Source organism: Streptomyces qaidamensis (genome assembly GCF_001611795.1).
Lineage (GTDB): Bacteria > Actinomycetota > Actinomycetes > Streptomycetales > Streptomycetaceae > Streptomyces > Streptomyces qaidamensis.
Genome location: NZ_CP015098.1, coordinates 7,980,498 through 8,036,935, shown reverse-complemented (window position 1 = coordinate 8,036,935; position 56,438 = coordinate 7,980,498). Strand labels below are relative to the sequence as shown.

Sequence of the window (56,438 nt, the reverse complement as noted above, 5' to 3'; positions counted from 1 at the left end):
CGGAGAGCCGGTGGGCCCGGACGACGGACCAGACCAGCGGGCTCAGCCCTTCCACGAGCGCCTTCCAGGCTGCCGCGTCACCGTCGGCGGCTGCCTGGACGAGCGCGCCGGCATCAGTACGGTCCACGGCAGCCCCACCCCTCGAATACGGCACGTCATCGTACGCCGTGGAGGGGACGGCCCCGGCCCTCACAGCCCGGGGCCGAGGCGCACGACCGGGACCGGGCGCCAGGTGGGCGGACGCAGCGCCGGGACCTGCGCGCCCCGTACGTCCGCGAACTCCGCGTCGGCGGCCAGCAGTTGCCGCCGGGCCGCGCGCGGGTCGGTCTCCTTGTGCGCCGTCATGTGGGCGGCCACGAGGCCGGCGGTCACGGGGGTGGCGAAGGAGGTGCCGCTCCACTGCGCGTACCCCTCGAACATCACCTGGTCCGGCTTGACGGCGTCGCCCTCGTCGCTCAGCACGCCGCTGTGGCGGGGGTGCTGGCAGGTGCAGCCGTAGGAGAAGCCGTAGCGGCAGGCGTCGTACGTGGAGTGCTGGTACACGTACGGGACGGGTGCGTCGAAGCCGGTGAGGGCGCTGGTGAGGCGCTCTCCGGGAGCGTAGACCTTCACCCACGGGCCGTGGTTGGTGAAGCATGCGCCGGACTCGCCGTCGCTGCGCAGGGCGCCGACCGACAGCACGGAGTCCTCCCAGCCGGGCAGGTCGGCGTAGGCGGCGGGCCAGAACGGCGCGGCGCTCGCGTTGTTGCCCGCGGCGGCGACCAGCAGGGTGCGCTGCTCGCGCAGTTCCCGCATGAAGTTCTCGACGCCGAGCAGGCCGTCGGTGCGGCCGTTGGAGGTGCCGGCGGAAAGGCTGAGCACGTCGGGCCAGCCGCCGGCGTCGACGGCCTCGAAGAGCTTCTCGCCGAACTCGGACTCCAGGATGGCGCCCGCGTCGTTGAGGCTGCCGCGCACGGTGATGTCGGTGTTGGGCGCGACGGCCGCGACGAGCCCGGCGATGAACGTGCCGTGTCCGACATACTGCTGGAGGACGCCCCGGTCGTCGCACTCCTGGATCTGGGCGTCGCCGCCGGTGTGGGCGAGCAGGCCGCAGGAGCGGTAGTCGTGCATGAGGCCGGTGTCGACGACGAGGACGCCGACGGCCGTGTCCGGGTCGTGGGGCGTGCCGGCGGCGGCCGGGTTGGGCGGCTCGCTGAGCGGGGCGGGGACAGGTTCGTCGCCGGGGCAGGCGTTGACCGCGATGTGCACGACGTGGTTGCGGGCGACCATCCGGTGCCCGGCCCGGGACTCGTGCTCCCGGACGGAGCGCAGGGCGTGGGCGACGGCGCGGTCGGTGTCCCGGGCGCCCTCCCCGGGGTCGCCGACGCGGATGCGGGTGATGCCGCTGCGGTTGGTCTGCGGGCCCGCGCGGCGGATCTGCTCCTGGTCGAGGTCGGGTGCGGCCGTGAAGTGCGCCCGTACCGTGTCCTCGACGATCCGGGCCTCCTCGCCGTCGCGGACGAGGACCACACCCTTCTCGTACATGAACTCCGCCGATTCGTCCGGGCCCATCGCCAGCGGGACGTCCGGCATCGAGCGCTGGATCTGGTCGAACTGCTCGTGGAATCGCTGAGGTGCCATGGCGGGTCCTCCCGTTGGTGCGACGGCGTCGGCCGGTTCCGCTGAGCGGTCGTCAACATGAGCCGCCTCGACGTCTCTTGATACAGCTCGACACCTGTGTGGTGCGCTCCGGGACCACTACCATCCGAGGAGTGACAGCGGGAAGCGACTCGGTTACGGAACTGCTGCCGATGGTGTTCGCCGACCCGGGCGAGGCTCTCGCGAGGGCCCGGGCGCTGCTCGACGCCGACCCCTCCCCGCTGGACGCCTCCGTCGCCCACCAGGTGATCGGCATCTGGCAGCGGGACTTCGGCGATCTGCGGCTCGCGCTGCACCACCTGCGGCGGGCCCGGGAGTGCGCGGCGCGCGCGGACTCGGCCGACCGGGAGGCGGACGTGCTGGCCACACTGGGCGTGGCGCTGGTGCACGCGGGCCGCACCCGGGAGGGCCTGGCGGCGTTCGAGCGGGGTGTGGCGCGCGGCGGCGGGCACACCAGAGCGCGGGTGCTGTACCGGCGGGCGTACGTGTGGTGGGTCCTCGGTCACCATCGGGAGGCGCTGGAGGACGTGCGCCGGGCGGTGCCGGTGCTGCGGCAGGCGGACGACGTGATCTGGACGGCACGGGCGCTGACCCTGCGGGCCACCGTGCATCTGGCGCTGGGGTCGGTGGAGCGGGCGGAGGCGGACTTCACCGCGGCCGAGGCGCTGTGGGACACCACCGGCCAGGAGCACGACAAGGCCGACGCGGTGGAGAGCCGGGGCCTGGCCGCGTTCCGGTCGGGGGACGTGCCGGTGGCGCTGCGGCTGCTGGACGAGGCGGAGGAGCGGTACGCCCGGCTCGGCACGCCGACGTTCATGCTGAACATCCGGCGCTGCGAGGTGCTGATGGCGGCCGGTCTCGCGCCGGAGGCGCTGGCCGAGGCGGACGCTGCGATCGGGAAGCTGGACGGGATCGGCGGGCAGTCCACCCGCAAGGCGGAGCTGCTGCTGGCCGCCGCACGGGCCGCGAGACTGGCCGGGGATGCGCACACGGCGATCGCCCGCGCGGCCCTCGCGGTACGGCTGTTCGCCGGGCAGCGGCGCACCTGGTGGGAGACGCACGCCCGGCTGGTGCTGATCGAGGCGCGGCACGCGGCCGGGCGCGGCTCGGGGCGGCTGGTCGCCGACGCCGCCGCGGTGGCCGGGAAGCTGGCCTCCTTCGGCGCCCCGGCCGCACCGGAGGCGTCGCTGCTCGCGGGCCGGATCGCGCTGGACCTGGGCTGGACGGCGGACGCGGAGCGGCACTTGGCCGTGGCCGCGCGCAGCCGGCGCAGCGGCCCGCCGCTGGCACGGTTGACGGGCTGGGCGGCGCAGGCACTGCGGGCGCAGGCCGGCGGGTCGGCCCGGGGCGTGCTGGAGGCATGTCGGCGGGGCCTGGACGTACTGGACGACCACCGGATGACGCTGGGCGCCTCGGAGCTGCGGGCGCGCGCCACCGAACAGGGCGCGGAACTGGCGGCGTTGGCGCAGCGGGCCAGTCTGGTCTCCGGCGGGCCGCGGCGGCTGCTGGTGTGGAGCGAGCGCTGGCGCGCCACGGTGCTGTCCACCCCGCCGACGCGGCCGCCCGCCGACCCGGAGCTGCTCAGCGGCATGACGGCCTTCCGTGAGATCGCCTCGCGTGCGGAGGCCGCCCGGATGGAGGGCCGGCCGGTCCCGGCGCTGGAGCGCGAACAGCGGCGCCTGGAGCGGGAGATCCGTTCCCGCACGCTGCACATGAGGGGCGAGGCGCCCGGCATCGGCGACCGGTTCGACGTCGGCCGGCTGCTGGAGCGACTGGGTGACGAGGTCCTGCTGGTGGAACTCGCCGTGCTCGGCGGCCGGGTGCAGGTGCTGCTGTGCGGGCGGGGACGGGTGCGCCGGTTCGAGGCCGGGCTGCTCGCCGAGGCGGAGACCGAGGCCGAGCACGTACAGGCAGGGTTGCGGCGGCTGGCCCACCCCGGGGCGGAGGCCCGGCTTGCGGTGGTGGAGGCGGCGGGGCGGCGGCTGGAGGAACTGCTCCTCGGTCCGGCCGCGGCGCACCTGGGCGGCGGTCCGGTGGTGATCGTGCCGCCGGGGCGGCTGCACCGGGTGCCATGGGCGCTGCTGCCGTCGTTGCGGGAGCGGGTGCTCAGCGTGTCGCCGTCGGCGGGCAGCTGGCTGCGGGCCCGGGAGACCGCGCCGCCGCCGGACGGCTGCCATGTGCTGGTGCGCGGCCCGGGCCTGGCGACCGGCGGTGCCGAGGTGCCCGAGCTGGCCGGCCGGTACGGCTGTGCGACGGTCCTCGAGGGGGACGGGGCGCGGGTGCCGCGGGTGCTGGAGGAGCTGGACGGGGCCGCGCTGGCGCACATCGCCGCGCACGGCACGTTCCGCGCGGACAGTCCGCTGTTCTCGTCCCTGCGGATGGCCGACGGGCCGATCGTCGTGCACGACTTCGAGCGGCTGGACCGCAGCCCCTACCGGATCATCCTGTCCTGCTGCGACACCGCCCGCCTGGCCTCGGTCGGTGCCGACGAACTGCTGGGCCTGGTCACTGCGTTGCTGCCGCTCGGCACGGCCGGGGTGGTGGCGTGCAGCGCACCGGTCAACGACGCCGCGGTGGTGCCGCTGATGCTGGCGCTGCACAAGGGCGTCGACGCCGGCCTGTCCCTGGCGGAGGCGCTGCGCGATGCCCGGGCCGCCCAGCCGGACGACGCCCTGCACCAGGCCACGGGGTGGGCGTTCTCGGCGTTCGGGGCGGCCTGACCCGTCCCCTGTTCGGGTCAGGCCGCCGGTCCTGAGGACCCGGCTCAAGCCGGCTGGGCTTCCGGCGCGGGGGCCGTCCACGCCAGAGCCCCACGATCGCTCGTGCCGAGCCGGACATAGGCGCTGAACAGGTCGACGCCAACGGCGCCGGCCAACACAGTGAGGCATTCGGGGCGGCCTGACCCGTCCCCTGTTCGGGTCAGGCCGCCGGTCCTGAGGACCCGGCTCAAGCCGGCTGGGCTTCCGGCGCGGGGGCCGTCCACGCCAGAGCGCCACGATCGCTCGTGCCGAGCCGGGCGTAGGCGCCGTACAGGTGGTTGCCGACGGTGCGGACGGAAAGGGTGAGGCGTTCGGCGATCTGCCGGTTGGTCAGGCCGGCCGCGGCGAGGGTGACGATCTGCCGCTGCCGGGCGGTGAGTTCGCCGAGGACCAGCCCGGACAGCGCGGGGGTGCGGGCGCCCTGGCAGCTCCGGGCCAGGGCGACGGCCCGGGTGCGGGAGTGCCGGGCGGCGCGCGGGTCGCGGTGGGCGCGTACGGCCTGGGCATGCGCTTCGGCCGCGAAGAGCAGGAAGCCGCGCCGCTCCAGTTCCCGGGCCACCTCGTCCAGGTCCGGGCCGTCGGCGCGGGTGAGGGCGTCGGCGTGCCGGGCGAACACGCCGTCGAGCCGGTCGATGACTTTCTCCGGGGCGCCGAGACGGACGGCGTCGTAGGGGTCGGTGACGGCCTCAGGGTCGAGGTCGCCCAGGTGGTCCACCGTCGCCGAGGCGCGGTGGAGTTCCGCCCGGCAGGAGGCGTGCGCGGGGTCGCTCCGCAGGCCTTCCCGAGCCCAGGCGGCGGCCTCCCGCACCTCTCCGCGCAGCCGCGCGTAGCGGGCACGCACCGCGGCGTACCCGCCCGGCAGGGGCCCGCCCTCGGCGGCCTGCCACTCCCCCACCGGGGCAGCCGTCGCCCGTACGTCGGCCCGGTCGATCCGGCGGGCCAGGGCCGCGCACTCGGCGTCGAGGGCGGCGGCGTACTCCTCCGGTGCCCGGGCCAGCCGGCGTGCCCGCAGCCGGCCCGCCGCGGCCCGGAGCACCGGCCCGTACAGGGGGTGGGCGAGTCGGACGGCACCGTGGTCGTCGACCTCGATCAGGCCGTCCGACTCCAGGGCTTCGAGGGCCCCGAGGTCCAGGTCGTCCATGTCCGGGGGCAGGGGCTCGGCGAAGGCGAGGCGGTCCAGGGTCTCCCGTTCGAGCGGGCGGCTCCGGCCGAGGACGGGGGCGGTGCGTTCGCGTACGGCCGTGGTCAGCGGGACCGGGCCCCGCCACGCGCGTTCGCCGGTGTCCGGGACCGGGGTCAGCTGCCCGCGCACCGCGCCCAGCAGGTCGCGCAGCAGCCCCAGGTCGCCCTGGCTCAGGCGGTGCAGCCGGTTGAGGGTGAGCGCGTCGAGAGGGCCGGCGCCGGCCGTGAGCAGCCGGCCGGTCTCCTCCTTCGGCAGTGTCTCCAGTGCGAGGCGCGGCAGGAGTTCACCGGTCCACAGCCGGGAGATCGCGCCGGGCACGGGCATGCCGTCGGTGGCGACGACCAGCAGCCGGGTTCGTCCGTGGACGGCGAGTTGATGGACCAGGGCTGCGGAGGCGTCGTCGAGAAGGTGCGCGTCGTCCACCAGCAGTGTGCGGACACCGGACAGCAGCCGGACCGCGCGGTGCAGTGTGACCGACTCGGGAAGCAGATGTGCGAACGCGGCGAACGGGACGGTCCGGCTCCCGGGCGTGCCGGCCGCCCGGGCGCAGTCGGTGCCGCGGATCGCCTCGGTGACGAGGCGGGTCTTCCCGCAGCCCGCCGGGCCCGTCACCACGATGCCGCGCCGCACGCCGGTCAACGACCTGCGGACCAGCTCCAGTTCGTCCTCCCGCCCGGCGAACGGCCAGGGCAGCTCCAGCGTCGTCGCGTCCCTCTCGTAAGTCATCACACAGACATGAGCGCGACTACTCACCTTTGATACAGGGCGACTTGAGTAGCCCCCGACTCAGGCGCCGGGGGCGGGCCGCAGGGCAGGCTGTGGCCCATGACCGCACGCTACTGCTCGCTGGCACAGGCGCCGGCGCCCGCCTTCGCACCGGGGCTGGCGGCCGAGCGGCTGAGCGCGCTCGCGAGCGGGCGGCGGATGTGGGTCAACGGCACCGTCCTGCACTACTGGTTCTTCGACGGCGACTCCGACGCGTCCGTCATCCCCGTGCCGGGGAGGGGGATGACGCGACGGGTGCCGTGGGCCGGCGCCGAGGAGCAGCGGGACGTGGTGCGCGCGGGTTTCCGGGAGTGGCAGGACCTCGGCATCGGGATCACCTTCGCCGAGGTCGGCGACCGCTCGGAGGCAGAACTGCGCATCGGGTTCCAGGCCGGTGACGGCTCCTGGTCGAGGGTGGGCCGGGAGGCGCTGCCGGCCGGCGGGCGGGACCGCACCATGAACTTCGGCTGGGACCTGACCGCGCAGGGGGAGCACGGGACGGCCCTGCACCGGATCGGCCACGCGCTCGGCCTGCTGAGGCCACCTTCGGCGACTGCGACGCCGTCATGGTGCTCTTCGAGGAGCGGGACGGGGAGCCCCGCTACCTCGCCGGCCGGGACGACGGGGGAACTCCGCACAACGCCACGATCGGCGCCCGGCTCGTCAAGGGCCGCCGTCACGTCGTCCGCGTACGCCTGTACTCCGCCTGGGGTGCCGGCGGGACGGCGGTGATGTGCTGGTGACGGCACGGATCCGCCGCGCGGACACCTGAGCCACAGTCCGGCACCGGGGGAGCGGTCGAGGACGTCGCCCATGGGGGTGGGTGACGTCCTCGACCACGCCATGTACCGGGGATACCGGCTCTCGCGGGTCGCGTGCGGCCCGCAGGCGCATGCGCCGCCACCCGCTCGTTCACGCCCATGTCGCGCCGGGGCGGGGGCGCACGAGCGACGTCCGTGATACCGCCGGGGGCGGGCGGTGACCGGACTGTTCCTGCGTACGCCGGCGTTCGCCCGCGCTCTCGCGCGGGCGGTCACCAGTGCCTTCTGCTCGCCGCGGCCCTGCTGGGCCTGTTCGTCGGCCAGGGGGTGTCGCTGGGGGCGCTGCTCGGCGCCTCGGCGTTCCTGGCGCAGGCGGTGGGTGGCCGTGCTGCTCATGCCGCTCTTCGTCCGCGGCCAGTCCGGACGGGACCGCGTCCTGCTGTGAATCGGCCGGCAGGACGGGCTCACGGCCGTGCTGCTGCTCTCACCCTCGAACGCGACTTCCCGAAGACGGTCGGCATCGTCGCCCCGGCCGCCGTGAAGTCGCTGATCGTCTCGCGGCGGTGGACCATGGAGGCGGAGCGGCAGGGGGGCTCTCGGCAGGAGACGCCGGTGGTGGACACAGATGTGCTGGTCGTGGGCGCGGGACCGGTCGGGCTGACCGCGGCGGCGGAGCTGCGGCGGCAGGGCGCCGCCTGCCGGATCATCGACAGACTGCCGGCCCGGCTGCCGTACGCCAAGGCGGTGGGCGTCCAGCCGCGGACGCTGGAGGTCTGGGACCGGATGGGCATGGTGCGCGCCGCGCTGGAGGCGGCCGTGCCGATGCGCGGGCAGGTGATGTACGCCGACGGCGTCGAGCAGGCCCGCTTCGAGCTGCGGCTGCCGCCGGAGGTCCCCTACGCCTTCGCGGCCCTGCCGCAGTACGAGACGGAACGGATCCTCGAGGAGCACCTCGCCCGCTTCGGCACGGGGATCGAGCGGGGCACCGAACTGCTGGACTTCACGCAGGACGAGAACGGAGTGGTGAGCCGGATCGTCACGGCGTCCGGTGCGCAGGAGGAGCTGCGGTCGCGGTTCCTGGTCGGCTGCGACGGGGCGCACAGCACCGTGCGCAAGAAGCTCGGGCTCACCTTCGAGGGGGGTGCGTTCCCGGAGGAGTACATGCTCGCCGACGTGGAGGTGGACTGGAGCCTGCCGGAGGGCTACGGCGTGCGGTCCCTGCACCACGACGCCGAGGGCCGTGTCGACGACGCCCTGGTCTGCATCCCGCTGCCCGGGGACCGCCGGTACCGCATGTCGATGCTGGTGCCGCCCGAGCTCTCGACGCGGGGTGAGAACGCCGCGCGGGGTGAGACGCCTCACGGCCTGGAGGGCGGGCGCGCACCGCGTGTGGAGCACATCCAGGCGGTCATCGACCGGCTGTCACCGGAGCCCGCCACCGCCTCCGCCCTGCGCTGGTCGTCGGTGTTCCGCATCAGTCACCGACTCGTCGACCGGTACGCGGCGGGCCGGGTGTTCGTCGCCGGGGACGCCGCGCACATCCACCCGCCGACCGGGGCGCAGGGCATGAACACCGGCATCCAGGACGCCTGCAACCTGGCGTGGAAGCTGGCCCTCGCCCTGGACGGCGGCGCCCATCCCCGGCTCCTCGACAGCTACGACGCCGAACGCCGCCCCGTCGGTGAGGAGGTGGTCGGACGCACGGTCCGCCATGCCACGGCGGGCGGCGTCCAGACCGCGAAGGAGGACAGGACCACGGTGATGCTGCGCGAGGCGCAACTGCTCGTCGCCTACCCGGACAGCCCCCTGACCGCGACCAACGGCGCGGGCCCCGCGGACGCGGACTCCCCCGCCCCGGGCGACCGGGCTCCGGACTGCCGCGGCCTCACCACCAGCCTGGCCACGACGCCTTTGCGCCTCTACGACCTGCTGCGCGACCGCGGACACGTCCTGGTCCTCTACGCCGGCTCGGCCGACGCGCTCACCGCCTGCCGCGACACGGCCGCCACCGCCGACCGGCTGACGGGCGGCACGCTGCCCGCGGTCCTCGTCGCCGCCGGGGATGCGTACACGGCGCCGGCCGTGCACGTCCCGGCCGGCGCGGGCGGCAGGCACCTGCCCGTGTTCCGGGACGAGGCGGGAGAGTTCGCGCGACTGTACGGCGCGAAGGGTGCTGCGGCCTTCCTCATCCGCCCGGACGGCTATCTCGCCGCCCGCCTGGCACCGCTCGCGGCCGGGGAGACGGAGTCCGCGCTGGCCGACGTGCTCGGGCGGGTCTTCCGCCTGTGACGGCACCGGACGGCCAGAGGCCGTGACACGCCTGCGAACGCAAACGGGTGGGTGGCACCTGCCACCCACCCGTTTGCGTCGGCGCGCCCGCAGAACCTCTCAGGACTGCGGACGGCTGCCGTGGTTCGCGCCGTTCTTGCGGCGGGCCTTCTTCTTGCGACGTCGCTTCGAGGACATCGGACCTCCTCTTTCCGGCTTTCGGTCACGTGACTACAGAGCCACTTTCCAGCCGGCGCGAACGCAAACACACACGCCGCGGATGCACACGGGTGGCCTATGTCACGGGTGGGAGCCCGGCTCGGCCACGGTCGAACCTGAACACGGAAATACTGACGGAATCACTGATGGGATCACTGACGGAAATACTGAAGGGCTGTTTCCGGATACCTCCGAAAACAGCCCTGCCTTGCGACTCGTACGAGTCGGGACGACAGGATTTGAACCTGCGACCCCTTGACCCCCAGTCAAGTGCGCTACCAAGCTGCGCCACGTCCCGTTGCGCATCGCGCGGGTGAACCGCGTGATCACGCAGGTCAACCCTACCGCATGGGGAGCCGCCCCCCGGCCCGTACCGACGGCCGGTCCGGGCGCCGGGTCCAGCCGGCGAGACCCACCGTCGAGACGGCGACGGCGAGGACGGCCCACCAGGGGAGGCCCGCCTTGGTCGCGTGACCGGCGCAGGCCGCCACGGCCAGGAGTGCCGTAACAACCCCTCCGGGCAGCCCGGCCCATCGGGCGGGTCGTCGCCCCGTCTCCTCCACGTCCTGCTCCCCCTTCGCCCACACAGCCGCATGCCCTCAGGCGTCTCAACTCCTGGGCATATGCCGCAAACAATACGCCAATCGGCGGGAACTCCCGACCAGGGCATAGGGGTTGAGACGGACAAAGGCAGTGTCTGCCGGGGGCCGTTCCGGCCCCGGCCTCAGGAGCAGGGACGACGGAATGTCCGCCCGGCCCGCCCGACACCCCACACTCTGTCCAGGCCGCTCCCCCGCTCACCAGGGCTAAGGTCGCCGCATGACGCACAGCTTCGTACTCCACATCCCCGACGCCGAGCTCGAACCCGAGCCCCTCGCGCCCGGGCAGATCGTCTCCGGGACGCCCGAGGTGACCGGGAAGGTGGTCTGGGAGTCGGAGGACGGCCGTCAGGTCCGGGGCGTCTGGCAGATCACGCCGGGGGTGGTCACCGACACCGAGGCCGACGAACTGTTCGTCGTGATCAGCGGCTCGGCGACGATCGAGGTCGAAGGGGGGCCGACCCTCACGGTCGGGCCCGGCGACCTGGCCGTCCTGCGCGAGGGCGACCGTACGACGTGGACGGTGCACGAGACCCTGCGCAAGGCGTACGCGATCAACCTCTGAGCGAGGCGGGCAATCAGGGTGCCGGGGCCGTCGAACCCCGGATCTCCAGGGTCGGCGTGGCCAGTTGGACCCGGCCCGCTCCGCCGGGGCCCTCGAAGCGCTCCAGGAGGCAGCGGGCCGCGCGGCGGCCGACCTCGTGGCTGGTGTTGTCGACCGTCGTGAGCCACACGTGCCGCAGCCGGGCGATGCTCGTGTTGTCGTAGCCGACGACGGACAGGTCGCGCGGGACGCGCAGCCCCAGCTCCTCGGCCGCCGAGAGCACGCCGATGGCGGCCATGTCGTTGACGGCGAAGACGGCCGTGGGCCGTTCGGGGCCGCTGAGCAGCCGGACGGTCGTGCGGTAGCCGCCTTCCTCGGTCATGTCGCTCGGCTCGACCAGCGCCTGCTCCGACAGGCCGTGCCGGCGCATGGTCGCCTCGAAGCTGTCGCGCCGCAGCTCGCCCACCGCGCCGTAACCCGCGATGTGCGCGATACGGCGGTGCCCGAGGCCGATCAGGTGCTCGGCGACCAGCCGGGCGCCCCGCTCGTCGTCGCCCGCCACCACGTCCACGCCCGTCGGCGCCGGTTCGCGGGAGCCGGCCAGCACGACCGGGATCCGCTCGGCCACCGCGCCGAGGGCGGCCGGGTCGGGCAGCGTGCCGACCACGACCAGGCCGTCGACGCGCAGGTCCAGCAGCGGGTCGGCCGGGTCCTGGCCGGTGCGGCGGTTGAGGCGGGCGTCGGCCAGCAGCATGTGCAGGCCGTTGGCGTGCAGCAGGGAGTTCAGGCCGTCGAGGAGGTCGACGAACCAGGGGTTGCGCAGGTCGTTCAGGAGGACGCCGACCGTGCGGGTGCGCTGCTCGCTGAGGCTGCGGGCGGCGGCGTTGGGCCGGTAGCCGAGCTCCTGGGCGGCCCGGAGCACGGCGTCCCGCTTCTCGGGGCGTACCTGGTCGGAGCCGCGCAGCACCAGGGAGACCAGCGACTTGGAGACACCGGCCCGTTCGGCCACGTCCCGGATCGTCGGCTGTCTCATGGGATGGACCGTTCCATGCGGCGCCACGGCTTGTCAAAGGGTTGACAGCGTCGGCGAACCCCGCTCAGGGTGGCCTGGACAGGTTCTGGAACGGTCCAAAGAGGGGCTCTCATGGTGGACACGCTCGGCATCGCCGTCGTCGGATTCGGCTGGATGGGGCGGGTGCACACCCAGGCCTACGCGCGTGTACGGCACCACTATCCGCAGCTGCCCCTCGTCCCGGAGCTGGTGACGGTCGCCGAGGAGGTGCCGGGCCGGGCGGAGGGGGCCGCCGCGCAGTTCGGATTCGCCTCCACGACCCGCGACTGGCGCGAGGTGGCCGCCGACCCGCGGGTCGAGGCGGTCAGCATCACCGCGCCGAACTTCCTGCACCGCGAGATCGGCGTCGCCATGGCCGAGGCGGGCAAGCACATCTGGATCGAGAAGCCGGTGGGCCTGACCGCCGAGGACGCCCGTGCGGTGGCGGACGCGGTGGCCGCGGCGGGAGTGCAGGGCACCGTCGGCTTCAACTACCGCAACGCGCCCGCCGTCGAGGCGGCCCGCGAGCTGATCGCCACCGGGGAGATCGGCACCGTCACGCACGTCCGCGTACGGCTGTTCAGCGACTACGCCGCCCACCCCGAAGGCGCGCTGACCTGGCGGTACGAGCGGGAGCGGGGCGGCAGCGGGGTGCTGGGCGACCTGGCCTCGCACGGCGTGGACCTGGCCCGGTTCCTGCTCGGCGACATCACGTCCCTCGCCGCCGACACGGCGGTCTTCCTCCCGGAGCGGGCCCGCCCGGCCGGCGCCACGGCGGGCCACAGCCGCGCCGCCGGAGGTGAACTCGGCCCGGTGGAGAACGAGGACTACGTCAGCTGCCTGCTGCGCTTCGCTTCCGGGGCACGCGGAGTCCTGGAGGCCTGCCGGGTCTCGGTCGGCGAGCAGAACAACTACGGCTTCGAGGTGCACGGCACCAAGGGGGCGGTGTTCTGGGACTTCCGCCGCATGAACGAGCTCGGCGTCAGCCGCGGCACGACGTACCAGGACCAGTCCGTCACCACGGTCCACGTCGGCCCCGGCCACGGAGAGTTCGCCGCGTTTCAGCCGGGCGCGGCGAACGCGATGGGGTACGACGACCTGAAGGTCATCGAGGCGTACCGCTTCCTGACGTCGGTCGCCGAGGGCCGCGCGCACGGAGCGACGCTCACGGACGCCGTGCACAGCGCGGCCGCGCTGGACGCGATGGCGCGGTCCGCGCGGAGCGGGAGCTGGGCGGAGGTGGCCGGACGGGCGTGAAGCGGTCCCGTCAGCCCGGAGCCTGATGCCGCCGGCCCAGGTAGACCTTCACCGGGACGAGGACGAGCCACAGCCACATGATGGCGGGGCCGGTGACGAAGACCAGCGGGACGGTGACGAGGAAGACCACCACGATCGTGGCGCTGTCGAGGAGGTACAGCGGGGTCGTCGCGTCGGTGGGCGTGCCGTGGCGCAGCCAGGGGCGCCTGGCCAGGACGGCGGCCACCGCCAGGTGGCAGGCGCCGAGCGCGGCGACGGCCCCGGCGTAGACGGCGACGGTCACGGACTGGTCGCCGTACTCGGCGAGCAGCCGGGTGGGGAAGGGCACGAGGGCCGCGACGCCGAAGCCGACGACGGACAGGGCGACCACCTGCCCGTCCACCTCCCGCACCCCGCGGAAGATCCTGCGGTGGTCGCGCCAGTAGCTGCCGAGCACCGCGACGCTGAGCGCGTAGGCCCCGAGGTCGGGGAGCACCCGGCGCAGGGCCTCCCGGTACTCGGCGGGCTCCAGGTCCCGGGGCACGTAGAGATCCAGGACGAGCAGGGTGATGGCGATGGCGAACACGCCGTCGGCGAGCGCCAGCAACCGGTCCGGCCCGCCGTCCGGGCGTGATGTCCACATGGGCCCGACGGTAGGCGCGGCGCGGGCGCCGCTTCCGGACCCACGCCCGGTCGGGCCGTCCGGATCACACGGCCGCCTGCGGTGGCATGTTGTACGGCGTCACCACCTGGATCGCCGACGGCAGGGTCGGACCCGCCGGCGGCAGCGCGTCGTGGGCGCGCATGACGGTGTGGCAGGCCTCGCGGACGTCCTGGCGGAGGTCGTGGTGGAGCACGGCGGACAGGCGGTGCTCGCGCAGCAGCCGGGTGTTGTCGTGGTCGAGGTCGTGCGCGACGAAGACCGCGCAGTCGCGCCCGAGGTCGTCGAAGGCGCGCAGCGTGGCGATGTTGCCGCCGCCGATCGAGTACACCGCGCGGATGTCCGGGTCGCGTTCCAGTGCGGCCCGGACGAGGTCGTACTGGGTGGCGTCCAGGCCCTGGCCCTCGGCGATCTCGACCAGCGTGCGCTCGGGGTGCCGTGCGCGCATCGCACTGCGGAAGCCCATCTCACGCTCTTCCTCATTGCGGAAGAAGCCGCTGCTGAGGCTGGTGAGAATGTTGCCCGGGCGCTCCCCCAGCCACTGTCCCATCAGGTAGGCGGCCGTCGCTCCCGCCGCCCGGTCGTCTATGCCGACGTAGGCACGGCGGGCACTGGCGGGCAGGTCGGTCACCAGTGTCACGACCGGGACGCCGGCGGCTTCGAGCCGGCCGACCGCGGCGGTCACCTCGGGGACGTCCGGGGCCTTGAGGATCACGCCCTGCGAGCCGCGCCGGGCGATGCCGTCCAGGGTCCGCACCAGCTCCCCGGCCGGGCCGGTCTCGCGGAAGTGGAAGCGGGAGCGCAGCACCGCCGGACGCAGGGACGGCAGTTCTGCCTCCAGGGCGGCGCGGATGGCCGTGGTGAACCGCTCGGGCGCCTGCATCACGATGTCGACCATGAACGTCCGGCCGACGAGCCGCACCTGTGTGCGCTGCCGGTCGAGGTCGGCGATGGCCTGGCGGACCTCCCGTGCGGTGCTCTCGCGCACGCCGCCCCTGCCGTTCAGCACCCGGTCGACGGTCGCCTCGCTCAGGCCCGCCTGACGTGCGATCTCCCGGATCGGGAACGGGTGGCCCATGCGCCGGCTCCTTGAGGGGTTTTTGATGGCTCACTGCTGGTTGTTCGAGGTGTTTGTACTGACAAGAATGACAGGGCTGCGTCGCTCCGTGACCCCGAAGGGACGACGATGTCCTTCACTTCCGTCCACCACCGTGCCTGGCTGTCCGAACAGGACTGCGATCTCGACGCGTTCCGCGCGCTGGTCGAGCAGGCCACCGACCCCGCCGACTATCCGCACGCCTCCGCCGTGGAGCGGAACGTGCTCGTCTACGACTGCGGCCTGCTCGAAGGCGACCGGGTGGTCCAGGCCGAGCTGGTGCGGGCGCTCGCCGACGGGCCCGGCATCGTGGTCTTCCGCGGCGCCTTTCCCGATCTCCGGGTCGTGGACCGGGCCACCGACGTGTTCGAGGCGCTGATCGCCGAGCAGCGCGCCTCGGGCGCGGCCGCCGGTGACCACTTCGCCCAGCCGGGCGCCAACGACCGGGTGTGGAACGCGCTGGAGAAGGCGGCCCTCTACGACCCGGAGGCGTTCGCCGACTACTACGCGAACGAGATCCTGGCCCTGGTGGCCACCGCCTGGCTGGGTCCCGGCTACCAGGTCACCTCCCAGCTCAACGTGGTCAACCCGGGTGGCGCCGCCCAGACCGTGCACCGCGACTACCACCTGGGCTTCCTGTCGAACGAGGTCGCCGCCGCCTATCCGGCGCAGGTGCACCGCCTCTCCCCCGCGCTGACACTGCAGGGCGCGGTCGCGCACTGCGACATGCCGGTGGAGTCCGGGCCGACGATGTACCTGCCGCACTCGCAGAAGTACGAGCCGGGCTACCTCGCCTGGCGCCTGCCGGAGTTCCGGGCGTACTTCGAGGCGCACCAGGTGCAGCTGCCGCTCGCGAAGGGCGACGCGGTGTTCTTCAACCCGGCCCTGTTCCACGCGGCCGGCACCAACCGCTCGGCGGACATCCGGCGCATGGCCAACCTCCTCCAGGTGTCGTCCGCGTTCGGCCGTGCGATGGAGACGGTGGACCGGGAGGCGGTGGCGGGCGCGGTGTACCCGGTTCTCCTCAAGCGCAAGGCCGAGGGTGCCGACCAGGCGTGGCTGGACCAGGTGGTCGCGGCGAGCGCCGAGGGCTACCCCTTCCCCACCAACCTCGACAGCGACCCGCCGGTCGACGGCCTGGCCCCGCCCTCGCAGGCGGATGTGATGCGACGGGCACTGCGCGAGGAGTGGACGCCGGAGGCGCTCCGGGCGGAGCTGCGGGCCGGTGCCGAACGGCGAGAGAGCTGAGCACGATGGGACTTCTCGACGACAAGGCCGTCCTGGTCAACGGCGGAAGCCAGGGGGTCGGCGCGGCCATCGCGCGGGCCGCGGTGCGCGAGGGGGCGGTCGTGGCCGTCACCGGGCGGCGCCCCGGGCCCGGCGAGGCCCTGGTGGAGGAGCTGACCGCCGCGGGCGGCAAGGCCCTGTACGTGCGGGCCGATCTGTCGGACGCCGGGCAGGCCAAGGACTCCGTGGCGCAGGTCGTGCAGGAGTACGGCCGCGTCGACTGCCTCGTGAACTCGGCGGGACTGACCTCCCGCGGGACGCTGCTCGACACCACGCCCGAGCTGTTCGACCAGCACATCGGGATCAACCTCAAGGGCCCGTTCTTCGCGATGCAGGCGGTGGTGGCCGACATGGTGGGGCGTCAGGCGCCCGGCACGATCGTCAACATCATCACCTCGTCGGCGCACGGCGGACAGCCGTTCCTGGCGCCGTACGTCGCCGCGAAGGCGGGTCTGATCGGCCTGACCCGCAACGCCGCGCACGCCCACCGCTGGGACCGGGTCCGGATCAACGGCCTCAACATCGGCTGGACGGCGACGGAAGGCGAGGACGCGACGCAGAAGGCCTTCCACGGCGCCGGGGACGACTGGCGCGAGGAGGCCGCCACGAAGCTGCCCATGGGCAAGCTCGGGCAGCCGGACGAGATCGCCGACTTCGTGGTCTTCCTGCTGTCGGACCGGTCCGGGGTGGTCACCGGGTCGGTCATCGACTGGGACCAGAACGTCCTCGGCGGACTGGACTGACAACTCTCCCCGACCATCCCTCCCCCTCTCTAGGAGCAACACCCCATGCGCATCGGAATCCTCGGCCTCGGCCGCATCGGCGCCTTCCACGCCGAGACCCTCTTTGGACTCGACGCCGTCGACTCCCTCGTCCTGACCGACCCGTTCGCCGATGCCGCCAAGGCCGCCGCCGAGCGGTTCGGGGCCGATGTCGTGGACTCGCCGGAGGCCCTGCTGGCCGCCGGTGTGGACGGCATCGTCGTCGCGGCCGCGACGGACGCCCACCCCGCGCTGATCCTGGCCGGTGTCGAGGCCGGCGTCCCCGTCTTCTGCGAGAAGCCCGTCGCCAGGACCATGGCCGAGGGTGTCGAGGTGCTCAAGGCCGTCCGCGGCCGGGACGTGCCGATCCAGATCGGCTACAACCGCCGTTTCGACACCGGTTTCGTCAATGCCCGCGCCGCCGTGCGCAGCGGTGAACTCGGCAAGCTGCACACGGTCCGCTCGACCACACTGGACCCGGCGCCCCCGCCGGCCGCGTACATCGCCGCGTCCGGCGGCATCTTCCGCGACTGCTCGGTGCACGACTTCGACATCATCCGCTGGGTGACCGGCCGTGAGGTGACCGAGGTGTACGCGGTGGGCGGCAATCGCGGCGCCGAGTACATCAAGGAGGCCGGTGACGCCGACACCACCGGCGCGATCCTCACCCTCGACGACGGCACCATCGCGGTCGTCTCCAACTCCCGCCACAACGCCCGTGGTTACGATGTCCGCATGGAGATCCACGGCTTCCAGGACTCCGTCGCGGTCGGCCTGGAGGACAAGCTGCCGCTGCGCTCCGTCGAGCCCGGGGTGACCTTCCCGGCGGGCACCCCGCACGACTTCTTCATGGACCGCTTCACCGAGGCCTACCGCGCCGAACTGACCGCGTTCACCGAGGTCGTGGCCGGCAGCCGTCCCTCCCCCTGCACCATCGAGGACGCGCTGGAGGCGGGCTGGATCGCCGACGCGTGCACCCTGTCGCTGCACGAGCACCGTCCCGTGACGATCGAGGAGGTACGGCAGGCATGAGCGAGAAGGGCCGGGAACCACTGCGCATAGGAGTGCTGGGAGCTGCGCGGATCACCGAGCGGTCCCTGATCGACCCGGCCCGGGCGACCGGCCACCGCCTCGTCGCGGTGGCCGCCCGCGACCGCGCCCGAGCCGAGGCGTTCGCCGCCGGGCACGGGGTGGAGCGGGTGGCGTCTTCGTACGCCGAACTGATCGCCGACCCCGAGATCGACGTCGTCTACAACCCGCTCGTCAACGGCCTGCACGGCCCCTGGAACCTGGCCGCCCTCGCGGCGGGCAAGCACGTGCTGTCGGAGAAGCCGTCGGCGAGCAACGCCGAGGAGGCGACGGAAGTGCGGCGGGCCACCGAGAAGGCCGGCACGGTCTTCATGGAGGCCTTCCACTACCTCTTCCACCCCGTCACCCGGCGCCTCCACGAGCTGCTGGCCTCCGGCGAACTCGGCGAACTGCGGCACGTCGAGGCCATGGTCGCCATCGCCGCGCCGCCGGACACCGACCCGCGCTGGTCGCTGCCGCTGGCCGGCGGCGCCCTGATGGACCTCGGCTGCTACAGCCTGCACGCGCTGCGGATGCTCGCCCCCTGGGCGGGCGGCGCACCGCGCCCGACCGCGGCCCGGGCCGGGGAGCGCGCGGGCGCGCCCGGGGTCGACGAGTGGCTGGACGCCGATCTGGAGTTCCCGGGCGGCGCGACGGGCTCGGCCCGCTGCCACATGGCGTACGACGGGCTGGACATGAGCATCCGGATCGTCGGTTCCCGGGGCGAGGCGACGGCCCCGAACTTCGTCCTGCCCCCGCTGGACGACCGCATCGTCATCCGCACCGCGCAGGGCGAGCGCACGGAGCACCTCGGCATCCGCTCGTCGTACGCGTACCAACTGGAGGCGTTCGCCGCCCGGGTGCGCGACGGCGCGCCGCTGCCGCTGGACGCGGACGACGCGGTGACGACGATGGAACTGATCGACGCGTGCTACCGGGAGGCGGGGTTCGAGCCGCGTCCGCGTACGGTGCTCACGGGCTGAGAGAGCGTAGGCGGCGACGATCGGGCGTGTGTTGAGGGCAGGTGACGGTGATGCCCTGGATCGGGCGGTGGGTGCCTGCCTCGCGGACCGGCCGTACAGCAGTCGACTCAGCCGGCAAATCCGAGTCAAACCCGAATACGCACTCCGAATCCTGGGTGTGACGGATATCCCGGACACTCCAGAAATTTAATCAAACCCTCCGGGGCGAATGATCCGAATCGGCGGACCTCCCTTCGAAAAGGCACCCGCAATCTTCCGAGGACCAGCCGCCCAGAAGATCATTTCATGTACCCTCCAACTGACCAGCGCGCCACAGGAAGTGGCGTCAGGGAGAACAAGGAGGCAGCAACGTGAAGGCCAGGAGACTGATCGGCGCCGGGGTCGCAGCAGTGGCGATGACGGCCATGGCATCCGCACCGGCAAGTGCCGATGAGACGGTCACCGGCGGCAACGTGGAGATGGTGATTTTCGGCAGCGGTACGCGCGTCAACTCCGTCACTATCCACGGGATCCCGGAACCCCAAGGCCCCGCCCAGTATCAGTTCACCTATTTCGCCACCACCTCGCCGACCAAGACGCACACAATGATTTGCGGCGGCAGCAGCACGGGGGGCAGCTGCAGTCACAAATTCACGATCAATGCCACATACGCCAAGGGAGTCGGAATCAGAAGCTGCGGGTCGATCAAGCGTGTCGACAACCAGCAGATCCTCGGAACTGCCTGCAAGAATTGGTGATGGAGTAAAACCTCGCCTGGCGCGGTGCACTCCACGATGCTTGCGGACTTTCCGCCCCGACCGGGAGTCGGGGCGGAAGTCGTAAGAGGCGTGAGACAGGGCTTGATCAAGCGGGACTCACCGGTACAGGGTGGGCTTCTCCACCAACGCCACCTCTACGCGGCCCCCGTCCTGAAGTGCCCGCACGCCCGCTTCGCACACCGCCGCCGCGGCATAGCCGTCCCACACGCTCGGGCCGGTGACCTCGCCGCGGCGGGTGGCGTCGATCCAGGTCTGGATCTCCTGGTCGTAGGCCGTCTCGAAGCGTTCGGTCCAGTCCTGTGCGATGGTGCCGCCCCAGCGGCCGGCCATGTTGGTGACCAGGGCGTGATCGTCGCCGATGCGGGCGGTGCCGCGTTCGCAAACCACCTCGGCCTGGACCTGGTAGCCGAAGCCGCAGTTGACGAAGATCTCGACGTCGCTGAGGGCGCCGCCGTCGGTCTCGAAGACGACGAACTGGGGGTCCTGGAGGGCGTCCGGGGCGCTGGCCGAGGGGGTGGGGCGCAGCACCGTGACGGCTGTGATCTCGTGGTCCAGCAGCCAGCGGGTCGCGTCGGCCTCGTGGGCGACGGAGTCGCTGATCAGCATGGAGCTGGTGAAGAAGGGCGGGCTGGCGACGTTGCGGTGCCGGTTGTGCAGCATGAGCGGACGGCCCAGCTGACCCGTCGTCAGCAGGGCCTTCAGCTTCGCGTACTCGGGGTCGTAGCGGCGCATGAAGCCGACCTGGACCCGGCGGTGGCCGAGTCGCTGTTCGGCTTCGAGGACGCGCAGCGCGGACGCCGCGTCGGGGGTGAGCGGCTTCTCGCACAGGACGGGCAGATCGTGCTCGAAGGCGGCGAGGAGAGTGGCCTCGTGGGCCGGGCCCGGGGAGGCGATCAGGACGGCGTCCACGCCGGCCGCCGCCATCGCGGCAGCCGGGTCGGTGTGGGCGGTGCAGCCGTCGACACGCGCGGCGACGGCCTTCGCGCGCTCCGCGTCGACGTCCACGACGGCCGCCACCCGTGCTCCGCTGGTGACTTCGTGGATGCGGCGCACATGGTCGGCGCCCATCCTTCCGGTACCGATGACCGCGACTCCCAGAGGGGCACGCTCCGTCATGGCCGTCCTTTCGGGTCGTCAGGCGCCGCAGGACCTCAGGAACTTGCGGGTGCGCACCGCGATCGGCAGCGGCTTGTCCGGCTCGCACGGGTACATGTCCTGCTCGACGATGGCGAAGAGGTCCACGCCCAGCTTCTGGGCGGCCGTCAGGACGGGGCCGAGCTCCGGGACACCGGCGGGCGGTTCGCACATGACGCCGCGCGCCACGGCGGGGCCGAAGGGCACCTCGTTCTTCACCACGTCGGCGAGGATCTCCGGGTCGACCTGCTTGAGGTGGAGGTAGCCGATGCGCTCGCCGTACGTCTCGATCAGCTTGACGCTGTCGCCGCCGCAGTAGGCGTAGTGCCCGGTGTCCAGGCAGAGGTTGACCGCGTCGGAGTCGGTCGAGTCGAGGAACTGCTCGACGTGCTCCTCGGTGTCGATGTGGGTGTCGGCGTGCGGGTGGACGACGATGTCCAGGCCGTACTTGTCCTTCACCTCGCGGCCGAGGCGCTCCATGCCCGTGGTGAGGTTGCGCCACTGCTCGGTGGTGAGCTCCGGGGGCTCCAGGATCTCGGCGGTCTTGTCGTCCCGCCAGAAGGACGGGATGACGACCAGGTGTTTCGCGTCCATGGCCTGGGTGAGGGCGGCGACCCGGCTGACCTGCTCCCAGGTGGAGTCCCACTCGGACGGGCCGCGGTGCAGACCGCAGAAGATCGTGCCGGCGGAGACCTTCAGGTTCCGCTTGGTCACCTCGTCGGTGAGCCGGGCCGGGTCGGTCGGCAGGTAACCGTACGGGCCGAGTTCGATCCAGGAGTAGCCGGCCTCGGCGACCTCGTCGAGGAAGCGTTCCCAGGGCACCTGCTGGGGGTCGTCGGGGAACCAGACGCCCCAGGAGTCGGGGGCGGAGCCGACCCGGATGCGGTCGAGCGCGTGGGCCATGTCAGGACTTTCCTTCCGAGGACGTGCCTACGGGAGCGGTGAGGTCCCCGTCTTCGGGGAGCTCTTCGACGTCGACGCCACGGACCTGCGCCAACTCGTGCTTGAGGGAGGCCAGTTCGGTACCGCCGGCCATGTGGTTGGTCAGCTCTTCGAGGCTGACCTCGCTGCGGGAGGCGGACAGTTCCATGGTGCCCAGGCGCAGCACGCTGAAGTGGTCGCCGACCATGTAGGCATGGTGCGGGTTGTGGGTGATGAAGATGACGCCGAGGCCCTTCTCGCGGGCGGCGGCGATGTACTTCAGCACCACACCGGACTGCTTGACGCCGAGGGCGGCGGTCGGCTCGTCCAGGATGAGGACGCGGGCGCCGAAGTAGACGGCGCGGGCGATGGCGACGCACTGGCGCTGGCCGCCGGAGAGCGTGCCGATGGGCTGTTCCATGTCGTCGAGGACGATGCCCATGTTGCGCAGTTCCTCGTCGGCGGTCTTCTTCATCTTCTCGATGTCGAGACGGCGCACCGGCCAGGGGCCCTTGGTCATCTCGGAGCCGAGGAAGAAGTTGCGCCACACCGGCATCAGCGGGACGACGGCGAGGTCCTGGTACACCGTGGCGATGCCCTTGTCGAGGGCCTCGCGCGGGGTGGAGAAGCGCACTGGTTCGCCGTCGACGAGGAACTCGCCCTCGGTGTGCTGGTGCAGACCCGAGATGATCTTGATGAGGGTGGACTTGCCGGCGCCGTTGTCGCCGAGGACGCAGGTCACCTTGCCGGGGTGGACTTCCAGGCTCACGCCGTGCAGGGCGCGGATGTTGCCGTAGGACTTGCCCGCGGCCTTCAGCTCGATCACGGGACGCTCGTCCGCGGGCCGGGTGTCCTTCAGAACGGCCCCGTGGGTGCCGGTGGAGTTGCTTGTCATTCCGATCACCTCCGGGTCGCTTGCTTGCGGACCCACAGATTGACGAGGGTGGCGCCTACGAGCATCACGCCGAGGAAGGTCTTGAACCAGTCGGGGTTCCAGGTGGCGTAGACGATGCCCAACTGGACCAGGCCGAACATGAACGCGCCGAAGACCGGGCCGATGATCGTGCCGTAACCGCCGGTCAGCAGACAGCCGCCGACCACCGCCGCGGCGATGTAGATCAGCTCGTTGCCCACGCCCTCACCGGACTGCACGGTGTTGTACTGGAACAGGTTGTGCATGCCGACGAACCAGGCGCCGAAACCGACCAGCACGAACAGCGAGATCTTGGTGAAGTTCACCGGGACGCCGACGGCGCGGGCGCTGTCCTTGTTGCCGCCGACCGCGAAGATCCAGTTGCCGTACTTGGTGCGCAGCAGGACCCACGTGGCCAGCGCCGCGAAAGCCAGCCACCACAAGACAGTGACCTTGACGTTGACTCCGCCGACGTCGAAGGACGAGGCGAACAGGGCCTTGGCCTGGTCGAAGCCGTCCATGTCGCTGATGTCGTCCGTGGCGACGTTGCCGGTGACCAGCTTGGTCACCGCCAGGTTCACGCCCTGCAGACCCATGAACGTGCCCAGGGTGACCAGGAAGCTCGGCAGCCCGGTCTTCACCAGCAGCCAGCCGTTGAAGAAGCCGATCGCAAGCGACACCACCAGGGCCGCGATCACGCCGACCCAGACGTTCAGGGTCAGCTCGAAGGCGGTCATGCTCGCCGTCAGCGCCGAGGCGACCGGCGCGACGCCGGAGGACAGGTCGAACTCGCCGCCGATCATCAGCAGCGCCACAGGCAGGACCATGATCCCGATGGTCGACGACTGGTAGAGGACCGTCGACATCGAACTGCCCTGGCGCAATGTCGGCGCCATGATCAGGAAGAAGACCAGGATGGCCAGGGCGCCGAGGAAGACGCCCACCTCGGGCCGAGCGAGCAGTCTCAGCACCAGGGAGCGCTGCTGGGTCCGCCCGTCCTTCTCCTTGCCCGGGCCGGAGACCGGCGGTGAAGTCACCGCCGGCTCAGCCTGCTGGGTCATGCTCATCACCGGGTACCCTTCGCGGCGAACTCGGCGATCTTGTCGACGTTGGACTTGTCGACGAAGGCCGGGCCGGTCAGCACGGGCTGCTCGCCGCCGCCGCTGTAGTTGCCGTTGTTCTTGTAGAGCCACAGACCGTCGACGGCCAGGTAACCCTGCAGGTAGGGCTGCTGGTCCACCGCGAACTGGATGTCGCCGCTCTTGACGGCCTGGATGAGTTCCTTGTTGAGGTCGAAGGTCGCGACCTTCGCCTTGCTGCCGGCATCGCTCACCGACTGCACCGCGGTCAGCGCGAACGGGGCTCCGAGCGTGACGACGTAGTCGATGGAGGAGTCCTGCTTCAGCTTGGCGGTGAGCGTCGACTTCACCGACGGCTTGTCCGCGCCGTTGACGTTCTGGACGTCGAGCTTGCCGTCGAAGGTCTTCTCCACGCCGTCGCAGCGCTGGGTGAGACCCACGTTGCCCTGCTCCTGGATGACACAGAGGGCGTGCTTCGCACCGACCTCGTTGAGCTTCTTGCCGAAGGCCTCGCCCGCGACGGACTCGTCCTGGCCGAAGAACTCCAGCATGTTGAACTGCTTCCAGTCGCTCAGACCGGAGTTGAGGCCGACGACGGGTATGCCGGCCTTGTCCGCCTTGCCTATGACGCCCTTCATGGCGTCCGGCTTGGCGAGTGTGACCGCGATGCCGTCGACCTTCTGGTCGATCGCGGTCTGGACCAGGTTGGCCTGGTTGCCGGCGTTCGGGTCGGCGGAGTAGATGAGCTTGATGTTGTCCTTGGCGGCCGCGGCCTCGGCGCCCTTGCGGACGGTGTCCCAGAAGGTGTCGCCGGGCGCCTGGTGGGTGACCAGCGCGACCGTCATGCGCGGGGTGGTCGCCTTGCCGGCCGACGCGTTTGCCGCGCCTTCCTCGGACTTCTTGCCTCCGGAACTGCTGGAGCAGCCGGCGAGGGTCAGGGCCGCTGCCGCGGCCACGGCGATGACGGGCGCGAACCTGCGGGAGCGGGGGTGAGAAGAGCGGTCCATCTTTCCTGGCACCTCACTGTGCTACTGCGGGGGAAAGGAAGGGATCACGAAGGGATCCGTGGTCCCGGAGCCTTACGGAGTCCGGATCATGATGCCGCAAACCGACTGTTGCGATGGCACGGGATACAAGTCGCTGCCAGGCCCGCTGTCAATACTTTGTTAAGACATCATTTCACAAGCAGGTCCGAATGTAAGTACAAACTATTGACAGCGCCGCCCTCCGAGACCTACACCTGGGGGGCGGCAGGTCCCGTGGATCCACGCCCCCACCGTGGCAGGGCGCCCCAGGACCCGCATCCCCAGCTTCCCGAGGAGGTCGCGCATGGCCGAGCCAGCCCAGTATTTCGATGTGATCACGATGGGCCGCATCGGGGTCGACCTCTACCCCCTGCAGACCGGCGTCCCGCTGGCACAAGTGGAGACGTTCGGGAAATTCCTGGGAGGTTCCGCGGCCAATGTGGCGGTCGCCGCGGCCCGCCTCGGACGCCGTACGGCGGTGATCACACGCACCGGCGACGACCCCTTCGGCACCTATCTGCACGAGGAGCTCAAGGGCTTCGGCGTCGACGACCGCTGGGTGACCCCGGTCGGCGCGTACCCGACGCCGGTCACGTTCTGCGAGATCTTCCCGCCGGACGACTTCCCGCTCTACTTCTACCGCCGCCCCAAGGCCCCGGACCTGGAGATCCACACCGACGAGCTGGACTTCTTCGCCATCCGCGGGGCCCGGATCTTCTGGATCACCGGCACCGGCCTGAGCGAGGAGCCCAGCCGCTCCGCCACCCTCGCCGCCCTCAAGGCCCGCGACAAGTCCGGCACCACCGTCTTCGACCTCGACTGGCGGCCCATGTTCTGGCGCGATCCCGAGGAGGCCCGCCCGTACTACCGCGAGGCCCTGCGGCACGCCACGGTCGCCGTCGGCAACCTCGACGAGTGCGAGATCGCCACCGGCGTGCGCGAGCCGCAGGCCTGCGCGGACGCGCTGCTGGAGGCGGGCGTGGAGCTGGCCGTCGTCAAGCAGGGCCCCAAGGGCGTCCTGGCCGTGCACCGCGACGGCACCCGGGCCGAGGTGCCGCCGGTGCCCGTCGAGGTGGTCAACGGCCTCGGCGCGGGCGACGCCTTCGGCGGCTCGCTCTGCCACGGTCTGCTCGCCGGCTGGGACCTGGAGAAGACCATGCGCCACGCCAACGCCGCCGGCGCCCTCGTCGCCTCGCGCCTCGCCTGCTCCTCCGCGATGCCCACCGAGTCCGAGGTCGCGGACCTCCTCGCCGGGGTGCCGTCGCCGAGCACGAGCCACTGAAACGGAGCCTTCCTTGAACATCGGCATCCCCGACCTCACCACGGTCCGGGCCCGCAATCCCGAGGCCGTCGCCGAGGCGGCGGCCCGGCGGACGCGGCGCCCGCTGCTCGGCGACAGCGGTCGCCTGATGATCGTGGCCGCCGACCACCCGGCGCGCGGCGCCCTCGGGGTCGGCGACCGGCGCCTGGCCATGGCCAACCGCGCCGACCTGCTGGAGCGGCTGTGCACCGCGCTGTCGCGGCCCGGCGTCGACGGGGTGCTCGCCACCGCCGACATCCTGGAGGACCTGCTCCTGCTCGGGGTGCTGGAGAACAAGGTCGTCATGGGCTCGATGAACCGCGGCGGACTCGCCGGCGCCGCCTTCGAGATGGACGACCGCTTCACCGGCCACCGCGCCGAGGACATCGCGCGGCTCCGCTTCGACGCGGGCAAACTCCTGGTCCGCATCGACTACGACGACCCGGGCTCGCTGACCACCCTGGAGTCCACGGCCCGGGCCATCGACGCCATGGCGGACCTGCGGCTCCCCCTGTTCGTCGAGCCGTTCATCTCCCGGCGGGTCGAGGGCAGGGTGCGCAACGACCTGTCCGCCGAGGCCGTCACCCGCTCCGTCGCCATAGCCTCCGGGCTCGGCGGCACCTCCGCCTACACCTGGCTGAAGCTGCCCGTCACCGACGACCCGGACGACATGGCCGAGGTGCTGGAGACCTCCACCCTGCCCGTCGTCCTGCTCGGCGGCGAGGTGGGCGAGGACCAGGAGGGCGCCTACGAACGCTGGCGCAAGGCCCTGCGGCTGCCCACCGTCCAGGGCATGGTCGTCGGACGGTCGCTGCTCTACCCGGCCGGGGGCAGCGTGGAAGAAGCGGTCGACACGGCCGTCGGTCTGCTGTGATCCGGAGGATGCCATGACGTACCACCTTCCCGCCGGCAAGGCCCTCGGCGGCCCCTACGCCGTCGACGTCACGCCCGAGAAGGCCGGCTGGGGACACTCCAGTCTGCGGGTCCTGGAGCTGCCGCCGGGCGGCGCGCACTCCTTCGACACCGGTGACAGCGAGTGGATCGTCGTCCCGCTGAACGGCGGCTGCACGGTCGCCGCCGGGGACGACTTCGGCCAGGAGACCTTCGAACTGAAGGGCCGGGCCGACGTGTTCAGCGGCGTCAGCGACTTCGCGTACGTGCCGCGCGACGCCCGCGTCACCGTGACGTCCGCCGGCGGTGGCCGCTTCGCGCTCACCGGCGCGCGCTGCACCCGCCGCCTGCCCGCCCGCTACGGCCCGGCCTCCGAGGTGCCGGTGGAGCTGCGGGGCACGGGGAACTGCTCCCGGCAGGTCAACAACTTCGGCGCGGCCGGGGTCTTCGAGTGCGACAAGCTCATCGCGGTCGAGGTGATCACGCCGGGCGGCAACTGGTCGTCGTTCCCGCCGCACAAGCACGACGAGCACCGGCCGGGCGAGGAGTCCGTGCTGGAGGAGATCTACTACTTCGAGTTCGCCGGTCACGACGGCGTCCCCGGCCTCGGCTACCAGCGCGTGTCCCCCTCCGGCCCGGGCCGGGACACCGACGTGCTGGCCGAGGTCCGCGACGGCGACGTCGTCCTCATCCCGGACGGCTGGCACGGGCCGTCGATGGCCACGCCCGGCCACCACATGTACTACCTCAACGTCATGGCGGGCCCGGAGGCCGAGCGCGCCTGGCTGATCTGCGACCACCCCGACCACGCCTGGGTCCGCGACACCTGGCCGGACCAGCCGGTCGACCCCCGCCTCCCCCTCTACACCGCCCCGGAGACCTCCGTATGAGCGCCCCCACCCGCCGACTGACGACCGCCCAGGCACTGGTGCGGTTCCTGTCCGCCCAGTACACCGAGCGGGACGGCGTGCGCCGTCGGCTGATCGCCGGAACCTGGGGCATCTTCGGACATGGCAACGTTGCCGGGGTCGGCCAGGCGCTGGTCGAGTACGCCGATGTGATGCCGTTCCACCAGGGCCGCAACGAGCAGTCCATGGTGCACGCGGCGGTCGGCTACGCCCGGCAGCTGAACCGCCTGTCCGCGCAGGCGGTGACGACCTCGATCGGCCCGGGCGCCACCAACCTGGTCACCGGCGCGGCCCTGGCGACGATCAACCGGCTGCCGGTGCTTCTCCTGCCCGGCGACTACTTCGCCTCGCACGCCCCCGACCCGCTGCTCCAGCAGCTGGAGCACCCGGTCGAGGCCGACGTGTCGGTCAACGACACGCTGCGCCCGGTGTCGAGGTACTTCGACCGGATCACCCGCCCCGAGGCGCTGATCCCCTCGGCGCTCCAGGCGATGCGGGTGCTGGCCGACCCGGCCGAGACCGGCGCCGTCACCCTCGCCCTGCCGCAGGACGTGCAGGCGGAGGCGTACGACTGGCCGGAGGAGTTCTTCGCCGAGCGCGTCTGGTACGTACGGCGCCCCGCGCCGGACCCGGTCGAGCTGAGCGCCGCGGTCGAGGCGATCCGGTCGGCCGGGCGGCCGCTGATCGTGGCGGGCGGCGGCGTCCACCACAGCGAGGCCGAGGCGGCGCTGAAGGCGTTCGTGGAGGCCACCGGCATCCCGGTCGCCTCCACCCAGGCCGGTAAGGGCTCGCTGCGCCACGACCACCCCGCCGACCTCGGCGGCATCGGGCACACCGGCACCGCGGTCAGCGACGAACTGGCCCGCACCGCCGACCTTGTGATCGGCGTCGGCACCCGCTACACCGACTTCACCACCGCCTCCGGCACGCTCTTCCAGAACCCGGACGTGCGGTTCCTCAACCTCAACATCACCGGCTTCGACGCGCACAAGCTGGCCGCGCGGACGCTGGTGTGCGACGCGCGGTCCGGTCTGGAGAGGCTGCTGGAGGCGCTCTCCGGCCACCGCGTGAGCCAGGCGTACGAGGCCGAGTACCGCGCCGGCAAGGAGCGCTGGGAGGAGGTCGTCGAGGCCGCCTACCGGGCCGACGACGAGAACGCGGTCCCGACCCAGACGCAGGTGCTCGGCGCCCTGGACGCGGCCGTCGGCGACGACGACGTGGTGATCAACGCGGCCGGTTCGCTCCCCGGCGACCTGCACAAGCTGTGGCGCTCCCGCAGCCCGCGCCAGTACCACCTGGAGTACGGCTACTCCTGCATGGGCTACGAGATCCCGGCCGGCATCGGCGTCCAGCAGGCCGCCCCGGGCACCCCGGTGTGGGCGCTGGTCGGCGACGGCACCTACCTGATGATGCCGACGGAGATCGTCACCGCCGTCCAGGAGGGCCTGCCGGTCAACATCGTCCTCCTCCAGAACCACGGCTACGCCTCGATCGGCGGCCTGTCGGAGGAGACCGGCGGCGAGCGGTTCGGCACCGCCTACCGCTTCCGGGCCGCCGACGGCACCTTCACCGGCGCCCCGCTCCCCGTCGACCTGGCCGCCAACGCCGCCAGCCTCGGTATGGACGTGCTGCGCGCCAAGACCGTGCGCGAGCTGCGCGAGGCGCTCGCCGCGGCCCGCGCCTCGGACCGGCCGACCTGCGTGTACGTCGAGACCGACCCGGCCCCGACCGCTCCCCCGGCCGAGGCCTGGTGGGACGTGCCGGTGGCCGAGACCGCCTCCCGCGAGGCGGCCGTTCAGGCCCGCGAGCGCTACGACCGCCAGGTCGCGGACCGCCGCCGCCACCTCTGACTCTCCTTGAACTCAAGCTCCACGAAAGGCCCTTGCGCACCATGAAGACCATCACCCACTGGATCGACGGCAAGCCCGTCGAGGGCACCTCCGGCCGGTTCGGCCCCGTCTACAACCCGGCGACCGGCGCCCAGGAGAAGCAGGTCGCGTTCGCGTCCGTCGACGAGGTCGACGCCGCGGTCGCCTCCGCCCGGGCCGCCTTCGAGAGCTGGGGCGAGTCCTCCCTGGCCAAGCGCACGGCGATCCTGTTCAAGTACCGCGAGCTGCTCGACGCCCACCGCGACGAGATCGCCGAGCTGATCACCGCCGAGCACGGCAAGGTGCACTCGGACGCGCTCGGCGAGGTCGCCCGCGGCATGGAGATCGTGGAGCTGGCCTGCGGGATCTCCGTCCAGCTCAAGGGCGAGCTGTCCACCCAGGTCTCGACCCGGGTCGACGTGGCCTCGATCCGCCAGCCGCTGGGTGTGGTCGCGGGCATCACGCCGTTCAACTTCCCGGCGATGGTGCCGATGTGGATGTTCCCGCTGGCGATCGCCTGCGGCAACACGTTCGTGCTGAAGCCGTCCGAGAAGGACCCGTCGGCCTCCTTCCGGCTCGCCGAGCTGGCCACCGAGGCCGGTCTGCCGGAGGGCGTCCTGAACATCGTGCAGGGCGACAAGACGGCCGTGGACCGCCTCCTGGAGCACCCGGACATCGAGGCGGTGTCCTTCGTCGGCTCGACGCCGATCGCCAAGTACATCCAGCTCAAGGCCGTCGAGCACGGCAAGCGGGTGCAGGCCCTGGGCGGCGCCAAGAACCACATGCTGGTGCTGCCCGACGCCGACCTGGAGCTCGCCGCCGACCAGGCCATCAACGCCGCGTACGGCTCGGCGGGCGAGCGCTGCATGGCCGTGTCGGTGGTCGTGGCCGTCGGGGACATCGGCGACGAGCTGGTGGGCAAGATCGCCGAGCGGGCGAGGAACCTGAAGATCGGCCCCGGCGACGACCCGGCTTCGGAGATGGGCCCGCTGATCACCCGCGAGCACCGCGACAAAGTGGCGTCCTACGTGACGTCGGCCGCCGAACAGGGCGCCGAGGTCGTGGTCGACGGCACGGGCTTCTCGGTCGACGGCCATGAGGACGGCTTCTTCCTCGGTGTCTCCCTGCTGGACCGGGTGCCAGTGACGGCGGACGCGTACCAGGACGAGATCTTCGGCCCGGTGCTGGCGGTCGTCCGGGCGGAGACGTACGAGGAGGCCATCCGGCTGATCAACTCCTCCCGCTGGGGCAACGGCACCGCGATCTTCACCCGGGACGGCGGCGCGGCCCGCCGCTTCCAGCTGGAGGTCAAGGCGGGCATGGTCGGCGTCAACGTGCCGATCCCGGTCCCCGTCGGTTACCACTCCTTCGGCGGCTGGAAGGACTCCCTCTTCGGCGACCTGCACATCTACGGCAACGACGGCATCGCCTTCTACACCCAGGGCAAGGTCATCACGACCCGCTGGCCGGACCCCTCCGACGGCGGTATCAACCTCGGCTTCCCCAGCAACTCCTGACACCCGTAGGGGGGTTCATCCATGGCGAAGACCGGTGACCGGGCCCGCACCACGGCGGCCTCCGCGCTCGGCTCGCTGGACTTCGCCCTGGACCGGGGCAGTCCCGTGCCGCTCTACCACCAGCTCGCGCAGCAGCTGGAGGCGGCGATCGCGCAGGGGGCCCTCGCCCCGGGGAACCTCCTGGGCAACGAGGTCGACCTGTCCGTGCGTCTCGGCCTGTCCCGCCCCACCGTCCGCCAGGCCATCCAGTCCCTCGTCGACAAGGGGCTGCTGGTCCGGCGGCGCGGGGTGGGCACGCAGGTGGTGCACAGTCAGGTCAGACGCCCGCTGGAACTGAGCAGCCTCTACGACGACCTGGAGACGGCGGGGCAGGGGCCGACCACCGAGGTCGTGCGCAACTCGGTCGTCCCGGCCGCCTGTGACGTGGCCGCCGCCCTGGGGGTGCCGGAGGGCAGCGAGGTGACCGTCCTGGACCGGCTGCGCCGCACGCACGGCCGGCCGGTGGCGCTGCTCCGCAACCACCTGCCGCTGCCCCTGCTGGACCTCGACACCGCCCGCCTGGAGTCGACCGGCCTGTACCGCATGATGCGCTCGGCGGGCATCACGCTGCACAGCGCCCGCCAGACGGTCGGCGCCCGCGCGGCCACCGCCCGGGAGGCGTCCCGCCTGGACGAGGAGGAGGGAGCGGCGCTGCTCACCATGCAGCGCACGGCGTACGACGACACGGGGCGCCCGGTCGAGTACGGAACGCACCTCTACCGGGCCTCGCTCTACACGTTCGACTTCCAGTTGCTGGTTCGGCCTTGACCGGACTCGGGGGTCGGGTGCAAAGTCGTACATATACACCGTAAACATACGGTATCGACCGCACCCGACGCGGGAGTCCAGGCATGGCCCGCAGGAACCAGATGCCGACCGCTCGAGGAGCCGGATCCCCATGGGCTCCCTCGACCGTCCTTGTCACCGGCGGGGCCGGTTTCATCGGCAGCCACACCTGCGTGGAACTGCTGGACCACGGCTACGAGGTGATCGTGGTCGACGACTACTCCAACAGCACACCCCAGGTGTTCGCCCGGGTGGAACGGATCGCCGGCCGGTTCGTCGGCGCCGTCTACGAGCTGGACATCCGTGATCGGCACGCCCTCTCGGCCGTCTTCGACCGCCACTCCGTGGACGCCGTCGTGCACTTTGCCGCGCACAAGGCCGGGGGCCTGTCGACACGGATGCCCGTCGCGTACTACGACACCAACGTCGGCGGCACCACCGCCCTGCTGCGGACCATGCACGAGCACGGGGTGCACCGGCTCGTCTACCCGTCCTCCTGCTGGATCTACGGCGACGCGGGCGGCGGTCCGCTCGACGAGACCACGCCCGTCCGGCCCGGCACCCCGTACGCGGCCTCGAAGTGGATCTGCGAACAGATCCTCGCGGACGTCTGCCGCAGTCACCCCGAGTACGCCGTGCTGTGCCTGCGCTACCCCGTCCCGGCCGGGGCCCACCCGAGCGGGCTTCTCGGCGAGGACCCGCGCCACACGCCCGAGAACCTGCTGCCGTACCTCGCGCAGGTGGCGGTCGGCCGGCGCGACAAGCTCTCCGTCCACGGCGACGACTACCCGACCCGCGACGGCACCGGGATCCGTGACTACCTCCACGTCATGGACGCCGTCGAAGCACACCGCGTGGCGCTGGACCACCTGGCCGACGCGCCGGGCATGCAGGTGTACAACCTGGGTGCGGGCACGGGCAGTTCCGTCCTCGACGTCGTCGACATGTTCTCCCGGGCCTGCGGCAGGCCCATCCCCTACGACGTCGGACCTCGCCGCCGCGGGGACGTCGCCGAGCTGGTCGCCGACGCGACGGCCGTGGAGCGTGCCTGGGGCTGGCGCCCCACCAGGGATCTCGCCGACGTGTGCCGGGACGCCTGGCGTTTTCAGCTGCTCAATCCGCATGGTTACTCGGGCACCGCGCGGCCGCCGGAGACCGAGGACTAGGCCGCCATGCGGCGCCCGTCGGCCGACAGAGGCGGCCCGGCCGCCCGGCAGGCGGCCGGCTATCTGACGCCGGCCGGGCTCCTCACCGCGGTGTACGTGGCCGTGCCGGTGGTGCGCACACCGCTGTGGGCCTTCCTCGGGCTGCTGGGGGTCGCGGCCGTCCTGGCCGGAGTGCGGATCCACCGCCCCCCTCCCCGCGGTTCCCGGTCGTGGCTGCTGCTCGCCGCCGGACTGCTGGTCTTCACCGCGGCCGGCACCTTCTCCCACGCGCAGGAGGCGTACTTCTCCGCGTCGGCCTCGTTCCCCTCCCCGGCGGACGCCTGCCGGCTCGCCGTGTACCCGCTTCTCGCCTTGGGCCTGTCCGGTCTGCTGCGCTACCGCTGGACGGGCCGCGACCTGCCCGGGCTGCTCGACGCCCTGGTCATCACCTGCGGGCTCGCGCTGCCGCTGTGGGTCTATCTGGTGCAGCCGCTGGCCCGGCAGGAGGGGCTGAGCTGGCAGCAGCGCGCGATCAGCGTCGCCTTCCCGCTCGGGGACGTCCTGGTGCTGGCCCTGCTTCTCCGGCTGCTCGCGCGCAGCCCCTCCCCCGGCACCAACCGGGCTGCCCGGCTGCTCCTCCTGGGCGCCGTCACCCTGTTCGGCTTCGACATCGCCCGCAGCATCCTCCGGCTGAACGGCGCCTGGCAGGCGGACACCCTGCCGGCCGTCGGAGGCATCGTGTTCTGCACCGCCTGGGGACTGGCCGCGCTGCACCCCTCGATGGTCCGGCTGACCTCGCCGGACTCACCGCCCCAGTCGCTGCTGCCACCCCGGCGCCGGCTGCTGCTGCTCGGCATCGCGACCCTGATCCCACCGGCGATCCGCGCGCACGAGGAGGGCAACGGCCTGGACTACGACGCGACCGTGCTGGCCGCGTTCTCGGGCCTGCTCTTCCTGCTGGTGATCTTCCGGCTCACCCTGATGGTCATCGCCCACCGCAGGGCCATGACGCGGGAGCTGGCCCTGCGCACCGCGTCCGCCTCCTTGATGGGGGCCTCCTGGCCGGAGGAGATCGCGCGGGCCTGCGACACGGCGGTCACGTCCCTGTTCGGACCGCAGGCCCGGCACGTGACCCTCCTGCTGTCGGCGGAGGAGGCCCGTGGCCTCTACGACCGGCTGGAGCGCTGCACCACCGGGGCGGACGACGGCGGGTCCGCCGCGGCGGTCCGCAGCCGCACGGTCATCGTCCCGTCCGCCGCGCTGGGCCCGGGGTTCGCCGCGCGGCTCGGCAAGCTGCCGGCCGCTTTGCTCTGCCCCATGGTCCAGCCCGAGCAGCCGGCCGGCGGCGAGCTGCCGGGAGTGCTGCTGGCAGCCGGTTCCGAGCGGCAACTCGCCGAGATACGGGGGTCCCTGGAGCTGCTCGCCTCGCACGCGGGGCTGACGAGAGAGCGCATCGCGCTGCGGCAGGAGGTCATTCGACGGGAAAGCGAGACCTACTTCCGCACCCTGGTGCACAACGCCTCGGACGTCATCCTCATCGTCAACGACGACACCACCGTCCGCTACGCGAGCCCGTCCGCCGGGACCGTGTTCGGCCGCACCGACCTCACGGGCACACGCCTGCCCGACCTGGTGGACGCCCCGGAACGGGACCGGGTCGTCCGCACCCTGGCGGCCCTGCGCGGCGACGAGCGGCAGGAAGCGCACGACCACTGGCGGATGTCCCGGGAAGCGGTCCGCATCGAGGTGGAGGTGCGCTGCCGGGACCTGCGGCAGGATCCGACCGTGGGCGGCCTGGTCGTCACCCTGCGGGACGTCACGGAGCAACGGCAGCTGGAGCACGAACTCACCCAGCGGGCCTTCCACGACTCCCTGACCGGCCTGCCCAACCGCACGCTGCTGCTGGAGCGGACCGAACGGGCGCTGCGCCGGGGCCACCGGGAGTCCACGACCACCTGCCTGCTCTTCATCGACCTGGACGACTTCAAGATCGTCAACGACACCCTCGGGCACTCGGTCGGCGACCGGCTGCTGTGCGCCGTGGCCGAGCGCCTGTCGGGGACGCTGCGGCGCACCGACACGGCCGCCCGGCTCGGCGGCGACGAGTTCGCCGTGCTGGTGGAGGACGCGGACCAGCCGATCGACGCCGAGGTACTGGCCGCGCACGTGGTCCGGACGCTCAGCCGGCCGTTCCACCTGGCGGTGGAGTCGGTGAGCGTCTCGGCGAGCGTGGGCGTGGCGACGGCCAAGGACAGCACGGACGCCGGGGAACTGCTCGCGCTGGCCGACCTGGCCCTGTACGCCGCCAAGGCGTCCGGCAAGCGCACCTGGCGCCGGTTCCAGCCCCAGCAGCGCATCCGCGTCGTGGAGCGCCACGCCTTGCAGGCGCGGCTGGACCATGCCATCAGCAAGGAGCAGTTCGGGCTGCGCTACCAGCCGGTGGTGGACATCGCCGCCGGACGCGTCGTGGGCTTCGAGGCACTGGCTCGCTGGCCGGAGCTGGGGCCCGATCCTGTCCCTCCCGGCCAGTTCATCCCGCTGGCCGAGGAGACCGGGCACATCTCGACGCTCGGCGCGTGGGTGCTGCGCAGGTCCACGGCCGACATCGCCCGGCTCCAGCGGCGCACGCCGCACCTCGACCCGCCGCCGTACCTCAGCGTCAACGTCTCCACGCGGCAGTGGCGGGACAGGAACTTCCTGGATGAGGTGTGCGCCGCTCTCGACGCCACCGGGCTCGCCGCGGGCACGCTGCAACTGGAACTGACCGAGTCGGTGCTCATGCAGCGCACCGACCAGATCGACGCCCAGATCCAGGCGCTCAAGGACCGCGGGGTCCGCATCGCCGTCGACGACTTCGGCACCGGATTCTCCTCGCTGCGCTACCTCCGGGACTTCCCCATCGACGTGCTCAAGATCGACAAGTCGTTCATCGACGGCATCCCGCACGACCCCCAGCAGGTCGCCCTGGTCGAGGGCATCGTGCATCTCGCCGAGACGCTCGACCTCCAAGTGATCGCCGAGGGCATCGAGGAGCAGCCCCAGCGGGACCTGCTGGCGGACATCGGCTGCCGGTACGGACAGGGTTTCCTGTTCGCCCGGCCGATGACGGTGGAGCAGGGCGAGGCGGTGCTGCGCGAGCGCAACGGCCACGGGCGGACCGACCGCTGAGGGCCCGCCGGGCACGGCTTCAGCGCCGGACGGTCCCGGACCCCGGGCGGTCCCACGCGGATGCCGCCGACAGGCCGAACGCCGTCTCCACGAGCGCGATGTGGCTGAACGCCTTGGGCGCGTTGCCCAGCTGACGGCCCGTGTCCGGATCCCACTGCTCGGCCAGCAGCCCGACGTCGTTACGGACGGCGAGGACCCGTTCGAAGGCCTCCCGGGCCTGCTGCCGGTGCCCAGTGACGGCGAGGGCGTCGGCGTACCACAGGGAGCAGGAGACGAACGTGCCCTCGGCGCCGTCCGCGGCCCCGGTCCCGGGGCCGTCCGGCGCGTACCGGCGGACGAACCCGCCGTGCCCGAGACGGCCCAGGGCCCGCACGGTGCCGCGCACCCTTTCGTCGTGGGCAGGCAGGAACCCGACCCTGGGGATGAGCAGCGCCGAGGCGTCAAGGCCGGGTGCGCCGTAGGACTGCACGAAGGTGCTCCGGGCGGTGTCCCAGCCTTCCCGGCAGACCTGCCGGTGCACCTCCTCGCGCATGGCCTGCCACCCCCCGGAGGAGCCGTTGCGCCCGAGCAGTTCGGCCATGCGCAGGGCGCGGTCGGCGGCCACCCACGTCATGACCTTGGAGTGCACGAACTGCCGGCGCGCCCCGTCCTGCTGCCACAGTCCCTGGTCCGGTTCGCGCCAGTGCCGCAGCAGGAAGCCCATGAGCGATTCGACCAGGTCCCACACGTGGGCGGGCATCGGGACACCGGCGCGCAGCGACAGCCACAAGGTGTCCATGACCTCGCCGTAGACGTCCAGCTGGAAGGTGCTCACCGCCGAGGTGCCGAACCGGACGGGCCGGGAGCCCTCGTAGCCGGGCAGCCAGGGCGCCTCGGTCTCCGGCAGCAACCGCTGCCCCTTGACGCCGTAGACGGTCTGGAGATCGGCGGGATCGCCCGCGACGGCCCGTACCAGCCAGCCCAGCCAGGCCGCGGCCTCGTCCCGGTAGCCGCTGCGCAGCAGGCAGGACAGGGTCCGCGAGGAGTCGCGCAACCAGCAGAAGCGGTAGTCCCAGTTGCTCGCGCCGCCGATGCGGCCGGGCAGGGATGTGGTGGGGGCGGCGACGATGGCGCCCGTGGGGGCGTAGGTGAGGGCTTTGAGGGTGATCAGGGAACGCATCACGGCGTCCCGCCACGGCCCCTGGTAGGAGCATCGGGCGGCCCAGCGTCGCCAGAAGTCGGAGGTCTCCTTCAGGGCGGTCTCCGCCGGGACGGACATGGGCGAGGGCGGCGCGGACCGGTACGACGGCGTCCACCCCAGCGTGAGGCCCAGCCGCCGCCCGGCCGTCACGGTGAACTCCCAGACGGTGGCGTCCTCGTCGCCCCGATCACGGACATGGCCGTCACTGCCCAGCCAGACGGCGTCCGGGCCGGCGACGGCGACGGTGCAGTGGCCGACGTCCCGGACCCAGGGCACGACACGACCCTGGTGGAAGCGCAGGCGCAGTTCGCTGCGCAGCACCACAGAGCCGGACAGGCACTCGACCAGGCGGACGATGCACGGCACGTCGGCACGCGGCGGCATCAGGTCGGTGACCCGGACCGTTCCCGTGGGTGTCTCCCAGACGGAGTCCAGGACCAGGGTGTCGGCCCGGTAGGAGCGGCGGGTGCACACACCGCCGGACACCGGGGCGAGACGCCAGCGGCCGTTGTCCTCGGTGCCCAGCAGGGCCGCCAGGCAGGCCGGGGAGTCGAAACGGGGCAGACAGAGCCAGTCGACAGACCCGTCCCGGCCGACCATGGCGGCCGTCTCCAGATCGCTGATGAGCGCGTAATCCTCGATGGGTGCATTCATGATCGGGACTACGCCGTCGTGCACTTTGCCGCTGTCCACGTTACGCCGGTCGAACCCTTGACGGCCCTTGACCTGAGGGGTAAATCGGGCAAAATGTACGTATACACCGTAAATATATGGCGTCACCCCCAAGGCGCCACACGCGGAGATACCGGCATCATGAACCACACGCACCAGCTCCCCGAGCTCCCCACCCCGCACGCCAACGGCTCCGTGCACCCGATGCGCCGGGCGGGAGACCGTCCCCCGCCCGGGGCCACGGTGAGCCTCGTCGTCCCCGCCCGCAACGAGGCCCGCAATATCCCCTGGGTCTTCGAGCAGATCCCGGACTGCGTCGACGAGGTCATCCTGGTCGACGGGGACTCCGTCGACGCCACGGTGCACATGGCGACCCGGTGCCTGCCGACCGTCCGCCATGTCGAACAGAGCGGCCCGGGCAAGGGCAACGCTCTGCGCACCGGCTTTCTCTCGGCGACCGGCGACCACATCGTGATGATGGACGCCGACGGCAGCATGCTTCCCGGGGAGATCCCGCACTACCTGCACTTCCTCGACAACGGCTTCGACTTCGTCAAGGGCTCGCGGTTCATCGCGGGCGGCGGCTCCCTCGACATCACCCGCATCCGGCGGCTCGGCAACCAGGTGCTGCTGGCCGCCGTGAACCACCTCTACGACGCCAAGCTGACGGACCTCTGCTACGGGTTCTGCGCCTTCCGCCGTGACTTCCTGGACGACCTCGACCTGCACTCCACCGGGTTCGAGATCGAGACCGAGATGATCGCCCATGCGCTCCGCTCGGGGCTGCGCATCGCCGAGGTCCCGAGTCTCGAACTGCCGCGGCGCAGCGGGCGTTCCAACCTCCACGCCGTCTCCGACGGCCGCCGGGTGCTGCGCACGCTGCTGTCCGAGCGTCCAGGCGCCCGCTCAGCCGCGCGTGCCGGAGGGAGCGCGGCATGAGCATCGCCCGGCGGCCCGCGGAAGTCCCCCGGCCCACGGCGGCGGACCCCGGTCCCGCCGGGTCCGCGTACACGCCGGTCGAGGTCGTCGACATCGACCTGGCGCGACCGTACGAGTTCCGTCCGCCCGCGGCGGGCCCGGCCCCGGTGCGCGCCACGCCGCCGGTGCTGGCTCTGGTGCGGCTGCACGGCCGCCCCCTGGGTCTGGTCACGGTGGACGGCCGCGAGGACGGCACGCCCGAGGATCTGTGGCGATCCGTGGCCGGCACAGCCCGGCGGCGGTTCCCGCTTCAGCGCGCGGGAACCGCCCGGGCCACCCCGCTCTTCCCGCCGGCCATCAGCGTGATCATCGCGACGCACAACCGGCCGGGGATGCTCCGGGACTGCCTGGAGTCCCTGCTGCGGGTGGAGTACCGGGACTTCGAGGTGATCGTCGTGGACAACGACCCGGCGGACGACAGCGCCGAGCGGCTGGTCCGCGACGCGTACGGGAGCCGGGTCCGCTACGTCCGGGAGCCCGTGGCGGGCCTGGCCCACGCGCACAACCGGGGTCTGGCCACCGCCCGCGGCGAGATCGCCGCCTTCACCGACGACGACACCCTGGTCGACCCCGGCTGGCTCGCCGCACTCGCCGAGGGCTTCGCCCAGGGCCCCGGCGTCGGCTGCGTGACGGGGCTCATCGTCCCGGCCGAGCTGGAGACCGCGGCCCAGGCGGACCTGGAGAGGCACGGCGGCTTCGCCAAGGGGTTCACACCACGCACCTGGTCCCTTCGCCACCCGCCGCAGGACCCATTGTTCCCCTTCACAGCGGGACGTTTCGGGTCCGGCACCAACATGGCGTTCCGGGTCTCCGCGCTGCGCACGCTGGGCGGTTTCGACCCGGCCACGGGCACCGGGACCCCGGCCCGCGGCGGCGACGACCTGCTCGCCTTCTTCCGTATCCTGACGGCCGGTCACACCCTGACCTACCAGCCCGCAGCGATCGTCTGGCACCGCCACCGCCGCACCCACAAGGCCCTGGAGGCGCAGGTGTTCGGCTACGGGGCCGGTCTCGGCGCCTATCTCACCGGCGCCCTGGCGCGCGACCCCCGCATGATCCCGGCCCTGCTGCGCAGGCTGCCCGGGGGCGTGCGGTACGCCGTGACCCTGACACACCACAAGGCGGGGACGGACAGCACCCGGTCACGCCGGCTCGCGCGCCTGGAGCTGACCGGACTGCTGTACGGGCCGCTCGGGTATCTGCGCAGCCGCCGCCGCAACCGCGTCGGCCGCCACCCGGCCTGAGGAAGGGCCGTGACCGTGTCCGAGGAAACAGTCGAAAGGCCCGGGGGCACGGGCGCACCAGGCCGGGGGCGGATGCCCACGGTGGTGCGCACCGGCATAGGCCGCATCCTGCCCAGCGAGCCCCTGGTGCGCAACGGTCACCTGCTGGCGGTCAGTTCCCTGGTGAACGCCGGAGTGGGTGCGATCTTCTGGCTGTTCGCCACCCACTGGTACGACGACGAGGTCGTGGGCGTGAGCTACTCGGCGCTGTCCGCGTCGCTGCTGCTCGCCAACATCGGCCAGCTCAACCTCAACGACTTCCTGATCCGGTTCCTGCCGTGCTCGGGGCGGCAGACCCGCAAACTGCTGCTCACCTGCTACGCGGTGACCGCCACGTGGAGCGCCCTGGTCTGCCTCCTCTTCGTGCTCCTCGTGCCCACGCTGTCACCCGAACTGGCCTTCCTTCGGGACCCGTTGGTCGCGGTCTGGTTCGTGGCGGCGACCGCCGCCTACACCATCTTCGTCCTCCAGGACGGCGCGCTCACCGCTATGCGCCGCCCCGGCTGGGTGGTGGCGGAGAACATGGTCTTCGCCTTCGTCAAGATCGCCCTGCTGGCCGGCGGCGCCGTCCTGGCCCTGAAGACCGGGATCCTGCTGTCCTGGGCGGGAGGGCTGCTGATCTCGCTCCTCGTGGCCAATTACCTGCTGCTGCGGCGGGCGGTGCCGCACCACGAGCGGGAGAACCCGGAGGCAGTGCGCCCACCGCGGCTGGTGAGCTACGCCGCGGCCGACTACGCGGGCTCACTGTTCAGGATGGCCGCCTACACACTCGTGCCGCTGATGGTGCTCAACGTCCTCGGGGCCGAGCAGAGCGCCTACTTCTCGCTCGCCTGGATCATCGGCTACGTGCTGTTCCTGGTGGTGCGCAACATGGGCAGTTCCCTGGTCGTCGAGGTGGTGCGCCGGCCCGAACAGCTCACCGAGCACGGGCTGCGAGTGCTGCGCCACTCCGGGACGCTGCTGGCCGCCGGCGTGGTCGTGATCGTCGCCGGGGCCCCCTGGATCCTCCGGCTCTTCGGACCCGGCTACGCCGAGCACGGCACCACCCTGCTGCGTCTGCTGGCCCTGTCCGCGCTGCCCAATCTGGTGTTCAGCGTGGCCGTGGACGTGCTGCGGGCCCGCCGCCGTATGCGTCTGGTGGTCGGCTTGCAGGTCGCCCTCTGCGTGCTGGTGCTGGGCCTGGTGCATCTGCTGCTGCCGGTGTTCGGGGTGACGGGCGCGGGCATCGCCTGGCTGGCGGCGGAGTGCCTGATCGCCACGCCCCTGCTGATTCTGCGGTCCCGCTGGCTGACGTCCGCGTCCCGGCAGGACGTCCTGAGCACCGGGAGTACCTCATGAACACCGCACCGAGCCTCTCGGTCATCGTGTGCGCCTACACGCTGGACCGCTGGGAGGATCTCCAGGCCGCCATCGCCTCGGTCCGGTCCCAGCGCCGCCCGCCGGACGACGTCCTGCTGGTCGTCGACCACTGCCCGGAGCTCCAGCGGCTCGCCGGCCGCCTGCTGCACGGCGTCCGCGTGCTGCCCAACGAACACCGCAAGGGCCTGTCCGGCGCCCGGAACACCGGTGTCGAGGCGGCCGTGGGGGACGTGGTGGCGTTCCTGGACGACGACGCGACGGCCCACCCGGCGTGGGCGGCCCGGCTGCTGGCCGACTACCGCGACCCGCGGGTCGCCGGGGTCGGCGGGCTGGTCGTCCCCTGGTGGGAGACGGACCGGCCGGTCTGGTTCCCGCCGGAGTTCGACTGGGTAGTCGGCTGCTCGTACCGCGGCCTGCCCGAGGGCCGCGCGCCGATCCGCAACTTCATCGGGGCCAACATGTCCTTCCGCAAGGAGGAGCTCCGCGCGGCCGGCGGGTTCCGCACCGACCTGGGGCGGGTCGGCACCCGGCCTCTGGGCTGCGAGGAGACCGAGCTGTGCCTGCGGATCACATCCCGCCGTCCGGAGGCCGTGCTGCTCTACGACCCCTCGGCCGCCGTCCGCCATCGTGTCCCCGCCGCGCGCGCCACCTGGTCCTACTTCCGCTCGCGCTGCTACGCCGAGGGGCTCTCCAAAGCGCTGGTGGCCCACTACAGTGAGGGCGCCGCCGCCCTGTCCAGCGAGCGCGCGTACCTCACGTCGACCATCCCGCACGCCTACCGCGAGGCGCTGCGGCCCGGCCGGCCCGCTCCGGCGCACAGGGTTCTCGCCCTGACCCTAGGGGTCGGCGCCACCGCCGCGGGCTACGCCGTGGGCTCGGTGCGCGCCCGGCGCTCCCCGTCCCCCGCCCGCACCGCACCGGCCCGCCGCACACCCGCCAGGGAGCGCTCGGCATGACGTACCAGCCCGTCCCCGTCTTCCTGTACCACTCGGTGTCCGCCGACCCTCCCCCGTGGATCGCCCCGTTCACCGTGCGCCCGCGGGTCTTCGCCGAGCAGCTCGACCTGCTGGCGGACAACGGCCTCGACGTCGTCCCGCTGCGGCGCCTGGTCGCCTCGCTGCGGGGCGGCCCGCCGCTGCCGCCCCGGTCTGCGGTACTGACGTTCGACGACGGCTTCGCCGACTTCCACTCCACCGTGGCGCCGCTGCTCGCCGCCCGGGGCCTGCCGGCGACCCTCTACGTCACCACGGGTGCGCTGGGCGGCCTGTCCTGGCCGCCGGAGCGGGGCAGCCTCCTCCCGCCCGCCCCGATGCTGACCTGGCGTCAGGTGCGCGAGCTGGACCCGTTCGTCGAGATCGGCGGCCACACCCGGACCCACCCTCAACTGGACGCCCTTCCCCGGCAGTCCGCCCGGGAGGAGGTCCTGGGCTGCAAGGACCGTCTCGAGGACGCCCTCGGGCATCGCGTCGACTCCTTCGCCTATCCCCACGGCTACTCCAGCCGCACGGTCCGCAGGCTGGTGGACGAGGCGGGCTGGACCTCGGCGACGGCCGTCCGCTACGGCTTCAGCTCCGGCGCGGACGAACCCCTGCGCATCGCCCGGCTGATGGTGCGCGCCGACACCACCCGGGACCGCTTCCTGGACTGGGCGCAGGGCCTGGGCGCACCTGTGGCCCCGTTCCCCGAGCGGGCCCTGAGCAGGGCCTGGCGAAGCTACCGGCGGCTGCGGGCCGGCATCGACCACCCCCACCCGTCGCTGCCCCTGACCGCCCGGTGACGGCCCGTCACTCCTGCCAGACGCGCACCCAGTCCACCGTCATCCGGGCCGCATCCACCGAGGCGGGCGGCGACTGCGGCACCCCGACGGCGAGATTGACCAGCACCTCCATGGGCACGTGCGGCACCTGTTCGGGCTCGGTGACCCGGAAGCGCTCGACCCCGTCGACGTACCAGCTCACCTTGTCCTCGGTCCAGAGCATGCCGTATACGTGATGCTCCTCGGCGAACGGGACGGGTCCGTAGGTGCCACGGGCCCGTTGGTCGCCCTCGGGGCTGCGCCAGTGCGCGTACATGAAGACCCGGTCGGTGCCGCCGAGGAACTCCATGATGTCGAGCTCGGGGGGCGTGAACCTGGACGCCGGCATCATCCAGAACGCCGGGAACATGCCGGCCTGTTCGGGAACGCGGATGGACGCCTCGAAGTATCCGTAGGTGAAGACGTGCCGGGGGTCTGCGTACCAGTCGTCCCGGCCGGTGGAGATCATGCCGGAGCGCCAGGGGTACGTCCGGTCGTCGCTGCCCTGTGTCTCTTGCCGCTCGGCGTTCAGGCTGAGCAGGCCGTCGCGGACGGACACCTGACCGGGCAGGTACCACTGCTCCTCGTCGTTGCCGCTGTTGGTGCAGCCGTCCTGGTTCCAGTCGTAGCAGGTCGCCCAGCGGTCGGTGTCGAGTTCCGAGCCGTCGAACTCGTCGTGGAACGTCAGTGTCCAGCCCTGCGGAACGGGCGTCGGCCTGGGTGTGTCCGGCTCGGTGGCGCCGCAGCCGAACGCCAGCACCAGGGCCAGTGCGGCCAGAGCGGGACGCAGCCGTCGCGCGCGCACAGGGCTACCGCCCCTTCGCGGCTGTCACGGCGGCGGTGACGCGGCGGGCGGCGAACCCGGTGCCGGTGACGAACCGCAGCAGCGGCCCGAAACTCGGTGCCGCCGCGAGCCCGGTGAAGTACAGGCCCGGCGTCGAGGACTCGAACCCGTTGGTCAGCACCGGTGCTCCGGCGAAGACCCGCAGAGACCGCCGCAGGCCCGGATCGAGGACGTCCAGGCGGCGGATGTCGACCCGGTAGCCCGTGGCGGCCAGGACGTGGTCGACCACGAGGTCCTCCGGCCAGCCGTGCTCGTCGAGCAGCCGCAGCCGGACCACCCCGTACCCCGGCTCGGCGGTGATCAGCGTACGGCCGCACAGCACCGGGAACCGCCCCGCCGCCCGCTCCTTCAGCCACCAGGCGCCGGACGGCCTCGGCACGGCACGCAGCAGCTCCATACGCAGCGGCGCGGGGAGGCGGCGGTAGGCCGTCCCGCCCCGGCTGACGGCGCCGAGCAGCGGTCGCCCGCGCCCCAGTGGTGAGCCCGGCCCTTGCAGCCGGGAGCGGTCGGCCGTGCCACTCGGCGGCGGGGGGTCGAAGAGCACCGCCGAGGTGCGGGCCACGACGGTGGGCCGGGCCCGTGCCTCGTGCAGCAGGGTCGCGCACTCGAGGGCGGACTGCCCGGCGCCGAGGACGGCCACCCGCTCCCCCGTGAAGCGGCGCAGATCCCGGTGCCGGCTCGTGTGCGAGGCGAGTCCTTGGGCGGCGCACGTCCGCAGCACCCGGGGGACGTAGGCGTAGGGCACCGCACCGGTGGCGAGCACCACGGAGGCGGCGAACGGTTCCTCACCGGAGTCGAGGAGCAGCCGGAAGCCGCCCGCCGTGGCGCGAATCCGGCGCACCGGGCCCTGCTCGAGTTCGGGCACCAGGTGTTCCTGGAACCAGCGTCCGTAGTCGACGTATTCGGCGAGCGGAACCGGGCGGTCGTCGCCGGCCTCGGCCAGGCCGCGAGCCGTACGGAAGTCTGCGAGGGCGTAGCCGTGCCGCGGCGCCGCGATCGCAGAGGCGGCCGGGACGGTCTGCAGGAGCATGCCGTCGGGCATGTGGGCCCGCCAGGACTCCATGGTCCGCCCGAAGACGCGCAGCCGTACGCGGGCCGCCTGCAGGTGGCAGGCGGTGGCCAGGCCGTAGGGCCCGGCTCCGACGACGGCGACGGCGATGCGGTCGCTCGGCGGCGGACCGGGGCCGCGTGGCCGCGCGGGCGGGGTGGTGGGCGCCGTCCGTGCCGTGGTGCCCGGCTCCTGCGGGGTGTCGTCCGTCGTCGGGTCGGGTCCGGCATCGGGGGGCGGCGGTGCGTCGTCCGGGGCGGTGGGCCGCGCACCCTCCCGGCGGCTGCCCGGTGCCGGGAGCAGGGCCAGGAGCGAGGTGACGGCCGCGAGGGTGATGACCACGCGTGTGGTGGTGAAGGTCTCGGTGAGGTAGAAGGGCTCCACGGCGAGGACGGCCAGGCACAGACTGAACAGCACGGCGAGGAGCGCGGTCTCCACGGCGAACGGCCAGCCCTTGCCGTGCCAGGGCGTGGGCCTGGCCCACCGCGTGGCCGCGGCCCCCGGGCACAGCAGCAGGAACACGCAGACCGCCAGCATGCGCAGGACGCCCGCGTCGGGCAGGGCCAGAGTCGCGGCGAGCGCGAGCCAGCCGGACAGTGCGAGGCCGATGCGCAACGGCCATGTCCAGCGGGGCGGGAAGCTCATGGAAAGCGTGCTCATGACGCCTCCTCCGCGTCGGGGTTCTGGTAGCGGAACACCACGGCGTCCTGGTTGCGGAACACGCGTACGAAGCCCCAGGTCTCCGACATCGCCTTGTCCATGCGCTGCATGGTGTCGGCGGGCAGGGTCCCGTTGAGGTAGCACTCGGCGGCCTGGGCGCGGCTCAGCACGATGTAGGCCGGTTCGCGCACGGTGGCACCGTCGATGAACGGCTCCAGCCCCTCGACCGGGTTGTCCACCAGCCGCTGGCGTACCTCGAGGTCCTGTTCGTTGAGCTGGATCCGTGGATGCCTGTCGTAGTTCATCTCCAGGCCGGGAACGTCCGACGTGAGGGAGACGATGAGGGAGCCGGGAGGCGTGGTGGCCGTGACGAAGTACGTGGCCGCGACCTCCTCCTTGGTGAAGTAGTTCGCCGACTCCTTGCCGTAGTAGCCGAAGAGCAGTCCGCCGAGCATCGCCAGCAGCAGCGGGGCGACCAGGATCACGCGCAGCCGGGGGTGTCTTCGGGACTCGAACAGCAGGGCCGCGATGAGCAGGGCGGCGGCGGGCAGCGCGAACAGATAGGCGCGGAAGATCATCTCGCCGCCGTAGGAGTTCGCGATCAGGACCGGCATCGGGGCCAGGACGAGCAGCGGCATGCCGGTGCGGCGGGTCCAGCGGCGCCTGACGAACGCGAGGGCCGCCAGCAGGAACACCATGGCGGACAGGCCCCGGTCGATCCAGGAGACCTGCACCTGGCCGGGGGCGGCGGTGCCCAGGGCGGCCAGCCCGGAGACCACGTTGGAGTCCGGCTTCAGCAGCGCGCCGACGAACTCGCTCAGATTGGCCGAGACGAACGGCCGCGCGACCGTGGCGTCCCAGACCACGGTCAGCAGCACCCCGGCACCCAGCACCGGCAGCAGCACCCGCCGGTTGCGGCGCGGCAGGGACAGGGCGACCAGGGCGCTGATCATCATCAGCGGGGTCAGCGGGTGCGAGCAGACGATCACACCCATGATCAGCACGACGAGCAGGAATCTGCCGACGGGCCAGGCCCTGGCCACGTCGCCCGGTGGCCGCTCGGCGAAGGCCCGCAACTGTCCCATCACGAGGGCGATCAGGGTGACGAAGAGCAGGAACGCGAATGCCTGGGGCGCGAAGTAGTCCTGCCCGACCCACGAGCAGGAGTAGAAGATCCAGACGGCCCCCCAGATCAGCCTCCGGTTCGTGGTCACCGCCCGGTAGATCAGCAGCAGCGGGGCGAGCAGCAGGACGTTGTTGACGGGCGGGGCCCACACGGCGTATCCGAGCGCCGACTCCAGACCGGTGGCCTGCAGCACCAGCGCGTTGAGGTGGAAGAAGCCGGGCCACTGGTCGTAGACGTCGAGTTTCTCCGCGCCCGGCACGCTTCCGCCGTTGCGGATCATGGCGTCCACGACGGCGACGTGTTTCCACGCCCAGCCGTAGCGCAGGGTGGGGTACAGCAGCGCCGGGGTGGCGTGCAGGATCGCGATCAGACCGAGGACGTAGACGGCGAACCAGCCGCCCCGGGTCCGTCGGTCGGACAGGGCCACGCAGAATCCGACCGCGAGCAGCCCCAGGGCGACCCAGAACAGCACCGGAAGCACCTGGAGCAGCCCCAGGTCCGTCATGGCGTTCAGGTTCACGTGGCGCAGGGAGAGCAGCCACAGGACGAGCGCGACGGGGAGGGCGGCCCGCGCCATCCACTGGAGTGCCGTCGCGCGCCGCCCGCCCGGCGGCACAGCCGGTGCCCCTTCGGGTCGCCGCGTCTCCAGGGGAGCGCGCGGCGCCCACTGACCGATCGTCAGAGGCGAACGCTTGCCCATGGATATGCCTCCCGCACAGCGGGTGCGACGAGCGGGCCGGGGGAGGCCAACCGTGGCGCTTCCTCCATCGGCACACATCAGCGATCCATGCCGACCCATATGCGGCATAAGTGCTAAAAATTACGTTACTGCCGTTTGCTGCGACCGGCAGCGCAAGAAGAACCGACCGTCAGGGGAGAGCAGTGACACCACGAGTGAGGACGCCGTCCCGGCCGGTGCGCCGCAGGCGGAGGTCTCTTGTCGCCGCGTGCGGCGCCCTGGCAGCGCTCCTCCCGCTCGGGGGCTGCGGCTCGTCGGACAAGAGCAGCGGCGTCCCCCGGCCGGACCACATCGTGGTGGTCGTCGAAGAGAACCGGGGCTACGAGGACATCATCGGCTCGCCCGAGGCCCCGTTCCTCAACGAGCTGGCCCGCAGGGGCGCCAATCTCACCGATTTCTTCGCCATCACCTATCCGAGCCAGCCCAACTATCTGGCCCTGTTCTCCGGTTCCACACAGGGCGTCGACAACGACTGCCCGAACGACTTCTCCTCCCGCAACCTCGCCTCCCAGCTGCTGCAGGCCGACCTGAGATTCACCGGCTACGCGGAGAGCCTGCCGAGCGTCGGCTTCAAGGGCTGCACCAGCGGCCCCTACGTGCGCCGGCACGCGCCGTGGGTGAACTTCACCAACCTGCCGAACTCCGTCAACCGCCCGTGGACGGACTTCCCCGAGGACTTCTCGGATCTGCCGGAGGTCTCCTTCGTCATCCCGAACCTCGACAACGACATGCACGACGGCACCATCAAGCAGGGCGACGCCTGGCTGCGGGAGAACCTCGGGGACTACGCGGACTGGGCGATGGCCAACAACAGCCTGCTGGTGGTCACCTGGGACGAGGACGAGGGCGGCGAGGACGAGGACAATCACATCCCGACCGTCGTCGTGGGCGAGCAGGTGCAGCCGGGCGACCACGACCAGCCCAACAACCTGTACGGCCTGTTGCGCACCATCCTGGACGCCTACGGCCTCGCCCCGCTCGGCCACAGTGCCGACGCCGAGCCCCTGGACATCTTCAAGGACGGCGGCTGACCGGCGCCGTCAGGCGTCCCGGAACCGGATCGCGCGTTTGACGACCGTGCGCAGTCCGCGCTCGGCCGAGGAGACGGGCAGCCGTTCCCGCCAGTACCGGGGAGACGAGCGGCCGACCGCCCCGAAACCGGCCTTGAAGTGCTCCAGCGAGGATCCCGGGGCGGACTCCCCCAGGTCGAAGATCTGACAGCCCTGCTCGCAGGCCTCTTCGATGGCCAGCCGGTACAGCAGCGGGGTCGCCCGGACCGGATGGGCCACGTCCCGGTTCATCGCGGCCCGCCAGAACTTGGCGTGCGGGCCGTGCCGCAGGACGACGATGGACGCGGCGGGCTCCCCGGCGTGCCGGGCCACCCAGACCGCGCAGGACCCGCCGAACCGTGCGGCAACCGCGGCCAGCCGCCCGGTGGGGAACTCCCGCCTCCTGCGCCACCGGGCCAGCGCCAGCGGCTCGTGCTGCTGAGCGGCCCAGCGCTCGATGGACCGGTCGTAGAGCTCCTGGAAGACGGGCACGAGCCGGCCGGTGCGGTCCACCTCCACGTCCAGACATGCCTTCTCGGCCCGTTTGACGTCCCGCCGGACCCGCGTGTGGAAGCGCTGTTGCCACAGGGCGCCGAAGCCGCCGTCGAGGTCCACCGCCTGGGTCATGTGGGGTTCCAGCCGGAACGTGCCGGGGGCGGCCCGCTGCCACAGCCCGGCGCCCTGCGGCCGGAAGCGCACCCCGACGCGCAGGGCGGGCCGGTGCGCCAGGTCGTCGAAGAGCGCCCGTGCCTGCTCAGGGGTCACCTCCCCGGAGGCCAGCGGCCCGCCGACGCCCCAGCCGGCCGGCCAGGACTCCTCCGCGTCCAGGTACCGGGGACGCCGCCCCCGGCCGGCCAGGGGCAGCACGATCCGGCTGCCGTCGGGAAAGGTGTACAGCCGGCTGGCGTCCCGGTACGGCCCTGTCTCGCACAGACAGTCGAGCCAGGTGGGAATCTGGGTGACGGCGGTGTCCGGGTCCCGCGCTGCCAGGTCCCACCAGGTAGCGCGCGGGGCCGGGGTGGTGATGCGCGCGGGACCGGCCGCGGTGTGGATCAGACGTTCAGCGGGTGGGTTCACGGTGCTCTCCTGCCAGAACGTGCGCTCTGCGCCCCTTCTCGGGCGGGCACCTCGCCCTCGTGCGCCAGGACCTCCCCGAGCACGGACACGACGTTGTCCGCGACCCACCGGTGACTGCGCGCGTACCGAGCCGACTTCTCCAGGTTCCCCGCGACGTGCCACAGCCAGGTCAGCAGTGTCACGACCGTCTCCGCCCGCGGGCCGGAAGGCAGCGCCCGCACGCCGGCGAGCAGCCGCCGGTCCTCGGGCACGAGACCGGCCCGCCGCACCACATCGGCCACGACCCCGCCGAACTCCCGCCCCGTGAGCTGGTGCCGCATGGTCAGCACGAAGGTGTGGCAGTCGAGCAGCGAGGGGCCGTCCGGGACCGCGCCCGCCCAGTCGATCACCCCGGACAGGGTCCCCGGGCGCTCCGCCAGCAACACGTTGCCCGGGTGGAAGTCGCCGTGCGTCCACCCCACCAGCAGGCGGCGTCCGGCCAGCTCGCTCTCCACCATTTCGCGCACGGCCACCAGTGCTTCCGCGCCCTCGCCCCGCCGGCACCAGCCGACCTCCTCGGCGAGGACGGCCAGCCGGGGCGTCACCCAGTCGGCCAGCCGGGCCGTCACCTCTTCGGTCCGTCCCGTGGCGCGATGCAGCTCACGAATCGCCGCCAGGGCCGACTCGGTGACCCTGCGGGCCAGCTCCGGCGAGCGCCGCAGCAGCACGTCGGCCTCCACACCGGGCAGGCAGGTCTCCACCACCAGCGGCAGCGGACCGTCCAGGCGCCGTTGTTTCACCACGGGAAGCAGCCGCCGCCACGCGCCGAGGCGTTCGTCCCGGTGCAGCCGCCGTACGGCCTCGCACTCGTGCGCCAGCGAGGCGGCCGCCCGGGCGCTGCGGGGATGTTTGACCACGGCGGCCTGTGAACCGCCGTCGTCAAGCCGGAAGACGAGGAGGTCGGAGAAGGTCCGCCGGGGCCGGTGCGGGGCGCCCTGCGCGCCGAGCGAGTCCGTGAGTCTGCGGGCGGCCAGCGCGTCGGCGGGCCACGTCAGCGACGTTACGGGACGCAAGGGGAGGAGCCCCCGGAGCCCCCTCAGCTCCTCGGTGAACGTCACCCGGCGCTCCCTCCAGCCAGATGCCCATGAATGGGCTCGTATCACCTCTTTTCATCTTCAGCGCAGCTCGGCTGAGGTGCGACTCGGCGCCGATCGTGTATGTGTACGTCGTAGAAGGACCGGCTCCGCCGGCTCCGTCCTTGCGCACACCGAGGAGGCAGCATGGCGAACGGCCGTGGGCCGAGCGAAGCCCGTCGCGCCAGCGACCGCGGCCGCTACGGCCGGCTGAACCGGGAGCGGGTGCTGGCCAGCGCCCTGTCCCTGGTGGACCGTGAAGGGCTCTCGGCACTCAGCATGCGCCGCCTCGGCACCGAGCTCGGCGTGGAGGCCATGGCGCTCTACCGGTACGCGTCGAGCAAGGACGCCCTGCTCGACGGGCTGGTCGAGGCGCTGTACCTGGAGCTGGAGGAGCGGCTGGCCGCCGACACCGGCGAGGATCCCGACTGGCGGGCCGGGCTGCACCGGATCGCCCGCGCGACCTACGCCGTGTGTCTCACGCACCCCCAGGCGGTGCCGCTGCTCGCGACGCGTCTGCTGGCGGTCCCGCTGGCCCGCAGACCCGCCGCGGTCCTGCGCGATCACGAGAGGGTGCTGTCCCTGCTGCGGGGCGCCGGTTTCGACGACGCGGCCGCAGCCGACGTGTTCCGCGCCTTCACGGCCTGGCTGCTGGGCTACGTGTCCGTGGAGCTGCGCCCGACGGTGGACAACGCGGACGAGACCGACCCGGCCTTCCGCCTCGGACTGCACCGGCTGTCCGCGAAGGAGCTGCCGACGCTGCGGGAGACGGCGGCGGCGCTCGCCGAGCGGGGCGGCCCGGAGGGTCTCGCGGCCGGTCTGGACGCCCTGCTCGACGGCTTCACGAGCGGCTCCGCCTCCGCAGCATCCGGCTGAACGGCGTGTCCGGGCGTTCCAGGCGCTCGCCGTCCAGCGTGATGTCGACGACCTCGTTGAAGAACGCCACGCGACCCTGGATCGCCGCCACCGCCGGCAGCGGCTCGGGATACGTCCACACGAGGTTGGGCGGCACATCATCCCCGCCGCGCCAGGACCAGTACGACGCGGTGCCTTTGTAGGGGCATCCGGTGTGGTGGTCGGTGGCGTCGAACAGGTCGAGGCGGACGTCCTCGCGGGGGAGGTAGTACCGGGTGGGCAGCGAGGTCTCGAAGAGCAGGACGGGGGCGTGGCTGTCCGCGACGACCTGCCCGTCGATCTCGACCCGCACGTGCCGGCTGCTGGGCAGCGCGTCGACGCGTTTGTGCGGGTCCCGGGGGTGAACGAAGATCTCCTCGTCCTCCTCGTACCAGTGGTCGAGGCCCGTGTCGGTGCGCAGGAACCACTCGAAGGCGATGTGGTCGGCCAGGTCGTCGGCGGGGAACGTCCAGGCCGCGTTCCGGCGCACCTCGCCGTCGGCATCGAGGTCGTAGAAGATCCGGGAGCCGGTGTGGGCGCCCGTGGGCGGGCTCGCGGCCGGGCGGAGGAGGTCGGTGCGCACGTCCTCGCGGGGGAAGACGTACTGCGGAACGGGCAGGTGGGGCTCCCAGACGAGCACCGGGTGCCGGCTGTCGACGACGGTGACGTCGCCCTTGCGGCCGCGCACCCAGCGCTCGCCGGGCTCCCACATGAGGCCTTCCGGGGTGGTCCTGATCGAGCCGGCGGCCGGGTGGGCCGGGGGGGCCGGGTGGGTGGTCATGGCCGGTGCTCCTTCCGGAGGTCCGGTGTGCCGTTCCCCTCCACGGTCCCACGGTGTCAGTGCGCCGCGTCCAGCCGGGCGCGCTGCTCCGGGGTCAGCTCCAGGTCCACCGCCGCCAGGTTCTCCTCCAGCTGTGCGACCGAGGAGACCCCCGCCAGCGGCAGGACGGGCAGTTCGCCGCCGATCTGCCAGGCCAGCACGACCTGGTTGACACTCGCGCCCGTCTCCCGTGCCACGTCGCGCAGTACCGCCAGCCGGGCCGGGGTGCCGGGGTGGTCGAAGTCGGCGGGCAGCCGCTCCGGGCGGGTGTAGGCGCCCTTCAGCAGCGGGGAGTACGCGACCAGGGTCAGGCCGGGCTCGGCCCTCAGGTAGCCGAGCAGGTCGGGGCCGGCGTGGCCGAGGCTGCCGTCCGGGAACAGGGCGTCGGGGACGTCGGTGCGGGGGCGCAGGTGGGTGTGCGCGTACTGGAGGACCTCGTAGCCGGGCAGTCCGGCCGCGGCGGCGAGGGCCCGGGCCCGCTCCACGCGCCAGACGGCGTGGTTGCTCACGCCGAGCAGTCCGGCGGTGCCCTCGGCGACCAGGGCGGCGAAGGCCTCGACGGTCTCCTGGAGCGGGACGGTGTGGTCCTCTATGTGCGCGTACAGCAGGTCCAGTTTCTCCAGGCCGAGCCGTTCCCGGCTGCGCTCGGCGGATTCGCGCACGACCTTGGCGGACAGGCCCTCGGGGTTGTCGGTGTAGCTGGTGCCGGGGGCCAGGGGGCGGGCACCGAGCTTGGTCGCGACGACGATCTCGTCGCCGATGCCGCGGCTGCGCCGCCAGCGGCCGAGGAGCGCCTCGCTCTGGCCGCCCTGGCCGCCGTCGGCCCAGAACGCGTAGTTGTCGGACGTGTCGATGAAGTTCCCGCCGGCTTCGACGTAGCGGTCGAGCACGGCGAAGGACGTCGCCTCGTCCGTCACCGAGCCGAACAGCATCGCGCCGAGCGCGAGGACACTCACCTCGCGGCGGGTCGTGGGGTTCGTGCCGATCGTGCGGTACTTCATGGGTGTCTCCCTCCGGCGGGCCCCGGGTCCGGGGCACGCAGGGGAGTCTTCAGCTTGGAGTGCTCTTGAGGTCAAGGGCGTACGCACGACTCGCCCGCGCAACGTGTACGCACAACGAAAGGGTCCCGCAGGCATCGGCCTGCGGGACCCTTCGCACCGTCGGGACGACAGGATTTGAACCTGCGACCCCTTGACCCCCAGTCAAGTGCGCTACCAAGCTGCGCCACGTCCCGGTGCGCGCCACCCGCGGTGAACCGCGTGATCGCGCGAACAGCACTTTACCCCACACCCCTGGCCGCGCCGAAAGCGGGCCGGGCGGGACAATCGGCGTATGGGCAGCACAGGAGAGACCGACCCGGGCCGGCCGGGCGACGCACGGGACCGTGACGACGAGGGGCGGGCGCGCAACGCCCGGCCCCGGGACGGGCTCGGTCGGCCCCTTCCCTACGGCGCGGACGGTGTGCCCCGGCAGCCCGAGGGCATCGTCCGTACCCCGGAGGAGACCGTGGCGGAGGCGCAGCGGCTGCTGGACGAGGGCAAGCCGTTCCACGCGCACGAGGTGTTCGAGGACGCGTGGAAGTCGGGGCCCGACCAGGAGCGCGAGCTGTGGCGCGGGCTCGCCCAGCTCGCCGTGGGGCTCACGCACGCCGCCCGGGGGAACCTGACCGGCGGGGCCCGGCTCCTGCGGCGCGGGGCGGGAGCGGCCGAGTCCTGGGTGTCCGGGGCCGGGCAGGACCTGCCGCACGGGATCGACGTCGTGGGCGTGGCCGCGTGGGCGCGGGAGCTGGCCGGGGACGTGGAACGAACCGGCCGACCGGTCGACGCCGGGGCGCGGGCGCCTCGGCTGCGGGGTCCGGCAGCCGGGCGCTGAGCTGCGGCGACGGACGGTCGTCTCGCCGACTCCAGGGGGCGAGAGGCCGACCTCGGTGTACCCGTCCCGATCTCCGTGCGGCAGACTCGGGCCGTGCGAAAGATTCATGTCATCGGTATCGGCGCGGGCGACCCCGACCAGCTCACCCTCCAGGCGGTCAGGGCGCTGCGGAGCACGGACGTGTTCTTCATCCTGGAGAAGGGCGAGGTGAAGGCGGATCTCACCGGGCTGCGCCGGGACATGCTCGACGCGCACGTACCCGAGGGGACGTACCGCGTCGTCGAGGCGCGCGATCCCGAGCGGGACCGCAGTGCCGGTGGCGCGGCCTACTCCCCCGCCGTCGGGGACTGGCGCAGCGCCCGGGCCGACATCTACGAGCGGCTGATCACCGAGGAGCTCGGCGAGGAGCAGACCGGCGCGTTCCTGGTGTGGGGCGACCCGTCTCTGTACGACAGCACGCTGGGCATCCTGCAGGAGGTGCTGGAGCGGGGCGCCGTGGCGTTCGACTACGACGTCGTGCCCGGCATCAGCAGCGTCTCGGCACTCGTCGCCCGGCACCGCACGGGCCTCAACCGGGTGGCCCGGCCGGTGCAGATCACCACCGGCCGGCGGCTGGCGGAGGGCTTCCCGGAGGGCGTGGACGACGTGGTGGTGATGCTCGACGCCCACCAGACCTTCCGGCGGTACGCGCAGGAGGACGTCGACATCTACTGGGGCGCCTACATCGGCACTCCGGACGAGATCCTGGCCTGTGGCCCCATCGCCGAGGCAGCCCCTCGCATCGAGCGGCTGCGGGCCGAGGCCCGGGAGCGCAAGGGCTGGATCATGGACACGTATCTGCTGCGCCGGCACCCCCGCGGCTGAGGGGTCTGGCGGGGGACGGCTCCCTGCTGTCCCACACCGAGCGGGCGGGAGGGAGGCCGCGGTCCTCACCCGGGTCTGGGCCGACTGCCTGGAGGACCGGCAGGGGCGGGACATCGGCCGGGCCCCGGACAGCGACCTGCGCGTGGCGGTCGGCGCGATCGCGAACGGCTGCCGGTGGAGGACCTGAGCCACGGGCTGCCGGGCCGTCAGGAGAAGTCCCTCCCGGCCGGCTCGGTGTGAGCGTCCTACCCGAGTCCCAGCCGCTCCAGCACGCCCTCCACATCGGGGACGGCCGTCACACCGTCCGGCAGCGACGGCCGCCGTACGACCACGACCGGCAGCCCGAGGTCCCTGGCCGCGGTCAGTTTGGCCGCCGTCGCCGCTCCCCCGCTGTCCTTGGTCACGAGGACGTCGACGCGGTGCTCGCGCAGCAGGGCCGTCTCGCCGGGGACGGTGAACGGGCCGCGGGCGAGCAGTACATGGGTGTCGGGCGGCATCGGCGGCTCGGGGGGCTCCACCGACCGTACGACGAAGTGGAGCCGCGTCAGGTGGGCGAAGGAGGCCAGGCCGAGCCGCCCGGTGGTGAGGAGCACCCGGCCGCCGAGTCGCGGAAGCAGGCCGGCTGCCGCGTCCAGTGAGGGGACCGGGTGCCACTGGTCCCCGGGGCCGGGCCGCCACCCGGGGCGGCGGAGCACCACCGCGGGTACGCCGGTCTCGGCCGCGGCGCGGGCCGCG

The 56,438-nt window shown here is 72.4% G+C and carries 48 protein-coding genes, 2 tRNA genes and 1 pseudogene (2 of these 51 cut by a window edge); 27 read left to right on the top strand and 24 right to left on the bottom strand.

All coding sequences use genetic code 11. From position 1 onward, the window contains the following. Positions 1-127, bottom strand: partial view of an RNA polymerase sigma factor gene (locus A4E84_RS35255; protein ID WP_062930435.1) — the 5' end (the start) only. The gene continues 449 nt to the left of window position 1, outside the view; the window shows 127 of its 576 coding nt (coding positions 1-127); its start codon is at positions 125-127; its stop codon lies beyond the left edge, outside the window. A gap of 62 nt (positions 128-189) precedes the next feature. After that, complete coding sequence (locus A4E84_RS35250) at positions 190-1,620, bottom strand: S8/S53 family peptidase (RefSeq protein WP_062930434.1); 1,431 nt, start codon at positions 1,618-1,620, stop codon at positions 190-192. A 170-nt stretch (positions 1,621-1,790) separates the two neighbouring features. Between A4E84_RS35250 and A4E84_RS35245 the strand changes: the two genes are divergently transcribed. After that, on the top strand, positions 1,791-4,358 hold the full coding sequence (locus tag A4E84_RS35245) for a CHAT domain-containing protein (protein WP_062930433.1): 2,568 nt from the start codon (positions 1,791-1,793) through the stop codon (positions 4,356-4,358). A 226-nt stretch (positions 4,359-4,584) separates the two neighbouring features. Here A4E84_RS35245 and A4E84_RS35240 read toward each other — a convergent pair whose 3' ends face one another. Continuing rightward, positions 4,585-6,306, bottom strand: a complete 1,722-nt coding sequence (locus tag A4E84_RS35240; protein WP_062930432.1) for a LuxR family transcriptional regulator AbsR2 — start codon at positions 6,304-6,306, stop codon at positions 4,585-4,587. Between the two features lie 99 nt (positions 6,307-6,405). Between A4E84_RS35240 and A4E84_RS35235 the strand changes: the two are divergent. Both A4E84_RS35235 and A4E84_RS35230 read left to right on the top strand, forming a co-directional pair. Continuing rightward, positions 6,406-7,088: pseudogene (locus A4E84_RS35235) on the top strand (zinc metalloprotease). Positions 7,089-7,676: 588 nt separating this feature from the next. Next, on the top strand, positions 7,677-9,395 hold the full coding sequence (locus A4E84_RS35230; RefSeq protein WP_062931738.1) for an FAD-dependent monooxygenase: 1,719 nt from the start codon (positions 7,677-7,679) through the stop codon (positions 9,393-9,395). Positions 9,396-9,494: 99 nt separating this feature from the next. Here the strand turns inward: A4E84_RS35230 and A4E84_RS45905 are convergent, their stop codons facing one another. The 3 genes from A4E84_RS45905 to A4E84_RS43115 form a co-directional block, all read right to left on the bottom strand. Continuing rightward, entirely contained in the window at positions 9,495-9,572 is a 78-nt protein-coding gene (locus tag A4E84_RS45905) for a 50S ribosomal protein bL37 (protein WP_370443954.1), read from the bottom strand. Between the two features lie 245 nt (positions 9,573-9,817). Beyond that, positions 9,818-9,891: transfer RNA gene (locus A4E84_RS35225), tRNA-Pro, on the bottom strand. Between the two features lie 43 nt (positions 9,892-9,934). Then, a complete protein-coding gene (locus A4E84_RS43115) occupies positions 9,935-10,156 on the bottom strand; it encodes a hypothetical protein (RefSeq protein ID WP_159029649.1) in 222 nt (73 codons plus the stop codon). 256 nt (positions 10,157-10,412) lie between these two features. Here A4E84_RS43115 and A4E84_RS35220 point away from each other — a divergent pair, with 256 nt between their 5' ends. Then, a complete protein-coding gene (locus A4E84_RS35220) occupies positions 10,413-10,757 on the top strand; it encodes a cupin domain-containing protein (RefSeq protein ID WP_062930430.1) in 345 nt (114 codons plus the stop codon). 13 nt (positions 10,758-10,770) lie between these two features. Here the strand turns inward: A4E84_RS35220 and A4E84_RS35215 are convergent, their stop codons facing one another. Next, positions 10,771-11,769, bottom strand: coding sequence for a LacI family DNA-binding transcriptional regulator (locus A4E84_RS35215; RefSeq protein ID WP_062930429.1), 999 nt, complete (start codon positions 11,767-11,769; stop codon positions 10,771-10,773). A 111-nt stretch (positions 11,770-11,880) separates the two neighbouring features. Between A4E84_RS35215 and A4E84_RS35210 the strand changes: the two genes are divergently transcribed. Continuing rightward, positions 11,881-13,044, top strand: coding sequence for a Gfo/Idh/MocA family protein (locus tag A4E84_RS35210; protein WP_062930428.1), 1,164 nt, complete (start codon positions 11,881-11,883; stop codon positions 13,042-13,044). A gap of 10 nt (positions 13,045-13,054) precedes the next feature. Here A4E84_RS35210 and A4E84_RS35205 read toward each other — a convergent pair whose 3' ends face one another. Further along, positions 13,055-13,666 (bottom strand): TMEM175 family protein, encoded by a 612-nt coding sequence (locus A4E84_RS35205; protein ID WP_174569485.1) that lies wholly within the window; start codon positions 13,664-13,666, stop codon positions 13,055-13,057. 64 nt (positions 13,667-13,730) lie between these two features. After that, positions 13,731-14,762, bottom strand: coding sequence for a LacI family DNA-binding transcriptional regulator (locus A4E84_RS35200; protein WP_062930427.1), 1,032 nt, complete (start codon positions 14,760-14,762; stop codon positions 13,731-13,733). A 108-nt stretch (positions 14,763-14,870) separates the two neighbouring features. On the opposite strand from A4E84_RS35200, the gene A4E84_RS35195 reads away from it, so the two are divergent. From A4E84_RS35195 to A4E84_RS35175, 5 genes are all read left to right on the top strand, one after another. Further along, the gene (locus A4E84_RS35195; protein ID WP_062930426.1) at positions 14,871-16,028 is read left to right on the top strand and encodes a phytanoyl-CoA dioxygenase family protein; all 1,158 of its coding nucleotides are present in this window, start codon (positions 14,871-14,873) and stop codon (positions 16,026-16,028) included. A 5-nt stretch (positions 16,029-16,033) separates the two neighbouring features. Further along, positions 16,034-16,810, top strand: coding sequence for an SDR family oxidoreductase (locus A4E84_RS35190; RefSeq protein WP_062930425.1), 777 nt, complete (start codon positions 16,034-16,036; stop codon positions 16,808-16,810). 45 nt (positions 16,811-16,855) lie between these two features. Further along, positions 16,856-17,860, top strand: a complete 1,005-nt coding sequence (locus tag A4E84_RS35185; RefSeq protein WP_062930424.1) for a Gfo/Idh/MocA family protein — start codon at positions 16,856-16,858, stop codon at positions 17,858-17,860. Further along, positions 17,857-18,879 (top strand): Gfo/Idh/MocA family protein, encoded by a 1,023-nt coding sequence (locus tag A4E84_RS35180; protein ID WP_062930423.1) that lies wholly within the window; start codon positions 17,857-17,859, stop codon positions 18,877-18,879. Before A4E84_RS35185 ends, A4E84_RS35180 begins: the two co-directional genes overlap by 4 nt. A 350-nt stretch (positions 18,880-19,229) precedes the next feature. Further along, positions 19,230-19,616, top strand: a complete 387-nt coding sequence (locus A4E84_RS35175; protein ID WP_062930422.1) for a hypothetical protein — start codon at positions 19,230-19,232, stop codon at positions 19,614-19,616. A gap of 117 nt (positions 19,617-19,733) precedes the next feature. Here A4E84_RS35175 and A4E84_RS35170 read toward each other — a convergent pair whose 3' ends face one another. From A4E84_RS35170 to A4E84_RS35150, 5 genes are read right to left on the bottom strand one after another with little or no spacing between them, the layout of a single operon-like run. After that, positions 19,734-20,753, bottom strand: coding sequence for a Gfo/Idh/MocA family protein (locus tag A4E84_RS35170; protein WP_062930421.1), 1,020 nt, complete (start codon positions 20,751-20,753; stop codon positions 19,734-19,736). 18 nt (positions 20,754-20,771) lie between these two features. Continuing rightward, positions 20,772-21,674: a sugar phosphate isomerase/epimerase family protein gene (locus A4E84_RS35165; RefSeq protein ID WP_062930420.1), complete on the bottom strand. Its 903-nt coding sequence runs from the start codon at positions 21,672-21,674 to the stop codon at positions 20,772-20,774. 1 nt (position 21,675) lies between these two features. After that, entirely contained in the window at positions 21,676-22,587 is a 912-nt protein-coding gene (locus A4E84_RS35160) for an ATP-binding cassette domain-containing protein (protein ID WP_062930419.1), read from the bottom strand. A 5-nt stretch (positions 22,588-22,592) separates the two neighbouring features. Continuing rightward, positions 22,593-23,672: an ABC transporter permease gene (locus tag A4E84_RS35155; RefSeq protein ID WP_062930418.1), complete on the bottom strand. Its 1,080-nt coding sequence runs from the start codon at positions 23,670-23,672 to the stop codon at positions 22,593-22,595. After that, positions 23,672-24,691 (bottom strand): sugar ABC transporter substrate-binding protein, encoded by a 1,020-nt coding sequence (locus A4E84_RS35150; RefSeq protein ID WP_062930417.1) that lies wholly within the window; start codon positions 24,689-24,691, stop codon positions 23,672-23,674. The genes A4E84_RS35155 and A4E84_RS35150 overlap by 1 nt, the downstream gene beginning before the upstream one ends. A gap of 322 nt (positions 24,692-25,013) precedes the next feature. On the opposite strand from A4E84_RS35150, the gene iolC reads away from it, so the two are divergent. The 8 genes from iolC to A4E84_RS35110 all read left to right on the top strand — a co-directional run bounded on the left by iolC (position 25,014) and on the right by A4E84_RS35110 (position 36,331). Continuing rightward, positions 25,014-25,991, top strand: coding sequence for a 5-dehydro-2-deoxygluconokinase (gene iolC, locus A4E84_RS35145; RefSeq protein WP_062930416.1), 978 nt, complete (start codon positions 25,014-25,016; stop codon positions 25,989-25,991). Positions 25,992-26,004: 13 nt separating this feature from the next. Then, entirely contained in the window at positions 26,005-26,883 is an 879-nt protein-coding gene (locus A4E84_RS35140) for a Cgl0159 family (beta/alpha)8-fold protein (RefSeq protein ID WP_062930415.1), read from the top strand. Between the two features lie 13 nt (positions 26,884-26,896). Then, positions 26,897-27,790, top strand: coding sequence for a 5-deoxy-glucuronate isomerase (iolB, locus tag A4E84_RS35135; RefSeq protein WP_062930414.1), 894 nt, complete (start codon positions 26,897-26,899; stop codon positions 27,788-27,790). Beyond that, positions 27,787-29,658, top strand: coding sequence for a 3D-(3,5/4)-trihydroxycyclohexane-1,2-dione acylhydrolase (decyclizing) (iolD, locus tag A4E84_RS35130; protein WP_062930413.1), 1,872 nt, complete (start codon positions 27,787-27,789; stop codon positions 29,656-29,658). Before iolB ends, iolD begins: the two co-directional genes overlap by 4 nt. Before the next feature lie 41 nt (positions 29,659-29,699). Next, positions 29,700-31,193, top strand: a complete 1,494-nt coding sequence (locus A4E84_RS35125; protein ID WP_062930412.1) for a CoA-acylating methylmalonate-semialdehyde dehydrogenase — start codon at positions 29,700-29,702, stop codon at positions 31,191-31,193. 21 nt (positions 31,194-31,214) lie between these two features. Then, the gene (locus A4E84_RS35120; RefSeq protein WP_062930411.1) at positions 31,215-32,000 is read left to right on the top strand and encodes a GntR family transcriptional regulator; all 786 of its coding nucleotides are present in this window, start codon (positions 31,215-31,217) and stop codon (positions 31,998-32,000) included. 83 nt (positions 32,001-32,083) lie between these two features. Next, positions 32,084-33,184, top strand: coding sequence for a UDP-glucose 4-epimerase GalE (gene galE, locus A4E84_RS35115; RefSeq protein ID WP_237305046.1), 1,101 nt, complete (start codon positions 32,084-32,086; stop codon positions 33,182-33,184). A gap of 6 nt (positions 33,185-33,190) precedes the next feature. Further along, positions 33,191-36,331, top strand: coding sequence for a putative bifunctional diguanylate cyclase/phosphodiesterase (locus tag A4E84_RS35110; protein ID WP_062930410.1), 3,141 nt, complete (start codon positions 33,191-33,193; stop codon positions 36,329-36,331). A gap of 19 nt (positions 36,332-36,350) precedes the next feature. Here the strand turns inward: A4E84_RS35110 and A4E84_RS35105 are convergent, their stop codons facing one another. Then, the gene (locus tag A4E84_RS35105; protein ID WP_062931735.1) at positions 36,351-38,165 is read right to left on the bottom strand and encodes a glycoside hydrolase family 15 protein; all 1,815 of its coding nucleotides are present in this window, start codon (positions 38,163-38,165) and stop codon (positions 36,351-36,353) included. Between the two features lie 159 nt (positions 38,166-38,324). Here A4E84_RS35105 and A4E84_RS35100 point away from each other — a divergent pair, with 159 nt between their 5' ends. From A4E84_RS35100 to A4E84_RS35080, 5 genes are read left to right on the top strand one after another with little or no spacing between them, the layout of a single operon-like run. Next, a complete protein-coding gene (locus A4E84_RS35100) occupies positions 38,325-39,122 on the top strand; it encodes a glycosyltransferase family 2 protein (protein WP_062930409.1) in 798 nt (265 codons plus the stop codon). Next, positions 39,119-40,405 carry a glycosyltransferase family 2 protein gene (locus tag A4E84_RS35095; protein ID WP_062930408.1) on the top strand — a complete coding sequence of 429 codons (1,287 nt, stop codon included), beginning with the start codon at positions 39,119-39,121 and terminating at the stop codon, positions 40,403-40,405. Before A4E84_RS35100 ends, A4E84_RS35095 begins: the two co-directional genes overlap by 4 nt. A 15-nt stretch (positions 40,406-40,420) precedes the next feature. Next, positions 40,421-41,782, top strand: a complete 1,362-nt coding sequence (locus A4E84_RS35090; RefSeq protein ID WP_159029648.1) for a lipopolysaccharide biosynthesis protein — start codon at positions 40,421-40,423, stop codon at positions 41,780-41,782. Beyond that, a complete protein-coding gene (locus A4E84_RS35085; protein ID WP_079129232.1) occupies positions 41,779-42,759 on the top strand; it encodes a glycosyltransferase family 2 protein in 981 nt (326 codons plus the stop codon). The genes A4E84_RS35090 and A4E84_RS35085 overlap by 4 nt, the downstream gene beginning before the upstream one ends. After that, positions 42,756-43,580 (top strand): polysaccharide deacetylase family protein, encoded by an 825-nt coding sequence (locus A4E84_RS35080; RefSeq protein ID WP_062930406.1) that lies wholly within the window; start codon positions 42,756-42,758, stop codon positions 43,578-43,580. Before A4E84_RS35085 ends, A4E84_RS35080 begins: the two co-directional genes overlap by 4 nt. Positions 43,581-43,587: 7 nt before the next feature. Here A4E84_RS35080 and A4E84_RS35075 read toward each other — a convergent pair whose 3' ends face one another. Genes A4E84_RS35075 through A4E84_RS35065 form a run of 3 tightly spaced genes read right to left on the bottom strand, consistent with a single transcriptional unit; the run spans position 43,588 to position 47,976 of the window. Further along, positions 43,588-44,403 carry a glycoside hydrolase family 16 protein gene (locus A4E84_RS35075; RefSeq protein ID WP_062930405.1) on the bottom strand — a complete coding sequence of 272 codons (816 nt, stop codon included), beginning with the start codon at positions 44,401-44,403 and terminating at the stop codon, positions 43,588-43,590. Between the two features lie 4 nt (positions 44,404-44,407). Further along, the gene (locus A4E84_RS35070) at positions 44,408-46,150 is read right to left on the bottom strand and encodes an FAD-dependent oxidoreductase (protein ID WP_237305045.1); all 1,743 of its coding nucleotides are present in this window, start codon (positions 46,148-46,150) and stop codon (positions 44,408-44,410) included. Beyond that, complete coding sequence (locus A4E84_RS35065; RefSeq protein WP_159029647.1) at positions 46,147-47,976, bottom strand: glycosyltransferase; 1,830 nt, start codon at positions 47,974-47,976, stop codon at positions 46,147-46,149. The genes A4E84_RS35070 and A4E84_RS35065 overlap by 4 nt, the downstream gene beginning before the upstream one ends. A gap of 182 nt (positions 47,977-48,158) precedes the next feature. Between A4E84_RS35065 and A4E84_RS35060 the strand changes: the two genes are divergently transcribed. Next, positions 48,159-49,046 carry an alkaline phosphatase family protein gene (locus tag A4E84_RS35060; RefSeq protein WP_237305044.1) on the top strand — a complete coding sequence of 296 codons (888 nt, stop codon included), beginning with the start codon at positions 48,159-48,161 and terminating at the stop codon, positions 49,044-49,046. 9 nt (positions 49,047-49,055) lie between these two features. Here A4E84_RS35060 and A4E84_RS35055 read toward each other — a convergent pair whose 3' ends face one another. Then, entirely contained in the window at positions 49,056-50,141 is a 1,086-nt protein-coding gene (locus A4E84_RS35055) for a GNAT family N-acetyltransferase (protein WP_062930402.1), read from the bottom strand. Next, positions 50,138-51,238, bottom strand: coding sequence for a phosphotransferase family protein (locus A4E84_RS35050; RefSeq protein WP_062930401.1), 1,101 nt, complete (start codon positions 51,236-51,238; stop codon positions 50,138-50,140). The genes A4E84_RS35055 and A4E84_RS35050 overlap by 4 nt, the downstream gene beginning before the upstream one ends. 162 nt (positions 51,239-51,400) lie before the next feature. Here A4E84_RS35050 and A4E84_RS35045 point away from each other — a divergent pair, with 162 nt between their 5' ends. Then, positions 51,401-52,129 carry a TetR/AcrR family transcriptional regulator gene (locus A4E84_RS35045; protein ID WP_062930400.1) on the top strand — a complete coding sequence of 243 codons (729 nt, stop codon included), beginning with the start codon at positions 51,401-51,403 and terminating at the stop codon, positions 52,127-52,129. On the opposite strand, the gene A4E84_RS35040 is transcribed toward A4E84_RS35045, so the two are convergent. The 3 genes from A4E84_RS35040 to A4E84_RS35030 all read right to left on the bottom strand — a co-directional run bounded on the left by A4E84_RS35040 (position 52,095) and on the right by A4E84_RS35030 (position 54,201). Continuing rightward, complete coding sequence (locus tag A4E84_RS35040) at positions 52,095-52,928, bottom strand: DUF427 domain-containing protein (protein WP_062930399.1); 834 nt, start codon at positions 52,926-52,928, stop codon at positions 52,095-52,097. The genes A4E84_RS35045 and A4E84_RS35040 overlap by 35 nt on opposite strands. A gap of 56 nt (positions 52,929-52,984) precedes the next feature. Then, a complete protein-coding gene (locus A4E84_RS35035; protein ID WP_062930398.1) occupies positions 52,985-53,968 on the bottom strand; it encodes an aldo/keto reductase in 984 nt (327 codons plus the stop codon). Positions 53,969-54,127: 159 nt separating this feature from the next. Next, positions 54,128-54,201, bottom strand: a tRNA-Pro gene (locus tag A4E84_RS35030). A gap of 98 nt (positions 54,202-54,299) precedes the next feature. On the opposite strand from A4E84_RS35030, the gene A4E84_RS35025 reads away from it, so the two are divergent. Together A4E84_RS35025 and cobF are read left to right on the top strand one after the other, a co-directional pair. Next, positions 54,300-54,839: a DUF309 domain-containing protein gene (locus A4E84_RS35025; protein ID WP_062930397.1), complete on the top strand. Its 540-nt coding sequence runs from the start codon at positions 54,300-54,302 to the stop codon at positions 54,837-54,839. A gap of 93 nt (positions 54,840-54,932) precedes the next feature. Then, entirely contained in the window at positions 54,933-55,703 is a 771-nt protein-coding gene (gene cobF / locus A4E84_RS35020) for a precorrin-6A synthase (deacetylating) (RefSeq protein WP_107308542.1), read from the top strand. Positions 55,704-55,948: 245 nt separating this feature from the next. Here cobF and A4E84_RS35015 read toward each other — a convergent pair whose 3' ends face one another. After that, positions 55,949-56,438, bottom strand: the 3' portion of a protein-coding gene (locus A4E84_RS35015; RefSeq protein WP_062930395.1) for a cobalt-precorrin-6A reductase. Its footprint extends 251 nt past the window's final position; the window shows 490 of its 741 coding nt (coding positions 252-741); its start codon lies beyond the right edge, outside the window; its stop codon occupies positions 55,949-55,951.

Bases quoted from the DNA above. Each gene is read 5' to 3' on its own strand.
- A4E84_RS35250 (WP_062930434.1), bottom strand. From the start codon at position 1,620: ATGGCACCTCAGCGATTCCACGAGCAGTTCGACCAGATCCAGCGCTCG.
- A4E84_RS35245 (WP_062930433.1), top strand. From the start codon at position 1,791: ATGGTGTTCGCCGACCCGGGCGAGGCTCTCGCGAGGGCCCGGGCGCTG.
- A4E84_RS35240 (WP_062930432.1), bottom strand. From the start codon at position 6,306: ATGACTTACGAGAGGGACGCGACGACGCTGGAGCTGCCCTGGCCGTTC.
- A4E84_RS35230 (WP_062931738.1), top strand. From the start codon at position 7,677: ATGGAGGCGGAGCGGCAGGGGGGCTCTCGGCAGGAGACGCCGGTGGTG.
- A4E84_RS45905 (WP_370443954.1), bottom strand. From the start codon at position 9,572: ATGTCCTCGAAGCGACGTCGCAAGAAGAAGGCCCGCCGCAAGAACGGC.
- A4E84_RS35220 (WP_062930430.1), top strand. From the start codon at position 10,413: ATGACGCACAGCTTCGTACTCCACATCCCCGACGCCGAGCTCGAACCC.
- A4E84_RS35215 (WP_062930429.1), bottom strand. From the start codon at position 11,769: ATGAGACAGCCGACGATCCGGGACGTGGCCGAACGGGCCGGTGTCTCC.
- A4E84_RS35210 (WP_062930428.1), top strand. From the start codon at position 11,881: ATGGTGGACACGCTCGGCATCGCCGTCGTCGGATTCGGCTGGATGGGG.
- A4E84_RS35205 (WP_174569485.1), bottom strand. From the start codon at position 13,666: ATGTGGACATCACGCCCGGACGGCGGGCCGGACCGGTTGCTGGCGCTC.
- A4E84_RS35200 (WP_062930427.1), bottom strand. From the start codon at position 14,762: ATGGGCCACCCGTTCCCGATCCGGGAGATCGCACGTCAGGCGGGCCTG.
- A4E84_RS35195 (WP_062930426.1), top strand. From the start codon at position 14,871: ATGTCCTTCACTTCCGTCCACCACCGTGCCTGGCTGTCCGAACAGGAC.
- A4E84_RS35190 (WP_062930425.1), top strand. From the start codon at position 16,034: ATGGGACTTCTCGACGACAAGGCCGTCCTGGTCAACGGCGGAAGCCAG.
- A4E84_RS35185 (WP_062930424.1), top strand. From the start codon at position 16,856: ATGCGCATCGGAATCCTCGGCCTCGGCCGCATCGGCGCCTTCCACGCC.
- A4E84_RS35180 (WP_062930423.1), top strand. From the start codon at position 17,857: ATGAGCGAGAAGGGCCGGGAACCACTGCGCATAGGAGTGCTGGGAGCT.
- A4E84_RS35170 (WP_062930421.1), bottom strand. From the start codon at position 20,753: ATGACGGAGCGTGCCCCTCTGGGAGTCGCGGTCATCGGTACCGGAAGG.
- A4E84_RS35165 (WP_062930420.1), bottom strand. From the start codon at position 21,674: ATGGCCCACGCGCTCGACCGCATCCGGGTCGGCTCCGCCCCCGACTCC.
- A4E84_RS35160 (WP_062930419.1), bottom strand. From the start codon at position 22,587: ATGACAAGCAACTCCACCGGCACCCACGGGGCCGTTCTGAAGGACACC.
- A4E84_RS35155 (WP_062930418.1), bottom strand. From the start codon at position 23,672: ATGAGCATGACCCAGCAGGCTGAGCCGGCGGTGACTTCACCGCCGGTC.
- A4E84_RS35150 (WP_062930417.1), bottom strand. From the start codon at position 24,691: ATGGACCGCTCTTCTCACCCCCGCTCCCGCAGGTTCGCGCCCGTCATC.
- iolC (WP_062930416.1), top strand. From the start codon at position 25,014: ATGGCCGAGCCAGCCCAGTATTTCGATGTGATCACGATGGGCCGCATC.
- iolB (WP_062930414.1), top strand. From the start codon at position 26,897: ATGACGTACCACCTTCCCGCCGGCAAGGCCCTCGGCGGCCCCTACGCC.
- iolD (WP_062930413.1), top strand. From the start codon at position 27,787: ATGAGCGCCCCCACCCGCCGACTGACGACCGCCCAGGCACTGGTGCGG.
- A4E84_RS35125 (WP_062930412.1), top strand. From the start codon at position 29,700: ATGAAGACCATCACCCACTGGATCGACGGCAAGCCCGTCGAGGGCACC.
- A4E84_RS35120 (WP_062930411.1), top strand. From the start codon at position 31,215: ATGGCGAAGACCGGTGACCGGGCCCGCACCACGGCGGCCTCCGCGCTC.
- galE (WP_237305046.1), top strand. From the start codon at position 32,084: ATGGCCCGCAGGAACCAGATGCCGACCGCTCGAGGAGCCGGATCCCCA.
- A4E84_RS35110 (WP_062930410.1), top strand. From the start codon at position 33,191: ATGCGGCGCCCGTCGGCCGACAGAGGCGGCCCGGCCGCCCGGCAGGCG.
- A4E84_RS35105 (WP_062931735.1), bottom strand. From the start codon at position 38,165: ATGAATGCACCCATCGAGGATTACGCGCTCATCAGCGATCTGGAGACG.
- A4E84_RS35100 (WP_062930409.1), top strand. From the start codon at position 38,325: ATGAACCACACGCACCAGCTCCCCGAGCTCCCCACCCCGCACGCCAAC.
- A4E84_RS35095 (WP_062930408.1), top strand. From the start codon at position 39,119: ATGAGCATCGCCCGGCGGCCCGCGGAAGTCCCCCGGCCCACGGCGGCG.
- A4E84_RS35085 (WP_079129232.1), top strand. From the start codon at position 41,779: ATGAACACCGCACCGAGCCTCTCGGTCATCGTGTGCGCCTACACGCTG.
- A4E84_RS35080 (WP_062930406.1), top strand. From the start codon at position 42,756: ATGACGTACCAGCCCGTCCCCGTCTTCCTGTACCACTCGGTGTCCGCC.
- A4E84_RS35070 (WP_237305045.1), bottom strand. From the start codon at position 46,150: ATGAGCACGCTTTCCATGAGCTTCCCGCCCCGCTGGACATGGCCGTTG.
- A4E84_RS35065 (WP_159029647.1), bottom strand. From the start codon at position 47,976: ATGGGCAAGCGTTCGCCTCTGACGATCGGTCAGTGGGCGCCGCGCGCT.
- A4E84_RS35045 (WP_062930400.1), top strand. From the start codon at position 51,401: ATGGCGAACGGCCGTGGGCCGAGCGAAGCCCGTCGCGCCAGCGACCGC.
- A4E84_RS35040 (WP_062930399.1), bottom strand. From the start codon at position 52,928: ATGACCACCCACCCGGCCCCCCCGGCCCACCCGGCCGCCGGCTCGATC.
- A4E84_RS35035 (WP_062930398.1), bottom strand. From the start codon at position 53,968: ATGAAGTACCGCACGATCGGCACGAACCCCACGACCCGCCGCGAGGTG.
- A4E84_RS35025 (WP_062930397.1), top strand. From the start codon at position 54,300: ATGGGCAGCACAGGAGAGACCGACCCGGGCCGGCCGGGCGACGCACGG.